General features: G+C 69.6%; 51 protein-coding genes, 4 tRNA genes and 1 pseudogene (2 of these 56 only partly in view). 23 read left to right on the plus strand and 33 right to left on the minus strand.

Annotated features, from left to right (window positions below):
• A protein-coding gene (locus ACRAKI_RS12305) for a hypothetical protein (protein WP_447007196.1) crosses the window boundary here: on the minus strand, positions 1-738 show its 5' portion. Its footprint begins 315 nt before the window's first position; 738 of the gene's 1,053 nt are visible here — the first part of the coding sequence; the start codon lies at positions 736-738; its stop codon lies beyond the left edge, outside the window.
• A gap of 128 nt (positions 739-866) precedes the next feature.
• On the opposite strand from ACRAKI_RS12305, the gene ACRAKI_RS12310 reads away from it, so the two are divergent.
• Positions 867-2,918 (plus strand): hypothetical protein, encoded by a 2,052-nt coding sequence (locus ACRAKI_RS12310; RefSeq protein WP_447007197.1) that lies wholly within the window; start codon positions 867-869, stop codon positions 2,916-2,918.
• Positions 2,919-2,977: 59 nt separating this feature from the next.
• Here ACRAKI_RS12310 and ACRAKI_RS12315 read toward each other — a convergent pair whose 3' ends face one another.
• Positions 2,978-4,663, minus strand: a complete 1,686-nt coding sequence (locus tag ACRAKI_RS12315) for a hypothetical protein (RefSeq protein WP_447007198.1) — start codon at positions 4,661-4,663, stop codon at positions 2,978-2,980.
• Entirely contained in the window at positions 4,638-5,486 is an 849-nt protein-coding gene (locus ACRAKI_RS12320; protein ID WP_447007199.1) for a hypothetical protein, read from the minus strand. The genes ACRAKI_RS12315 and ACRAKI_RS12320 overlap by 26 nt, the downstream gene beginning before the upstream one ends.
• Positions 5,487-5,779: 293 nt before the next feature.
• On the opposite strand from ACRAKI_RS12320, the gene ACRAKI_RS12325 reads away from it, so the two are divergent.
• Both ACRAKI_RS12325 and ACRAKI_RS12330 read left to right on the plus strand, forming a co-directional pair.
• The gene (locus tag ACRAKI_RS12325) at positions 5,780-5,944 is read left to right on the plus strand and encodes a hypothetical protein (RefSeq protein WP_447007200.1); all 165 of its coding nucleotides are present in this window, start codon (positions 5,780-5,782) and stop codon (positions 5,942-5,944) included.
• A gap of 96 nt (positions 5,945-6,040) precedes the next feature.
• Entirely contained in the window at positions 6,041-7,942 is a 1,902-nt protein-coding gene (locus tag ACRAKI_RS12330) for a caspase family protein (RefSeq protein WP_447007201.1), read from the plus strand.
• Between the two features lie 18 nt (positions 7,943-7,960).
• Here the strand turns inward: ACRAKI_RS12330 and ACRAKI_RS12335 are convergent, their stop codons facing one another.
• From ACRAKI_RS12335 to ACRAKI_RS12365, 7 genes are all read right to left on the minus strand, one after another.
• Positions 7,961-10,744 (minus strand): CHAT domain-containing protein, encoded by a 2,784-nt coding sequence (locus ACRAKI_RS12335; RefSeq protein WP_447007202.1) that lies wholly within the window; start codon positions 10,742-10,744, stop codon positions 7,961-7,963.
• 9 nt (positions 10,745-10,753) lie between these two features.
• Positions 10,754-12,301 (minus strand): AAA family ATPase, encoded by a 1,548-nt coding sequence (locus ACRAKI_RS12340; RefSeq protein WP_447007203.1) that lies wholly within the window; start codon positions 12,299-12,301, stop codon positions 10,754-10,756.
• 15 nt (positions 12,302-12,316) lie between these two features.
• Complete coding sequence (locus ACRAKI_RS12345; RefSeq protein ID WP_447007204.1) at positions 12,317-12,832, minus strand: hypothetical protein; 516 nt, start codon at positions 12,830-12,832, stop codon at positions 12,317-12,319.
• Positions 12,829-13,011: a hypothetical protein gene (locus tag ACRAKI_RS12350; protein WP_447007205.1), complete on the minus strand. Its 183-nt coding sequence runs from the start codon at positions 13,009-13,011 to the stop codon at positions 12,829-12,831. The genes ACRAKI_RS12345 and ACRAKI_RS12350 overlap by 4 nt, the downstream gene beginning before the upstream one ends.
• Before the next feature lies 1 nt (position 13,012).
• Positions 13,013-14,746: a hypothetical protein gene (locus ACRAKI_RS12355; protein ID WP_447007206.1), complete on the minus strand. Its 1,734-nt coding sequence runs from the start codon at positions 14,744-14,746 to the stop codon at positions 13,013-13,015.
• A complete protein-coding gene (locus ACRAKI_RS12360; protein WP_447007207.1) occupies positions 14,743-15,189 on the minus strand; it encodes a hypothetical protein in 447 nt (148 codons plus the stop codon). Before ACRAKI_RS12360 ends, ACRAKI_RS12355 begins: the two co-directional genes overlap by 4 nt.
• Before the next feature lie 106 nt (positions 15,190-15,295).
• Positions 15,296-15,877: a hypothetical protein gene (locus tag ACRAKI_RS12365; RefSeq protein ID WP_447007208.1), complete on the minus strand. Its 582-nt coding sequence runs from the start codon at positions 15,875-15,877 to the stop codon at positions 15,296-15,298.
• A 325-nt stretch (positions 15,878-16,202) separates the two neighbouring features.
• On the opposite strand from ACRAKI_RS12365, the gene ACRAKI_RS12370 reads away from it, so the two are divergent.
• The 3 genes from ACRAKI_RS12370 to ACRAKI_RS12380 all read left to right on the plus strand — a co-directional run bounded on the left by ACRAKI_RS12370 (position 16,203) and on the right by ACRAKI_RS12380 (position 19,096).
• Complete coding sequence (locus tag ACRAKI_RS12370) at positions 16,203-17,030, plus strand: hypothetical protein (protein ID WP_447007209.1); 828 nt, start codon at positions 16,203-16,205, stop codon at positions 17,028-17,030.
• Positions 17,031-17,637: 607 nt separating this feature from the next.
• Complete coding sequence (locus tag ACRAKI_RS12375; RefSeq protein WP_447007210.1) at positions 17,638-18,489, plus strand: hypothetical protein; 852 nt, start codon at positions 17,638-17,640, stop codon at positions 18,487-18,489.
• A gap of 118 nt (positions 18,490-18,607) precedes the next feature.
• Positions 18,608-19,096 (plus strand): YcxB family protein, encoded by a 489-nt coding sequence (locus tag ACRAKI_RS12380; RefSeq protein ID WP_447007211.1) that lies wholly within the window; start codon positions 18,608-18,610, stop codon positions 19,094-19,096.
• A gap of 81 nt (positions 19,097-19,177) precedes the next feature.
• On the opposite strand, the gene ACRAKI_RS12385 is transcribed toward ACRAKI_RS12380, so the two are convergent.
• Together ACRAKI_RS12385 and ACRAKI_RS12390 are read right to left on the minus strand one after the other, a co-directional pair.
• Positions 19,178-20,182, minus strand: a complete 1,005-nt coding sequence (locus ACRAKI_RS12385) for a serine/threonine protein phosphatase (RefSeq protein ID WP_447007212.1) — start codon at positions 20,180-20,182, stop codon at positions 19,178-19,180.
• A gap of 36 nt (positions 20,183-20,218) precedes the next feature.
• Positions 20,219-21,073, minus strand: coding sequence for a DUF4253 domain-containing protein (locus tag ACRAKI_RS12390; protein ID WP_447007213.1), 855 nt, complete (start codon positions 21,071-21,073; stop codon positions 20,219-20,221).
• 68 nt (positions 21,074-21,141) lie between these two features.
• Here ACRAKI_RS12390 and ACRAKI_RS12395 point away from each other — a divergent pair, with 68 nt between their 5' ends.
• Entirely contained in the window at positions 21,142-21,738 is a 597-nt protein-coding gene (locus ACRAKI_RS12395; RefSeq protein ID WP_447007214.1) for a chloramphenicol phosphotransferase CPT family protein, read from the plus strand.
• Between the two features lie 104 nt (positions 21,739-21,842).
• Here ACRAKI_RS12395 and ACRAKI_RS12400 read toward each other — a convergent pair whose 3' ends face one another.
• Positions 21,843-22,325 (minus strand): hypothetical protein, encoded by a 483-nt coding sequence (locus tag ACRAKI_RS12400; RefSeq protein WP_447007215.1) that lies wholly within the window; start codon positions 22,323-22,325, stop codon positions 21,843-21,845.
• Between the two features lie 369 nt (positions 22,326-22,694).
• Positions 22,695-23,135 (minus strand): hypothetical protein, encoded by a 441-nt coding sequence (locus ACRAKI_RS12405; protein WP_447007216.1) that lies wholly within the window; start codon positions 23,133-23,135, stop codon positions 22,695-22,697.
• A gap of 157 nt (positions 23,136-23,292) precedes the next feature.
• Between ACRAKI_RS12405 and ACRAKI_RS12410 the strand changes: the two genes are divergently transcribed.
• The 3 genes from ACRAKI_RS12410 to ACRAKI_RS12420 are packed head-to-tail and all read left to right on the plus strand — an operon-like array spanning position 23,293 to position 25,408.
• Positions 23,293-23,610, plus strand: a complete 318-nt coding sequence (locus tag ACRAKI_RS12410) for a hypothetical protein (protein ID WP_447007217.1) — start codon at positions 23,293-23,295, stop codon at positions 23,608-23,610.
• Positions 23,607-24,752, plus strand: a complete 1,146-nt coding sequence (locus ACRAKI_RS12415) for a sensor histidine kinase (protein WP_447007218.1) — start codon at positions 23,607-23,609, stop codon at positions 24,750-24,752. Before ACRAKI_RS12410 ends, ACRAKI_RS12415 begins: the two co-directional genes overlap by 4 nt.
• Positions 24,749-25,408 (plus strand): response regulator, encoded by a 660-nt coding sequence (locus tag ACRAKI_RS12420; RefSeq protein WP_447007219.1) that lies wholly within the window; start codon positions 24,749-24,751, stop codon positions 25,406-25,408. The genes ACRAKI_RS12415 and ACRAKI_RS12420 overlap by 4 nt, the downstream gene beginning before the upstream one ends.
• Positions 25,409-25,608: 200 nt before the next feature.
• On the opposite strand, the gene ACRAKI_RS12425 is transcribed toward ACRAKI_RS12420, so the two are convergent.
• Entirely contained in the window at positions 25,609-26,175 is a 567-nt protein-coding gene (locus ACRAKI_RS12425; RefSeq protein ID WP_447007220.1) for a histidine phosphatase family protein, read from the minus strand.
• Between the two features lie 962 nt (positions 26,176-27,137).
• Between ACRAKI_RS12425 and ACRAKI_RS12430 the strand changes: the two genes are divergently transcribed.
• On the plus strand, positions 27,138-27,941 hold the full coding sequence (locus ACRAKI_RS12430) for a PE-PGRS family protein (RefSeq protein ID WP_447007221.1): 804 nt from the start codon (positions 27,138-27,140) through the stop codon (positions 27,939-27,941).
• A gap of 42 nt (positions 27,942-27,983) precedes the next feature.
• On the opposite strand, the gene ACRAKI_RS12435 is transcribed toward ACRAKI_RS12430, so the two are convergent.
• From ACRAKI_RS12435 to ACRAKI_RS12445, 3 genes are all read right to left on the minus strand, one after another.
• Positions 27,984-28,250 carry a hypothetical protein gene (locus tag ACRAKI_RS12435; RefSeq protein ID WP_447007222.1) on the minus strand — a complete coding sequence of 89 codons (267 nt, stop codon included), beginning with the start codon at positions 28,248-28,250 and terminating at the stop codon, positions 27,984-27,986.
• Positions 28,251-28,326: 76 nt separating this feature from the next.
• Entirely contained in the window at positions 28,327-29,856 is a 1,530-nt protein-coding gene (locus tag ACRAKI_RS12440; protein ID WP_447007223.1) for a non-reducing end alpha-L-arabinofuranosidase family hydrolase, read from the minus strand.
• 87 nt (positions 29,857-29,943) lie between these two features.
• Positions 29,944-31,359: an endo-1,4-beta-xylanase gene (locus ACRAKI_RS12445; protein ID WP_447007224.1), complete on the minus strand. Its 1,416-nt coding sequence runs from the start codon at positions 31,357-31,359 to the stop codon at positions 29,944-29,946.
• Positions 31,360-32,104: 745 nt separating this feature from the next.
• Between ACRAKI_RS12445 and ACRAKI_RS12450 the strand changes: the two genes are divergently transcribed.
• From ACRAKI_RS12450 to ACRAKI_RS12470, 5 genes are all read left to right on the plus strand, one after another.
• Complete coding sequence (locus ACRAKI_RS12450; RefSeq protein ID WP_447007225.1) at positions 32,105-33,487, plus strand: glycoside hydrolase family 43 protein; 1,383 nt, start codon at positions 32,105-32,107, stop codon at positions 33,485-33,487.
• Positions 33,488-33,801: 314 nt separating this feature from the next.
• Positions 33,802-35,067, plus strand: coding sequence for an extracellular solute-binding protein (locus ACRAKI_RS12455; RefSeq protein ID WP_447007226.1), 1,266 nt, complete (start codon positions 33,802-33,804; stop codon positions 35,065-35,067).
• On the plus strand, positions 35,064-36,017 hold the full coding sequence (locus ACRAKI_RS12460; protein ID WP_447007227.1) for a carbohydrate ABC transporter permease: 954 nt from the start codon (positions 35,064-35,066) through the stop codon (positions 36,015-36,017). The genes ACRAKI_RS12455 and ACRAKI_RS12460 overlap by 4 nt, the downstream gene beginning before the upstream one ends.
• The gene (locus tag ACRAKI_RS12465) at positions 36,014-36,862 is read left to right on the plus strand and encodes a carbohydrate ABC transporter permease (RefSeq protein ID WP_447007228.1); all 849 of its coding nucleotides are present in this window, start codon (positions 36,014-36,016) and stop codon (positions 36,860-36,862) included. The genes ACRAKI_RS12460 and ACRAKI_RS12465 overlap by 4 nt, the downstream gene beginning before the upstream one ends.
• Positions 36,863-36,887: 25 nt before the next feature.
• Positions 36,888-38,438, plus strand: a complete 1,551-nt coding sequence (locus ACRAKI_RS12470; protein WP_447007229.1) for a glycoside hydrolase family 43 protein — start codon at positions 36,888-36,890, stop codon at positions 38,436-38,438.
• A 63-nt stretch (positions 38,439-38,501) separates the two neighbouring features.
• On the opposite strand, the gene ACRAKI_RS12475 is transcribed toward ACRAKI_RS12470, so the two are convergent.
• Complete coding sequence (locus ACRAKI_RS12475; protein ID WP_447007230.1) at positions 38,502-39,488, minus strand: PaaX family transcriptional regulator; 987 nt, start codon at positions 39,486-39,488, stop codon at positions 38,502-38,504.
• Between the two features lie 296 nt (positions 39,489-39,784).
• Here ACRAKI_RS12475 and ACRAKI_RS12480 point away from each other — a divergent pair, with 296 nt between their 5' ends.
• Complete coding sequence (locus ACRAKI_RS12480; protein ID WP_447007231.1) at positions 39,785-41,095, plus strand: extracellular catalytic domain type 1 short-chain-length polyhydroxyalkanoate depolymerase; 1,311 nt, start codon at positions 39,785-39,787, stop codon at positions 41,093-41,095.
• Between the two features lie 41 nt (positions 41,096-41,136).
• On the plus strand, positions 41,137-42,465 hold the full coding sequence (locus ACRAKI_RS12485) for a cellulose binding domain-containing protein (protein WP_447007232.1): 1,329 nt from the start codon (positions 41,137-41,139) through the stop codon (positions 42,463-42,465).
• Positions 42,466-42,547: 82 nt separating this feature from the next.
• On the opposite strand, the gene ACRAKI_RS12490 is transcribed toward ACRAKI_RS12485, so the two are convergent.
• Together ACRAKI_RS12490 and ACRAKI_RS12495 are read right to left on the minus strand one after the other, a co-directional pair.
• Positions 42,548-43,531, minus strand: coding sequence for a carbohydrate-binding protein (locus tag ACRAKI_RS12490; protein ID WP_447007233.1), 984 nt, complete (start codon positions 43,529-43,531; stop codon positions 42,548-42,550).
• 85 nt (positions 43,532-43,616) lie between these two features.
• Positions 43,617-44,243 (minus strand): annotated as a pseudogene (locus tag ACRAKI_RS12495) (hypothetical protein); the annotation flags it as partial.
• Between the two features lie 305 nt (positions 44,244-44,548).
• On the opposite strand from ACRAKI_RS12495, the gene ACRAKI_RS12500 reads away from it, so the two are divergent.
• Positions 44,549-45,535 carry a LacI family DNA-binding transcriptional regulator gene (locus ACRAKI_RS12500; RefSeq protein ID WP_447007234.1) on the plus strand — a complete coding sequence of 329 codons (987 nt, stop codon included), beginning with the start codon at positions 44,549-44,551 and terminating at the stop codon, positions 45,533-45,535.
• Positions 45,536-46,225: 690 nt separating this feature from the next.
• Here ACRAKI_RS12500 and ACRAKI_RS12505 read toward each other — a convergent pair.
• The 4 genes from ACRAKI_RS12505 to ACRAKI_RS12520 form a co-directional block, all read right to left on the minus strand.
• Positions 46,226-46,300, minus strand: a tRNA-Val gene (locus ACRAKI_RS12505).
• A 1-nt stretch (position 46,301) separates the two neighbouring features.
• Positions 46,302-46,373: transfer RNA gene (locus tag ACRAKI_RS12510), tRNA-Cys, on the minus strand.
• A gap of 57 nt (positions 46,374-46,430) precedes the next feature.
• Positions 46,431-46,503 (minus strand) — tRNA-Gly (locus ACRAKI_RS12515).
• A 144-nt stretch (positions 46,504-46,647) separates the two neighbouring features.
• Positions 46,648-47,073 carry an SsgA family sporulation/cell division regulator gene (locus ACRAKI_RS12520; protein WP_447007235.1) on the minus strand — a complete coding sequence of 142 codons (426 nt, stop codon included), beginning with the start codon at positions 47,071-47,073 and terminating at the stop codon, positions 46,648-46,650.
• Positions 47,074-47,370: 297 nt separating this feature from the next.
• On the opposite strand from ACRAKI_RS12520, the gene ACRAKI_RS12525 reads away from it, so the two are divergent.
• From ACRAKI_RS12525 to ACRAKI_RS12535, 3 genes are all read left to right on the plus strand, one after another.
• Positions 47,371-47,646 carry a hypothetical protein gene (locus ACRAKI_RS12525; protein WP_447007236.1) on the plus strand — a complete coding sequence of 92 codons (276 nt, stop codon included), beginning with the start codon at positions 47,371-47,373 and terminating at the stop codon, positions 47,644-47,646.
• Positions 47,647-48,028: 382 nt separating this feature from the next.
• Positions 48,029-48,457, plus strand: a complete 429-nt coding sequence (locus tag ACRAKI_RS12530) for a TIGR02611 family protein (protein WP_447007237.1) — start codon at positions 48,029-48,031, stop codon at positions 48,455-48,457.
• A gap of 49 nt (positions 48,458-48,506) precedes the next feature.
• Positions 48,507-48,578, plus strand: a tRNA-Val gene (locus ACRAKI_RS12535).
• 117 nt (positions 48,579-48,695) lie between these two features.
• Here ACRAKI_RS12535 and ACRAKI_RS12540 read toward each other — a convergent pair.
• The 5 genes from ACRAKI_RS12540 to ACRAKI_RS12560 form a co-directional block, all read right to left on the minus strand.
• Complete coding sequence (locus ACRAKI_RS12540) at positions 48,696-49,091, minus strand: tyrosine-type recombinase/integrase (RefSeq protein ID WP_447007238.1); 396 nt, start codon at positions 49,089-49,091, stop codon at positions 48,696-48,698.
• Between the two features lie 96 nt (positions 49,092-49,187).
• Entirely contained in the window at positions 49,188-50,285 is a 1,098-nt protein-coding gene (locus ACRAKI_RS12545) for an integrase core domain-containing protein (protein WP_447007239.1), read from the minus strand.
• Positions 50,255-50,905 (minus strand): integrase, encoded by a 651-nt coding sequence (locus ACRAKI_RS12550; protein ID WP_447007240.1) that lies wholly within the window; start codon positions 50,903-50,905, stop codon positions 50,255-50,257. Before ACRAKI_RS12550 ends, ACRAKI_RS12545 begins: the two co-directional genes overlap by 31 nt.
• 20 nt (positions 50,906-50,925) lie before the next feature.
• Positions 50,926-51,336, minus strand: coding sequence for an integrase (locus ACRAKI_RS12555; RefSeq protein WP_447007241.1), 411 nt, complete (start codon positions 51,334-51,336; stop codon positions 50,926-50,928).
• A gap of 103 nt (positions 51,337-51,439) precedes the next feature.
• Positions 51,440-52,903 carry an NF041680 family putative transposase gene (locus tag ACRAKI_RS12560; protein ID WP_447007242.1) on the minus strand — a complete coding sequence of 488 codons (1,464 nt, stop codon included), beginning with the start codon at positions 52,901-52,903 and terminating at the stop codon, positions 51,440-51,442.
• Between the two features lie 287 nt (positions 52,904-53,190).
• Here ACRAKI_RS12560 and ACRAKI_RS12565 point away from each other — a divergent pair, with 287 nt between their 5' ends.
• Positions 53,191-53,958, plus strand: coding sequence for an RES domain-containing protein (locus ACRAKI_RS12565; RefSeq protein ID WP_447008402.1), 768 nt, complete (start codon positions 53,191-53,193; stop codon positions 53,956-53,958).
• Position 53,959: 1 nt separating this feature from the next.
• Here ACRAKI_RS12565 and ACRAKI_RS12570 read toward each other — a convergent pair whose 3' ends face one another.
• The 3 genes from ACRAKI_RS12570 to ACRAKI_RS12580 form a co-directional block, all read right to left on the minus strand.
• Positions 53,960-54,328 carry a hypothetical protein gene (locus ACRAKI_RS12570; RefSeq protein ID WP_447007243.1) on the minus strand — a complete coding sequence of 123 codons (369 nt, stop codon included), beginning with the start codon at positions 54,326-54,328 and terminating at the stop codon, positions 53,960-53,962.
• Positions 54,329-55,051: 723 nt separating this feature from the next.
• Positions 55,052-56,845 (minus strand): hypothetical protein, encoded by a 1,794-nt coding sequence (locus tag ACRAKI_RS12575; RefSeq protein WP_447007244.1) that lies wholly within the window; start codon positions 56,843-56,845, stop codon positions 55,052-55,054.
• Between the two features lie 211 nt (positions 56,846-57,056).
• A protein-coding gene (locus ACRAKI_RS12580) for an integrase core domain-containing protein (RefSeq protein ID WP_447007245.1) crosses the window boundary here: on the minus strand, positions 57,057-57,671 show its 3' portion. It continues 456 nt past the right edge of the window; only the last 615 of its 1,071 coding nucleotides appear in the window; its start codon lies beyond the right edge, outside the window; the stop codon is at positions 57,057-57,059.

Here is a 57,671-nt window from a genome sequence, read left to right on the forward strand (position 1 = left end):
GCCGAGCGGGCGGTCGATGTGGGCCTCCCACCAGCTGACCATCTCGCGCCGGTCGTCGCCGCCCACGTCGACCAGCGACCCGCCCCTGCAGGTCCGCTCGACCAGCCGGATCGCGTCGGGCAGCCGGTGGCGGTAGTCGTCCGGCGTCCCGCCGAGCTGGTCCGCGCACCGGTCGCCCAGCCGGCGCAGCAGCCCGGACTCGCCGCGCAGCGGGCCGTCGCAGCCCGCCTCGTCGGCGAGGATCACGAGCACCGTGCGGTGGAAGTCGTCGGGCAACGCCTTGCCGTAGCGGTTGACGGCGGCTGCCTCCGGCCTCGACAGCGCCCCGCGCTCGGCGCGTGCCCGGCGCATTTCGTCGCTGAGCCGGAACCGGAGGTGCCGCCGCACCGCTCCGGGAGGGTTGTGCAGATCGCCCGCGTGGTCCGTCAGGTAGCGCAGTGCGAGTTCGACGGCGTCGGAGACCAGATCGCGGCACGGGCAGGTGCCGGAGAGCCGGTACCCGCTCGCCGGCGGAGCCGTCCGCGACCGCCTGCCGAGGCGCAAGCCGGTGACGTACAGCTCCGTGTCGCACGGCGGGGCGCCGTGCCGGCTGTGGACCGCCTGGCGGGCGGCTCTCAGCTCCCACCAGATCGCCTGCGCGACGTCCTGCGGCAGCTTGGGGACGGAAGTGGGACGCCGGTGGTCCGAACGCCCCGGGGGTGCGGGGCGGGATGGGCGAGAGGCGACGCGTGAGGTCATGGACATACTTTTATATGTGATTGAGGGAGGGTGGGGCTGTCGATGCCGGATTGTGAGAAAACTCGCCTTGACTCCCGTTCGCGGCGTGGTCGGTATGAGGGGGCCGCGCGATGAGATGGAGTGAGTTCATGCCGCTGCTTCCCGCCGTCGTCCCCCTGACGACAGAGAAGCGCTCCGAGGTGGTGCCCGCGCGGCTGGCGCGCAACGTGGCGCCGCTGTTCGGCGTGACGTCGCCCATCAGCCCTTTCGGGACCATGACGTGGCTCAGCGACTTCAACCGGATCACCATCACCGAGATCGCGCGGGGCGCGCCGTCGCCGAACCGGTCCGACCGGCCCGAAGTCCCGTCCGGTGTGGACTGGGTGGTGCACGGCCGGGCCGTCGTCGCCGCACCGGGCAAGTCGCTGCCCAACGAGATCATCAACGCCACGACGAACCGGTTCGGCCCCCACACGAAGTCCGCCGTCCTGCTGACCGCGGTCAACACCCTGCTGGAGCCCGTGGTGCGGGGCATGGAGGAGGCGCTGCCGCTGCTCCGGGCGCCCGGCGGCGGCCCGCTCCCGCTGGTGCTGCGGATCGCCGCCTGGGCCACCGCCGCGATCGAGGTCTTCCGCTCGCAGCCGGCGCTCGTCGTCGCGGCCGTCAAGGCGCGGCGCATCCAGCGCGAGTCCCTCGACAGCCCGCGGTTCGGCCGGGCGGCCGGGTTGGCCGAGCGGGCCGCGGCGCGATCCGAGATGGGCGCCGGCGACGTCGAGGACCTCGACCCGATCACCCATCCCCGCGAGCTGTTCTTCCTCGACCGCACGGTGTCGTGCGTCGACCTGCCGGACCTCGGCCCGGAACCCGCCGACGACCTGGTGCGGCCCGACGCGGACCCCCACTTCCGCTCGACCGCGCGCGACCGCCGCGACGAGTTGGTGGAGCGCCTGATCTCCCTGCTCCTCGACGCGAGCGAAGCCGAGGGCGGCGGGTACGTCTGGATCAGCGAACGGGAACCGGAGCAGTTCGTCGCCGAAGCGCTGCTGCCCGTGTCCGGGTTGGTGGACAGCGTGTGCGAGTACTGGTCGTCCGTGCACGGCGAAGACGACGCGAGCACCGCGACCCGCGTGCTGCTGCCCAGCCCGGAACGGGCCGCCGAGCTGTCGGAGCAGGGGCGTCGGGCGCTGCTGCTCGCCGCGCTCGGCGTCGCGCGGTACGTGCGGGCCGACGTCGGCTCGCCCGGCCTGGCGGAGGCGGACTTCCTGGCGGTGCTGGACGACGTCGACGGGCTGGCCGCGCGGTGCCTCGACGCCGACGACCCGACGTCCGCCGTGGTCCGCACCCGGCTGGACGTCCTGCGGGTCGTGGTTCTGCGGCACAACCGCACCAACCCGATCGCGGGCCTGGTCCGCTCCCTGGTCGAGGGCGTGGACCGCTGCCTCGGGATGCTCGCGGACGGCGTGCTGGACCGGGGTGCGACGGCCGATGTCCTCGGTGCGGCGTGCATAGAGCTCAACGCCGTCCGCACCACCAACGCGACGGACCCGACCGCCGGCCTCCCGACGCCGGCGGAGTTGGACGACCTCGTGCGCCGCTACTGGCGGGCCTACGCCGAGACGCTGGAGGCCGACCTGTCGGCGCCCGGCAGCGCCGCGGCCCACGGACTCGGCTACCTGCTGCACAACTACGCCGCCTTCCTGGGCAGTCACAAGGACGACGCCGACGACCTGCGTGAAGCCGTGCGCCTGTTCCGCGAGTTCGTCATCCCGAGCCGCAGGCGGCTCTACCGCCGCATCGGCGTCTTCGGCCCCCTCGGCCTCACCAGCTACGTCGCCACCGCGTCCACGTCGCGGCTCGTGGAGCTGGCCAGGTCCCGGCACCGGCCGGACGAGGCGCGGGACTGGGCCGCCCTGGGCCACGAGTGGATCGGCCTCGTGCTGCGCGAGCACGAGGCCGGCCGGTACCAGCCGGTGTCCGACGAGCAACGCGGCCTCTTCGCCCTGCGCGCGGCCCCGGCCCTGCTCCTCGCCCTGGAGACCGGGGTGAAGCCGTTGACCGAGGAGGACACCGCCCGGCTGCGGCGCCTGCTCGACATGGCGGAGCGGTGGCTGGAGACCAGTTCCCGGGGCAACGCCGCGGATTACGTGCGGCACGACGAGGTCGAGGACATCCGCAAGAGGGTCGCGGCGTTGCTTGGTTGACGGCGTTGGTGGCCTGACGGCGTCGCGGGCGGTTCCGGTGGACCCGCCCGCGACCCGGCTCACGACCGTTCCAGCACCTCCTGCACCCACTCCTGCCACGGGCCCTTGTAGCGCCTGAGGTCCGCGCTGGTCGCGGGTTCGGCCGTGTACTCGGCGAACCACGTGAGGGTCGTGTAGCTCTCCACGAGCCCGCTCTCCGACCACGGGCGGTGCGGGCACACGCCGGCGGGAGGCAGCGGCACCCGGTCGACCACACCGCAAGGGCACTCGTCGGGCCGGTCCTTCTCCACCACCCGCTGCACCTGTTGCGCCGGCGCGCGCACGACCACCGCGGCCACCAGCGCGGCCCTGGACTGCGTGGTCCGCTTGCGCCCCAGCTCCAGGCGCAGCTTGCTCGCCACCAGCTGGACCGCTGCCTGCCGGTCCGCCCACAGGGGCGGCAGGACGGTCAGGGCCAACGCGCCACCGCGCAGACCGAGCACCATCGCGTCGCGCACGCGGGACCTGACGGCCGCGAACGCCGCGGCGGTGCCCGCGTGCTCACGGATGCGCGGCGGCTCACCGCGAGCCCCGCGCAACCGTGCTTCGACGCGACGCACCCTGTCCACGAGGAACGGCAACCAGTCCTGGTCACCGACCTCGCGCCGACCGGTCAGCCAGGCCGTCAGCACGGCGCGCTGAGCGGGCGTCGTGCCCGCGAACAGCTCGACGAGCATCCACCACGCGAGCTGGTCGGCGACGATGATCGCCCGGTCGGGCTCGACCGCCTCGGCGTCGTCACGGGCGAAGGCCGAGTCGTCGCCGTCCACCGGGATCTCGCGTCGCGACTGCCGCATCGCCATCGCGCCGAACTCCGGGTGCAGGAGGCCGAACACCTTCTCCGCGACCTCGCCGCGCTCGGGCCCGTCGGCGGCGAGGAACCGCGCGAACGCCGCCAGCGCGGTGACCGCGTCCACCTCCATCCGCCCTCGGCCGGGATCGACCGCCTGTCGCAACGCCCGCCTGAGCCGTTGCGCGACCTCGACCGCGTACTCGGCGACGGCCTGCTGCGCGTCGTCCGGCGACGCACCCGACAACTCCGCGACGGCGACCCGGTACGCGGCCACCTGGCCGACCAGGTCCACGTTGCCCAGCACCGGGAACATCGGGTCCGGCCCGGGCTCGACGGCGAGCCGGGCGCGGTGGCGGCCGGCCAGCAGGGCGCCCCGTTCGAGCACCGACACCACCGCCGCCAGCGGGTCCGGGAGGACGCCGGAGGTGGAGAGGACCGCGGTCGTGACCATCGTGACGAACGTCGGACTGTCGTCCGGTCTCAGCGCCCGCACGTCACGGACGACTCGTGCGGCGTCCAGCAGCGGCGCGACGACGTCCTTGTCGCGCAGCATCCTGCTCTGGGCGGCGACCTCGATCGGCACATCGCCGAAGGACGCCAGCTGGTCGAATGCGTCCACCACGTTGGTGGGCTTCTGCTGGACCCCCGCGACCTTGTCCTTCACCGACAGCAGCGCGACGGCGAAGAGCGGGTAGTCCTCGGCGGGCAGCCGCCGGCCCCGCCGGTCCAGCGTGCCCCACACCCGCTCGCCCAGCGCGACCATCTCGTCCACCACGGCGTCGGCCGTGCCGTACCTGTCGGTCATCCGCTCCACCAGGTGCGGCGGCAGGTGGTCCAGGACGTGCTGGGCGGACGAGCGCAGCAGGTCACCGTCGAACGGTGCCGGTTCAGTCCGCGTCGGACGGTCGACCATCGTTCCTCCTGTCGGTGCGGAACCGGAGCGCGGGCTCGTCGGCGTCGGGTGCGAGGGGCAGATCGGCGGCCAGCTTCAGGGGGACGCCGGGTTCGGGCTCCAGCGCGACCCACTCGCCCGAGCCGTCGTCGAGCGCGACCTCCAGCCGCGCGTCGGCAGCCGGCAGCGCCGTGGCGTGCACGACCACGCCGGTGGTCTCGACCGCGTCCTGGAGCACGCCGTCGACGCGGTAAGTGGTCCAGCGCACGACCGGTTCGACACCGGCGCGCGCGGCCAGGTCGGCGGGGAGCACGGAGTCGTGCCAGGTGAAGTCGTCCTCCGGCGGCACGTCCTCCGGATCACCGGCGGGGCGATCGCCCCGGTAGGACGGGTCGGCCTGCAACGGGGTGGCCCGCAGTGCCGCGAGCAGGCCGAGACCGGTCAGCCGCGTCCACAACCCGCCGACCCACGCCCCGGACGCGGTCGTCCCCGGCTCGGCGGACAGCACCGCCTCGCGGTAGGGCGCCCAGGTGCGCGCCAGGGCGGCCACCTGCCCGAGGTCGAGCCGCGTGGTCGTGGAGCCCCCGCCGCCGCCGAGCAGCGGGTCCACCACCGCCAGCAGCGACTCGCCCAGCAGCACCCGTTCGTCGTCGGTCAGCCCGAAACCGACGTCCACCTCCACGTACGTCGGTGGCCCACCCGGATCGTCGCCGGCGAACGCGCACGCGAGGCCGTTGCGCAGCCTCCGGAACACCGTGGGTTCCACGGTCGTGAGCGTCACCTGGACGCGACCCGGGCTCGGCACGTAGTCGACGCGGGCGTATCCGTCCCACGCGGTCAGCATCGTCGTCCCCTCTCCCTGTCGGTACTGGTTCGCAGGTTCCCCATGGCGGATGGCCCGGTTCCACGGGCTCGCCGGCGCCCCCTCGCGAACAACTGCGCGTCCCGACCCGCCCTTGGCGTCCCGGTCGTCAGCGGAAAACGCCCGGGTCCTCGGTGGCCCGGGAGCGAGCGGAGGAGGGGCCATGTTCGGACGCGGTGACGAGGACGACGAGAACGGCTGACCAGGCCGGCACGAGGCGGGGGATGCCCACGGGCGTCCCCCGCTCCCCGTTCCACGAGGGAGAGGAGCGACGCGTGTCGCAGCAGGAAGAGCAGGACGAGCCGGGGCCGGGTAGACGTCCCCGGAGGTGGCGGCCGAACGTCCCGCCGGCCCAGGTCGGCTACTGGGTGCTGAGAGTGGTCCTCACGGTCGCGAACCTCGCGGCGGCCGTGCTGAACCTGTCGCGCGACGACGAGTGACGCGACGGGGTCCGGCGCCCTGCGCGGTGCCGGACCCCACGGCGGGCCGTCCGTCAGGAAGACTCGTCGGAGCGGTGGTGGGGGAGGTGCGGCGGGATGGGCACGGTTCACGCGCTGTTGGTGGGCGTCAACGACTACGCGGGTCGCCTGGGGTCGCTTCGCGGCGCGCACCACGACGTCGGCCACGCCGACGAGTACCTGAGGACCCACGTCGAGCGGTCCGACGTCCGGGTCCTGCTCGACGCCGACGCGACCCGGCAAGCGGTCGTGACCGGCCTGCGCGAGCACCTCGGGCGAGCCCGTCGAGGGGACACCGCGCTCTTCTGGTTCAGCGGCCACGGCTCGGAAGCGCCCGTGGCCGCCGGTTTCGAGGCCACGGCGCCCAACGGCAGGACGCAGACGATCGTCTGCGCCGACAGCCGGCTCGACGGCGGGGAAGACCTGCTGGACCGGGAGCTCGGCGCGCTGCTGGACGCCGTCGCGTCCTCCGGCGCGCACGTGGTGGCAGTTCTGGACTGCTGCCACTCGGACGGCGCGACCAGGGGCGACACCGCCCTGACCGCGCGCGGCGCGCCCGCGCGGCTGGTCCCGCCGAGGCCGGAATCCCTTGTGCCCGAACTGTTCGCCGGTACCAGGGACGTGGTCGGCCGCCGACCGTCGCACGTGCTCCTCGCGGCGTGCGACATCCGCGAGAAGGCGTACGAGAGGGCGTTCCGCGGCTTCCACCGCGGTGTCTTCAGCCGCGCCCTGCTCGGCCGGCTCGCGGCGCTGGGACCGGGCGTCGGCTACCGCGAGCTGCTGGGCGCGGTGTCGTGCGACGTGGAGAACGTGGTGGCGGTTCAGCACCCGACCCTCCACCCCGTCGACGACCCGTTGGCCGACCAGCCGTTCCTCGGCGGCGCGGTGCGGTCCACGTCCACCGGTACCACCGCCCGGCACGTGCGCGGGCGGTGGCAGGTGGACGCGGGCGCCTGCCACGGGATGCCCGAGCCCGTGCCGGGCGACCCGGTGGAGTTCGGAGTGGCGGGCAGCGACCCGCTGCGGGTGTTGCGCGCGGTCGACGTCGCCGCCGACCACAGCACGGTCGAGCCGGTCGGCTGGACGCCGGACCGGACGCGGCAGTACCCCGTCGTGACGACCCGCGTGCCGCTGCCCGCCACGGCGGTCGCGCTGGACCCGTCCGGGGACGATCCCGTGGCGGCGGAACGGATCGCCGCAGCGCTGCGGGTCGCCACGCCGGACGGCCGCCCCTCGCCGCACGTGCGGCCGGTCGAGCCGGGCGAGGTGGCGGACATCCGCGTGGTCGTGCGCGCCCCCGGTGTGGTCGACGTGACGTCGGCGGACGGCGACCCGTTCTTCACCCAGGTCGACGTCCGCACGACGGACGCCGCCGCGCGTGTCGTCGCCGACCTGGAGCACGTCGCGCGGTGGCGGGCGGTGAAGGCGCTGGCCAACCCGAACACCGCCTTGGCCGACGCGGTGCGGGTGGAAGTCCTGTCCGAGCGCGGTGACCCGCTGCCGGTCGACGCGTCCGGTGCGCTGCGCGCGTCGTACCGCGACACGACACCGCCGAAAGTGCTGGTGCGCCTCGGGAACACCCACCACCGCGACCTGTTCTGCGTGCTGCTGGACCTGACCGACCGGTACCGGGTGCACCCCGGCCTGTTCCCGGGCGGCTGGGTCCGCGCCAGGTACACCGCGCACGCGGCGGGTGGCCGGGCGATCACGTTGTCCTTGCCGCCGGGCAGGCCGGTGGAGCCGGGCGCGAGCGTCCGCGACTGGTTCAAGCTCCTCGTGTCCGAGGAGCGGTTCTCCGCGGACCCGTTCCGGCTGCCGCGCCTGGGCGAACCGGAGCCGGCGGCGGTGCGGGGCGCGGCCCCCGGCGGGGTCGTCGACCGCCTCGGCCTGACCGCCACCCACCGCTCGGGGCCGGATGAGCTCCGGGGAGCGTGCGACTGGACGACGTCGATCGTGTCCGTGGTGACCACCGTTCCGTGACCTCACCGTCCCGTGACCTCACTGCCCGGCGTGGGTGAACCCGGCCCACGCCTCGACCGCTCCGACGTCGTGCCGGGCGAGGTGGTCGCGCAGCGCCCGCGGCATGGACGCGGGCGGCGTCCGGTCGCGCAGCGCCCACCGCTGCGCCGCGCGCAGGGCGTCCGCCGGCGGCATGCCCTCCGCGCGCAGGTAGTGGTGGACCATGAACATCAGCACCGATGTCGCCGCGTCCGGCACGTTCCACTGCGCGCTCACCACCGTGCGCACGTTGGCCGCGAGGAACGCCGATCCGATGCTGAACGCCTCGTCGTGCCCGCGCCCGGACTCCCCGCTGCGGCACGCCGCCAGCACGGCCAGCGCGACGTCCCGCCCCCGTGAGGTGGTGAGAGCGGCGGTCAGCTCCTCCGCCGCGAGGCGGTCGCCGTCGGCGAGCAGCAGGTAGGACGACGAGTCGGCGTCATGGCCCACCACGCCGTGGCAGGCCAGGTGCAGCGTGGAGCCCACCTCGGCCGCCTCCAGCCAGCCGGTGACGTCCGCTTTGGCTCCCCTGCCGTCAGGGGCGGCCGAACCGTCCGGCGCCCGGCCGACGAGCCGCGCGTTCGGGTAGAGCGCGGCGACCGCCACGCCCTCGGCACGGGCCGCGACCAGTTCCCGTTGCGCGCCCTCGGTGTCCGGGTCGGCCACGACGAGCGCGTGCCCGCTCGGCGGCACCCGCTTGCGCCAGGCCGTTTCGCACATCAGGCGAGCGGACGGCGTGTAGGAGAACGTGACCCGTTCCACGGCGTGCTCACCCGTCCGCCGGTCGAGCGCCGCGTGCCACGGGATCCGCGCCAACTCGCCGATCGGCACCAGCACGATCCGCTGCGTGCTGTCGGGCAGGTGCTCCAGCAGCGGGCCGATCGCGACGTCCCAGGCCCACTCGCACAGCTCGGTCAGGTCACCGGCGGGCGTCGACTCGACGTCCGCGTCCCTGCCGGTGTCCCTGTCGGCGTTGTCGGGGGAGCGGGCGAGGAAGTCCTCGAAACGCGCGAGCGGCGCCGCCTTGAGACCGGGCAGGAAGTACCGGCTCGCCTCGTCCTCCGCCGGCACCACGACGGCCGCGCCCGTGCCCTGCCCACCGGGGAGGAGGTACACCAGCGCGTCGGCCCCGAGCACGCCCAGGGCCGCGCGGACCTCGGGCAGCGCGGGCGGGTCGATGAGCCGGGCCGGGCCACCCACCGGCCGGCCGGGCTGCGATCCGGGCATGAGGGGGACACCGGTCAGCTCGCTCATCACCTGGCGTCGCAGGTCTTCCGGGATCTCGGCCGGGTTGACCGCCACGGCTTGCTTCCAGTGCTGGGCCAGCGCCGGTCGGCCCGCGTCCACTAGGCGGCGCTCGATGTCGCGGCGCTCCAGCGCGGAGAACAGGATGAGCCCTCGGCCCGACTCCAGCGCGGTGAAGGCGCGGCCGGGGTCGTTGTCGGCCAGGCAGGCCCATGCCGCGTCCACCGCGTCGCCTGCCGCAGCCCGTGCCGCGGCCTGCACGGCGACCGGGTCCGCCTGGACCAGCGCGTTCCAGCAGTGGGCGCGCAGCCCGCTGAGCGCGGTCTCCCGCCCGAGCTCCGCCCGGCCGCCCATCCGGTAGGCCACCGACAGCGGCACCGCGATCATGTGCCAGTAGGGACTGGTCACCGAGCCGACGACGTCCCGCGCGCGTTCGAGGGTCGAGATGCCGTGGTGCAGGTCCTCCCGGTCACCCGAGCGCACGTAGCGGTCGATGATCACCGAGCCCAGCGATGTCAGGTACATGCCCATCCGCGCGTCGTGCGGGTCGACCCGCTCGACGACTTCCGACAGCATGGCGATCGCCCGGTCGATCGACTCCGGCGTGCCGATGGCCGCTTGGCCGGCGGCGGCGGTGGAGGTGCGGATCGCCCACTCCGCGGTGGACAGCCCGGGTTGGTCGGCGAGCAGCGGCGACTCGCCCATGGCCTTGATCAGGTCGGGGTCGGCCATCATGCCGAGGCCGCCGGGGTCGGCGATGTGGCCGTCCCGCAGCATCGTCATGAACGGGGTCACCGAGCGCACCATCAACGCGAAGCCGGACCTGGTGTTCGCGGACAGCGCGGGGTGGTCCGCCAATCGGGTCACCTGTGGCCACAACTCGGCCATCCGCTGGATGTCCTGGCGCAGGAGTGCGGCCTGGAACTCCGCCATCACCCGCATCAGGTCGACGCCACCGACGGCGAAGCGGCTGTGGCCGAGATTCTCGGCGGCGTCGCGGGCGCCGACGGCGTCGTGGTTCGCCACCGACCGCTGCTGGCGCAGGGTCGTCAACGCCATGTCGGCGATCGTCGCATAAGGCTCGTCACCCGCGGCCGTGGCCGCCAGGCGCTCGGCTTCGGCCACCGCGGTGTCGAAGTGGAAGCCCGGCTCGCCGTGCTGCGCCGCGCTCACCAGCGCCATCGCCCGCACCGCCGCGGACGTCTTCGGCCACGCCGGCAGCGGAGCCGGGTCGGTGTCGGCGATCGCGGCCAGTTCACGGGCCGCGACCAGGCGTTCACGGGTCCGCAACCGGCCTCGCTGGAGGGCGGCGGCCACCGCGACCGCCGCGAGCTTGGGCCGGCCGGGGAAGTCCGGGGGCAGCGACCGGGCGTCCGCGAACGCCCGGTCCAGGTCCTGGTCGTCGCCCTCCAGGTGCTGGAAGCGCACCACCCGCGCCCAGCACCGGGCGAAGACCCACGCCGCCCGGTCCGGCTCGTCGATCCCGGTGATGGCGAGGTCGGTGTGCTCCAGCACCGTCGACAGCGCGTCGGTCGTCACGCGGCCCCCTCAGCCCAGCACGACGCGACGCGCGCCGGCGGTCCGGTCGGTGCTCGGCCGCGCCTTGCCCGATGCCGGGATCGCCCGGTCGCGGAGCTGACGCACTTCCTCGACGCGCTCCGGTGCGGACCGGAGCAGGGGCACCACGTTCCGGAACGCGCTGTAGTAGTAGTCGACGGGCACGTCGGCGTCGCCGACCCGGATCGCCTCGTAGCCGATCTCGGCCACCGCCGACTGGAGGTCCGACCCGGCGAACCCCTCGCTGAGCGCCACCAACTCGTCCACGACTTCCCCGGCGACCGGCACCCTGAGGTACTTGCCCAGGTAGATGCCGATGATCTCCCGGCGCTCCTCCTGGTCGGGCAGGTCCACGAAGAACATGTCGTCGAACCGGCCGCTGCGCAGCAGTTCCGGCGGCAGCGACCGGGTGTCGTTCGCGGTGGCCACGACGAACACGCGGGCACGGGACTCCTGGAGCCAGTACAGGAACTGGCCGACCAGGCGGGTGGTGATGCCGGTGCTGTCGCCGCCGCCCGACCCGGCCAGGCCCTTCTCGATCTCGTCGATCCACAGCACGCACGGCGCCACGGTGTCCGCGGTGGCGAGGGCGTCGCGCAGCCTGCTCTCCGACTGGCCCACGTAGTGGCCGAACACCGACGCCATGTCCAACCGGTACAGCGGCAGTTGCCAGTCGGCGGCGATCGCCTTGGCGGACAGCGACTTCCCGCAACCCGGCACCCCGACGAGCAGCACGCCGCGCGGAGGTCGCATGCCCCGGTCGCGCAGGTCCATGGTCAGCAGGGGGCGCTTGCGGTCCAGCCACTGGCGCAGACCGGCCAGGCCGCCGACGCGGTGGTCGCCGTCCCGGATCGACACCCGCTCCAGGCCCGCCAGCTCGTTGAAGATCGCGTCCTTGGCCTGGCTCAGCGCCGGCAGGTCCTCCTTGGTCACCGATCGCCGCACCACCAGCGTGGCAAGGATGTTCAACGCCTCGATCCTGGTGACACCGGCGAGGATCGACGCCGCCTGGGCGTACTCAGCGGGGCCCCACTCGATCGGGATGTCGGTCGAGTAGGGCCGCAGGAAGTTCTCGATCTCGGCCCGCATCTCGTCCATGTCCGGTAGGTCGAGCGACACCGCCATGCCCATGCGCTGCAACGGGGTCCACACCGAGTCGGACGTGATCACCACCATGCAGCCGCCGTGCTCCTCCGCCAGCGTGGCCAGGTCCGCGAAACGACGGGAGATGTCGTTGTCCTCCGACAGGTGCTGCACGTCGGTGAACACGATGGTCAGGTTGGACCTCGACTGGAACCACTCGCCCGCCAGGTCCAGCGCGCCGAGCAACGACCTGTCGTCCGTGACGGGCTGGCGGGTGCGCAGGTCCCGGAGTCCCTGGCTGAGGGTGTGCACGAGGATGTCGAGCTGCTTGTGCCGGGCCAGCTCACCGAGCATGTCCAGGGCACGGCTCCGCTCGACCGTGCGGACGGTCACGAACGGGATCCTCGCCAGGAGGTACGACTCGATGCGGGTGCTGGTCTCCGCCCCGTTGGGCATGGTGACCGTGTCCTTTCAGAGGATGACCCGTCTGCCGGACGCGGGCCTGGGCGCCGGTGGCGCGGGCCGCGGTCGGGTCAGACCGGGGATGAGGCTGTTGGCGCGGATCGCGGCCTGGAACGCCGCCGGGGCATCCCGGACGGAGTCCTCCAGGGCACGCTGCGCCGAGCGGACGGTGTCCGCCAGCGCGTCGCGGAGGCTGTCCCTCAGCTCGGCCGGGAACTGGGGGAGCTCGGCCAGTTCCCGCAGCGGCGAGAGCAGGCCGCGTGCGTTGCGCAGGGCCGCCGCGATGGAGGTGGTGGCGCCCGCCGGAGTGGCGGTGACCGCCCGCATGTCGCGCTGGAGCGTCTGGTGCCACCGCCGCTGGCGGTGCTGGAACGCCTGCACGACCTGGTTGAACAGCCGTTCGGTCATGTCCGGGCCGAGGTCGGTGGTCATCGCGGGCAGGTGCCCGGAGGGCAGGTCCTCCCCGCGGCCGAACGCCTCCAGCCAGCTCGTCCACGCCGCGTAGGGGCCGGGCAGGTGCCTCACCGGGAACCCGGTTCCCGGCCACGGCGCCGGTTGAGGAACTCGACGGGCGGCAGCAGGTCCCAGCTCGGCAGGGTCAGTGCCACTTCACCGTCCGCCGCGGTGTGGCGGGAACCCGCCGCGTCCGGCTCGGGGATGTGCCGGCCGCCGTGGTGCGGGGGGTCGATCATCGGATCCGGCATGTCACGCGCCCCTTCGCTCGTCGGGGGCCGGCGGCGCGAAAGCGGCGCCGTCGAGTCGCCCCATCTGCTCGCGGAACCGCGGCGCGCCCGCGAGTTCCCGCTGCCACTCGCCCCGCAGGTCGACCAACTCCGCGATACCGCCGCGCAAGGTGGCGACCGCCGCCACCCTGCGTCGCTCGCCCTGCGCGCGGATCTCGGCCCTGCGCGCCGGGAGGCTGTGCGCCTGCCACCCCGACCAGCCGCCCAGCCCCGCCGCGACGAGCAGGCACAGCACCGCGAAGCCGACGTCCGCGTTGAGCGCGGCCAGCAGGGCGACGAACATCAGCAGTCCGGCGCCGACCGCGGCGTACAGCGGTGGCCCGCTGAACCGCACCGCGGCGACGGCCCGCGCGGTCTCGTCGTCGATGTGCCGCGCCAGGCCCGCGACCAGCGCCTGCTCGTTGGTGCGGCCGTCCACCTGCGCGGTCCAGCCCTCCAGTCGGAGCGCGACGGCCTTCGGCTCGGAGGCGACGTTGGCGGCCTCCAACCGACCCGCGCCCTGGACGATCCAGTCCCTGGCCAGGGCGATGGAGAACCGCCGGGTGCCCAGCGACACGCCGGCCTTGTCCGGTTGCAGCGCGGAGTTGCTGATCAGGGTGAGGAAGTCGGTGGTCTGCTCGTGGAGCGGGTCGACCAGCTTCATCGCCTTCGCCGCCGCGTCCTTGTCGCCGGCGGCGTCGATGACCGCCTGGAGACCGGCCTCCTCGTGCCGCAGCGGCGCTTCCTCGGTGTCGTAGCCGGTCACCAGGCTGTCCAGGATGCCGTCGACCCGCTCGCGCAGCCCGTGGTCGAGCGGGACCGGGCCGGTGAAGATGCGGCGGAACATCTCCTCGGCCATCCCGTGCACGGTGGCCCCCTCGTACAGGGCCTTGAGCTGCGGCCAGGTCGGGCTGATGACCGGCAGGACCTTGTACCGGGCGTCCACCGGCCTGCGCATGGCGTCGATCACCTGGGCCCAGCGGTCCACCTGCCGGTCGACGGTGGCCTGGTCGACGCTCAGCCGGTCGTACCACTCGCGCATCTGATCCACCACGACCGGCTTCGCGCCGTGGCCGAGCGCGCCTGTGCTGACCGCGTCGATGATCACCGTGAACTCGCGTGACAGCCGGCCAGGGTCCTGCCGCGCGACGTACTGCCGCAGCCACCGCGCGGTGGCCTCGTCGCGTTGGTGGCGCCGCAGCACGAGTGCGAAGAACAGCGACGCCTTGTCGTTGTCGCGGCGCACCGCCTCTTGGAGCGCCTTGCCCGCCAGCTCCTCGTCGTCCCGGATCCACGCGGCGATCGCGATCAGGGCCGGCGCCAGCCAGTAGCCGGGTGTGCTGAGCATCAGCTCCTCGGTCAGGTTCCGCATGGTGCCGTGCGAGACGATGCCGACGTCGAGGGCCTGCATGGTGCCGGTCGCCAGCCGGCGCACCTTGCGGAACTGGCCGTAGTCGGTGTCGAGCGTCTGCCGGACCTCGATGATCCTGGTGTGCGCGACCTGGAGGTTGTGCTGCAACCGCTGGTCGTTGGCGAGCTTGTCGAACGCGGCCTGCAGGGCGCCCAGTTGCTGAGCCGCCTGGTCCTGCTTGGTGCTGACGACGTTGACCGAGCGCTGGATCTTGTCCTGCTGCTCCGCGAGCCGCACGGTGGCGTTGGTGACGTCGTTGACCGCCTTGGTGAGGGCGCCCAACTGCGGGATGTTGACGGAGTTCACGCTTCCTCCTCCAAGACGGCGGTCGTGCCGTCGGCCCGGACGCACACCATCCGATCGGTGTAGACCTCGATCGCCAGGTAGACCGGTGAGATGGCCAGTGGTCTAGCTCGTTCCAGGCCGCCGGGCACCGCCACGCCGGTCCGGTAGTGCTCGATGATCGCGCCGTCGAGCGCCAGGGTGTGCACCTCGAACGGGTCGCCCAGATAACACCTGCCGACGATGCCGATGGGCGTCGAGCAGTATTGCGCCTCGAATTCCCGCCGGATTCCGTCGACCAGATCACGCACTTCCGCGGTGCCCAGCCGGCCGCCGCTGTCGAGCGCCCTGACCGCGTCCAGGTAACGATTCGATCTTTTTTGCGCTTGGCTTATCCGCTCTGTCCGGTTTGTCGTCCGGACGCTCGGCGCCCGTGGGCCGAACGCCGTCGTCTTCGCGTTGATCAATGGCCGGGGCACGTGCGGACTCCCGCCCTCGGGTCCGTGCGGACTGATTCGATTTTCGTCGTCGGCAGGGTCATCGTCCGGTCGGTTCGGTTCATTACGAGTCACTTCAGCCGAGTGCGAGCAGCGCGCACAGGGCCACGCCGGTGGCCGTCCACAGCGCCGCCAGCGCCGTAGCGGTGACCCGGGTGGCGACTTCCCGGCGGCGAGGTCGGACCGCCGTGGTCCGGCCCGTGGTCGAGTCGACCAGGTGGCGGATCACCACCGGGCCGGACCGGGTGCGCCTGCCGTACACGTCGACCATGTCCCCCAGCTTCGGCAGCGCGGGGCTGAACCGACCGCGCGCGTAGCACCGGTGCTCCGCACCTGATACCTCTATCACCGTCATGACCTGCACATCTCTGGTAAGACTCCGGATCTGGGCGCGGACCGGCAGGGTCAACGACCACCGCACCGGCGGCACCCCTCGCCGGAGGTCGGCGGGCAGCGTGGCGCGGAGCGCGACGCCGAGCCCGGCGGCGAGCACCAGGCAGGCCGCCGTCGCCAACGCCGCTCTGCCGAGCAGCGCCGTGCCGCCGAGCGGCGCCGAGGCCACCAGCCCGCCGGCCGTCAGGACCATCCCGAACCGCAAGAGGAGAACTGTCGTCCGTTCCACAACGGCCTCCTGACGGACGGTGCCGATGTCGATCACCGTTCCGATCGTGACCCGACCCGGAACGCGGACCGCAATTCTCGTAGGACGTGGAGGTGTGCGCTCGAGTGAAATGCGTGTTCTGCTCACTTTTTGTGGAGGTCCGGAACCGGTCGGAAACGCACCGCAACCGGGGCAGCGCAAGTCATTACTGCTCAGCGGGTTTCCGCAAGTGTCGCAGGAGTTCGCCACCACTTCAGGCTCCTTGCGCCGAGGAAGGGGAAACGTCGGGACGTGCGACGGCGATTGTGTCTGGTGAACGTGCTTTTCGGAAGTGAGTGCGACGATCGATGCCTGTTTCGGGGCGATGGACGGGGTGCGTGACGTGAACGACTCGGAGAACAAGGGCGGCCCACGGGCCGAGGTCGCCCCGCTGTGGGGCGCGGGCACGGGCGAAGCGGTCGGGCCGCAGGCCGCGCCGCCCTCACCGCCACCGCCGCCGGAGCCGTCCGAGAAAGGGAATGGTCTACCAATCGTGCTGGGGGTGGGGGCCGTGGCGTTCTTGGCGGTGGTGGCCGTCGTGGTCGTCGTCGCGGTGCGCGGCCAACCGCAGGCGGGCGTGGGGGACGTGTCGGCGGTCGCGAGTCACGCGCTGACCACGACACCCAGCGCGTACCGGGCGGCCGAGCCGTCGCTGACGACCGGGCGGACCACGACCACGACGGGGCGGACGACGGCGGTCACGACCTCCGTGCCGAACGACGTGCCGATCGGCTACCGGAGGGTGGCCGGACCGGCGCGCATCGAGGTCGTGATCCCGGCGGACTGGCCGGTGCGCCCCGGCGCGCTGGCGTCCAACCAGCAGGCGGACAGCCCGACCAACCCCGGTGACGTGCTCCGGTTCGGCGGCAGCGACTCGGTCCCCGGTTCGCTGCTCGACTCGGTGGCCGGCAACGAGACGGACAACTCCGGCATCCGCCAGGGGTATCAGAGGCTCAGGCTGGAACGCCTCGCCTCGCCGGACGCGGTGGTGGAGACGGTGGAGTGGGAGTTCCTCTACGGCGCGGACGGCAACCGCAAGCACGCGGTGGGTCGGTTCTGGCGGCTCAACGGCATCGACTACGTCGTGTACGCGTCGGCGAGCATCGCCTCGTGGCCGACGGTCGAACCGATCTTCGAGGTTGCCGCCCGCACCGCCGGACCGACGACCTGAGGCGGTGTTCTGCCGGCGCAGCGGCACCCCGACTGGGGCGACGCGCGGCTCAAGGCGTCGCTGACCGCGTCCGCGCGGCCGAACCCGGTGCTGGGCGTGCACGAGCAGGGCTCGGCCGCCTGGACATCGCCGCCGCGCTGTCCACGACCGTCGTGCGCCCGACGGCGGACGGCCACCGGAGACGACCACCGGCACGGTGTCGCGCCGCGCGTCGTCGTACCCCGCCTCGACCAGGCCGGTACCGCGGACGGCGAACGCGGCCGGCTCCGGTGTCGATCCCGAGCAAGCGGTGCAGCGCGTGGTCAGGTTCGTTCCCCGCAGGCTGAACGACGTGTTGTGAACACCGCCTCGGCGGCGACCTGCCGCACCCGGCGGATCGGCCATCCGAGGGAACGGATGACGGCCGCCTCACGTCGAAAGCCACGACCAGGAGCGGGGGAGCCACATGACGTATCCGCAGCAGCCGTTCGGTGAGCAGGGTCCATCCGAGGGATTCCCGGGGCCGACGCCGCCGCCGGGTCAGCACGGGCCAACGTCCTGGTACGGCGCTCCGCAGCACGGCGGCTTCGGCCCACCTCCGCCTCCGAAGCGGAACACCGCGGCGATCGTGACGGTGGTCGTGCTCGTCGTGCTGGTGCTGGGCGGCCTCGGGTTCACCGGGTTCGTCACGCCCGGCTTCTTCCTCGGGGAGGGCGGCTCCGGCGGGAGCAGCACGACCGCCCCGGCGCCCACGACGTCCTCCTCCGTGCCGCCGAGCGCCGATCCGGAGCGGCTCGTGGGAGCGGTGGCCGAGGCCCTGGGCTCGCAGGACGTCGAGTTCCTGGAGGGCGTCGCCTGCCCGGAAGCGGGGTCCGCCGTGCACAAGGTCATCGACGACGTCGCCCCGTTCCGCGGCGCCGAACTGGTGGGCAGCCCGAAGACCTCCGCCGACGTGGCCGTGGGAACCATCGAAGTGGCCTCCACGTGGAAGAAGGAGAAGTTCGAGGTGAAGGTCGTCCGGGACGGCGGCGCCTGGTGCTGGGAGAACATCGCCCGCGCCGACGCCGGCAAGACCAGCACCAAGCCGACCAGTCCCAGGACCGCTCCCACCAGTCCCGAGACCGCCCCGACCGACCCCGGGACGCCCACCGCGGGCGGGAAACCGGTCGACCCCGCCGCGCTGGCAGCCGCACGGACCTTCGTGGACAACCTCAACGCGGGCGACGCGGCGAAGGCCAAGGCCCAGCTGTGCCCGGACGGCATCAAGAAGCCGCAGCACGTCGACGAGCTGGTCGGGCACGACCCGGACCTCGTGGTCAACTCGGCGAAGGACGGCATCACCGCGGGTCCCAACTCGTTCCAGCTCTACCTGAAGGGCACGGCCAAGGGCCAGAAGATCGACGGGCACTCCGGGAGCGTGTGGGTGACCAACTACGACGGGCCGTGGTGCGTGCACGCGTTCACCGTCATCGTCATCTGAACGGTCGGTGGTTCGGGCGGCCGGTCCGTGCGGCAGAAGGGTCGCCAGGGCGCGGGCCTCGGGAGATCTCGACCCAATATCACTCGGCCGGGTGAACCGCAGCGATTAGCATCCGCGCGTGGACATCTCCTTCTCCGTCTCCTACGACGAGCGCCGCCTGAGGCGTGTGATCAAGTTCCTGATCCGCCGCCAGCTGAAGTGGGTGCGCGTCATGGGCGCGGTGGTGGCCATCGGCGCCGCCGCCGCGCTGGCCACGGAGTACGTGTCCACCTGGACGGGGGCGGTCTTCATCGTCATGGGCGGGGCCTTGGCCGTGCTGTCGGAGCCGTACTCGGTGGCGCACTCCATGCGAGTGCAGAGCATGGCCACGCGGGAGGGGTACGTGATGACGCTGGGGGAGACCCACTTCGCCGTGAACGCCCATTCGTACAGCTGGCAGTCCTCGTGGTCGATCCTCGAACAGGTCGTGGACACCCCTGACGCGTGGTACCTGATGTTCGGCAGATTCCAGGCCCAGGCGGTGTACAAGGAGTTGATGACCGAGGAGCAGCGGGCGGAGTTCGTCGCCTTCCTCGCGCGTCGGAACCCTGCGCGACCGGCCGCCTGACGGCGCACGAGTGCGCGCGGCACTCGCGGCAGCGGAGAGCCGTCGCCGAGCGCCCGAGCCGGTGGTGCTCTGGGCAGCGCCTCACCAGCCCGGGTACTCCGCGTGGACGTCGCCGTCGAACAGCCTCCAGTAGAAGGAGTTCATCTTCGCGGCGGCAGGTGCGTGCCGAGCGAGGATCGCGGCCACCGCGGGCGGCACGTCGTCCGGGATGTGGCCGGCGGCGCACTGGCGCACGTACTCGTTGCGGGCGACCGGGCCGCCGCCGGTCGGCGTCGGCACCCCGCAGACGTCGGTCACCAGCCAGTTGACCAGTCGCATGGCGGCGTAGCCGGCGTCATGGGTGGCGTGGCGTTCGGCGAAGTCGCGCTCGCCGTCCGACAGGTCGAAGCGCGGCGACGTGGCCAGCCCGAAGTCGCTGAGGTAGAGCAGTTTCCCATCGGTGCGCATGTTCCCGAGGTGTCCGTCCATGTGCAGCAACTCCCGGTCGCGCAGGAACGTCACGATCTGCGAGAGCTGCCGCTCGACCGAGGCGGCCTTGCCCACCGGGTCCTCACGCAGCCACTCCGGCACCGGGTGCGGGATGTACTCGAAGAACAGCACGAGGCTGCGCGATGCGGCGGCCAGCGCTTCGAGCCGGACGCGCACGGCCGGGTGGCCGCCCAGGGCCGCGACCACCGCGTCGATGTCGGCGTGCTCGGCTGCGACCGGGGACCGGCCGGGTAGCACCCGCCAGTGGTGGAGCACCGGGAACGACCGCGCCTCGCCGGCGAGGACGGCGTCCGTGACGACCACGTTCGCGGCCAACTCCCGCCACGCGTTGAACCCGGGGCTGACGACCCCGTACTGGCAGAACACCGGGAGGTCGAACAGGTTCGCGGTGGAGCCCGGGTTGGCGAACTCCCGATCGGTCAGCGGGACCCGCTTGGCGAACACCGGCACGCCGTCGACGTCGAGCACCGCCGAGCCGCCGCCCACACCCGCGCTGTCGGCCCTGCCCGTGTCCACGAGCGCGGCGAGCTCGTCGTCGCCGCACGAGGCCAGGAACGTGGAGAGCTTCCGGTGACGGGCGTTCCTGGCAGTCGTCATGGCGTCAACTGTGCCACCGTCCAGTTCAGACCGGGTTCAGTCCCACCAGAACGACCAGGAGCCGTCACCGACGAGCCGTTCGGCGTACGCGGCCAGCGTGCCGGGTTGGCGGCCCTGCCAGATGTTGTCCGGGCAGAACGCGAAGTGCTCGGCGGCGACGGCGAGCGCTTCCTCCCGGGTGGCGGGCGGCGCGGCGACGCTGAGGAAGAGCGTGGCGAACCCGACGCCGACGACACGCACGCCGAAGCGGTGCTCCCAGTCGCGCAGCACCGCTGAGATCTCGGCGGTGTCGCCGGTGTGGTTGGCCGGGCCGGTCCACCCGGCCGCGGTCACCGCGTCGGCCCCGCAGCCGGCGGCCACCAATCCCAGACGCATCGATCCGCAGGCCGTCAGCAGCTCCTCGGCGAGGTCGTCGGAGGCGCGATCCGGAGTGGTCCGCACGGCCGGCGGCGACGTCAGACCGGGCCACCGACGACCGTACGGCGCCGTGACAGCCAGTCGCGCGGCTGAGGAGAGCATGTCGTTGTCGTCGACACCGGTGTGGCTGTCCCACCAGGACGACAGGAGCACGGCGGGGTCGTGCTGGTCGGGCGAGGACATCTTGTCCGGCAGCACTTCGCCGTTCCCCCAGGGCCGGAAGTCCTCGTCATCGTCGAGAGCGCGCAGCAGCAGCGGCCACAGCCCGGAACGGCCGTGCTCGGCGCGGAGTCGAGCCCACAGTCCTGGCGGGGCCGGTCGATCGCTGAGCCAGAACGCCGGCCCGTCACCATCCCCCTCGTCGGAGACGACGGCACGCCCGGGCGGCAACGAGACGGACAAGGAACGACCGGTGGCGTCCCCCTCGGTGAACAGGCCTGCCAGGTCGGTGGGCAGCGGAGGTTCGTGGATCACCGACGAAGGGTATGCGGCGGGCGAGGCGCTGGTCGATGCACGCCATGCCGACCGGATACCGTGGCCGGATGCGGAGCGGTGACCGTCCCGGCCGGGTGATCTTCCTCAACGGGACGTCCAGTGCGGGCAAGACCACCCTCGCCCGAGCCGTCCAGGACGAGAGCGACGCCCCGTTCGTCTACTGGGGCATCGACACGCTGTTCAGCCTGGTGCCGCCGAACTGGGGCGGCGGACGCGACGGTCCGCTCAGCCGTGACGGCTTCTGGTACGACCGCACCGGCGGCGACGCGGACGGGCACCCGGCGGTGGTCATCCGCTACGGCCACGTGGGACTGCGGATGCTGCTGTCCGCCCAGACCGCAGCCGCCGCGTTCGCCCACGGGGGTGACGACCTGGTCATCGACGAGATGCTGCTGACCCCGGACCTGCTGCCGAAGTGGGGGGAAGCGCTGGCGGGTCTGGAAGTGCTGCTGGTGCGCGTCACGTGCCCGCTGGCGGTAGCGGAGCAGCGTGAACGCGCCCGTCGCAACCCGAACGGCCTCGCAAGAGGCCACTACCGCACGGTTCACGACCACGGCATCCCCTACGACATGACCGTCGACAGCACCACGGGAACACCCGCCGAACTGGCCGGAGCCGTACTCCGCAGGCAACGCGCCCGGTAGGACCCCGAGGCTGCGGCTCCTGCCGGCGTCCGGATCGGTGTGGCTCCGAGCCTCCTGCCACACCGATCCGTGGGCCCGGCCACACGGGCCTGATCGTCGAGCCATCAGCCGATGGTGACCACCCGCGCCCATGCCGGTGGCGTGTCCGGCACGTAGTAGGACGGTTCCCACAGCGCGAGGCTGATCCGCTGACCGGCATCCGCCCAAGCCGGCGGCGTACGCGCGACCAGGTGGATCGCGTCCCCACCGTCAGCCGGCGGAGGGTACCGAGCGAGGGAAACGGTGAGGCCCGGCCGCAACAGGCCGTCCGGACGGATCCTCGGGAAGTGCCAGCGAAGCAGGTCGGGAGCCAGGTGACGCAGGTCGGCGCGGACCTGCGCCGCGAACTGCCGGCCGTGGGCGCGACCCACGGCCCTCAGGTTCAGATCCACGTCGACGCGCGCCGCGGCGCAGGCCCCGGCCCAGTCGCCCACCACCCGGCGGGCGGTCGCTGACTCGATCATCGACGGCGGCACGGCGAACTCGCGCACGTGCGCCCAGAAAAGGAGGCGGAAGTCCTCATTCGCGGTCAAGGGGTGCATCAGCACTCACCTTGTGCGAATGGAACCCCCGATCTGCTCAGACGGGTAATCATCGCGGCGAGGGTACCAGCATCGGCGCGGAAAGGGGCCGGATCGGTGCCGCCACCCGCCCGTCCGCGAGCCGGGCGGACACCGACCCGTCGCGTCCTTGAGTCCCGGTCGTGGAGGACGACTCCCGGGGTGACTCGCTGAGCATCCTCGAAGAGGTGCCGGGCCGGCGACTGATCGACGCCCGGTGAGCGGCGGCAGCTCCAACCCCGCCCCGATCCACATCCACGCTCGGCTCCCTGAGCCTCGGCGGGATCGCCGTCGCCCTGACCGCGGCTGGTGGACCGACAGCTCAGCTCGACGCGAGCGTGCGCTTGATGATCCCGGTCAGCGGCGGCCGGTGGCCACGACGACGAGGAACTGGCCTCCGCCCGGCTCTACGGTGGCGGTCACCGGCAGCCCAGGCACCAGTCGGGAGAACCGGTCCACCAGCCAGTCCGCCGCCTCTCGCGCGTCCTGCTCGGTCGGACACCGCGCCACCATCTCGCGGCCACCCTTGCGCTCCAGCCTCTCCGCCACGGTGATCAGCGGCGCCGGGTCGGCCACGTGCAGGCGGTCCGGCCAGGCGATGACCACTTTGACCGCGCCCTTGCGGGTGTTGCACCCGCGGTGCGCGAGCCGCTCGGCGACCTTGGCCTTCCGGTCGGCGGTCCGGCTGTCGACGCTCGGCCCTCGCGGGTCGTTCACCGACATGTCGGGGTCGACCGGTTCGTCGCACACCCAGCACCGCCAAGCGTCGCGCTCGGCCACATCATCGAGGAGGCTCACCCGGGCAAACTAGCCTGCCGCCCGCCGCCGCACGCACCGCACCAGGCGAGCGCCACCGGCGTTGCGCTTGCCGGACGTCGTCCGCGCGGGTCACCTGCCCCCGACCTTCTCCCGGGTTTGTCCCCCGTGCGAGCTACACGCAGGTGTCCACTGCGCGGTGACGATTCCGGGCCGTCGAATCGCCGCCACGCGCAACCTGTGGGTGCCCATCGGCGTGCACTTCGGCTGGAACTACGCGCAAGGCGGCATCTTCAGCACCAGCGTGTCCGGACAGGACGCTCCGAAGGGGCTGCTGGACGGCGTGACGTCCGGCCCGTACTTGCTGAGCGGCGGCGAGTTCGGCCCGGAGGCGAGCGCGTACTCCGTGCTGGCCGGCGTGGCGGTGACGGTGGTGTTCCTGTGGCTGGCCCGGCGGCGCGGCACCATGGTGCCCCTGCGCCGCCGCCCCGTCCCCGCGGCTACCCTCGCCGGGTGATCGGCCTCCGGCAGATCCCGGGCCTGTGGCGACGCTGGGACGTCACCGTCCGGGACGTCCCGCTCGCGCTGGCGCTGGTGCTCGCGTCGCTGGTGCCCGCGCTGCACAGCCGGGGAACCCAGCTCGGCGAACTGCCGACCCGTCCGATGGACGCGCTGGCCATGGCCGTGATCGCGCTGGAATGCCTGCCGCTGATCGTGCGCAGGCGGTGGCCGCTCGTCTGCCTCGCACTGGTGTCCATCGGGTTCGCGGCCGATCAGCTCCTCGGCTACCACGCGGTCGCGGGCACCGCGCTGCCCATCGCGCTGCTGAGCACCGGCCTGCACCTGGACCACCACCGGCGCACCACCGCCGTCCTGGCCTCCGTGGCGTACGTACCGCTGGCCGTCGCGCTCGACCGGCACGGGTCGACCGAGGGCGTGGCCGGGTTCGTGACGTTCTACCTGGCGCTGGCCGCCGCGTGGGCGATCGGGGCGTGGCTGCGGCTGTCCAGGGCGGGGGAGGCGGATCGCCGACGCCACGTGGCCGAGACCACCCGGCTCGCGGAACGCACCCGCATCGCCCGCGAGCTGCACGACGTCGTGACGCACCACGTGACGGCGATGGTGGTGCAAGCCGAGGCGGCGCGGTACCTGACCGGGTCCCCCGAGCGCCTCGACCAGGCGCTGGCCGCGATCAGCGACACCGGCCGCCGGTCCATCGGGGACCTGAGGCACTTGCTCGACCTGCTGAACCCGGACCACGACGCCGACCCGCGCACGCCGTCCGTCGGCGAGCTGAGCGCGCTCGTGGAGCAGACCAGGCAGGCCGGGCAGCCGGTCGAGTTCAGCGAAGAAGGCGTGCCGCCGGCGGGGAGCGCGAAGGTGGTGGCGTACCGGGTGGTGCAGGAGGCGTTGACGAACGCGCTGAAACACGCGCACGGCAGCCGGACCACGGTGCACGTGCGGCACGGCGGGAGCGAGATCGTGGTGGAGGTCGGCACGGAAGGCGGGGGTTCGTCCGCCGCGTCACCCGGTGGCAGCGGCCGGGGCCTCGCCGGGCTGCGCGACCGGGTCGACGTGCTCGGCGGCGAGTTCAGCGCGGGCAGGCGGGACGGCGGCTTCGTCGTGCGCGCCCGCATCCCGGCGGGGAACCCGTCGTGACCGCGCCGGTGCGCGTGCTGGTGTGCGACGACCAAGCGCTGGTCCGCACCGGTTTTGCGACGATCATCGACGCGCAGCCCGACCTGGAGGTCGTGGGGGAGTGCGGTGACGGGCGCGCCGCGGTCGACCTCGCCGAGCGGCTGCGCCCGGACGTGGTGGTGATGGACGTTCGGATGCCGGTGCTCGACGGCATCGAGGCGACCCGGCTGCTGGCGGGTGCGGGCGTGGCGAACCCCGCCAAGGTGCTCGTCGTGACGACGTTCAACCTGGACGAGTACGTGTACGAGGCGCTGCGCGCGGGCGCCAGCGGGTTCCTGCTCAAGGACGCGCCGCCCGCGCAGCTGCTGCACGGCATCCGCACCGTCGCCACCGGGTGGTCGTTGCTGGCGCCCGAGGTGACCCGCGAACTCGTCGGCCGGTACGCCGAGCGGATCAAGCCCGTCCAGACCACCCCGGCCGACGTTCCGCTGACGTCGCGTGAACTGGAGGTGCTGAGGCTCATCGCGGACGGCCTGTCCAACGGCGAGATCGCCGCGACACTGGTCCTCAGCCACGAGACCGTCAAGACATACGTGTCGCGCATACTCACCAAACTCGACCTCCGCGACCGGGTGCAGGCCGTCGTCTACGCGTACCGGCACGGCTTGGTGGCCTGAGACATCGTGCTCGCCGGCAGCGCCTGTTGATCCGGGGGACGCGGAGGCCGCTGAGGAAGACCCGGGCGCCCGCGTCTGCGGGACGGCATCTGCCGCGTCCTCCTTGAACACGTCCGGTGCCAGAGCCGGAGTGCGTGACGTCGGGCTGGACATGGTCGCGACACAGTGACGTGGAGGCTTGCTCGGTGGTGTTGTCCACCTCAGAGTCCCGGCCCGGTGGCTCGGATCCCTCGGTCGGTGAAGTGGATGTGGTAGATCGCCGGCATGGGCATCCCGTGGCTGAAGGGCCAGTCGATCGTGGCGAATCCGAATCCGACCAAGGCCCTGCAGATGAATGTGCCGTGACTGCCGACGATCACAGTCCCGTTCGGGTGTTGCCGGGCGAGCGATCTGAGGACCGCGGTGGCTCGATCTGTGAGTTGCTGGAGGCTCTCCCCATCTGGTCGGGCGGAGTGCGGGTCGGCCCAGCTCTCGGCGTAGTGGCGAGCGTAGTCGGGAGTGGGTTCGAGACCGGAGTCCCATTCCCGCAAGTCATGGTGGGTCTGGATGGTCATGCCTGTTGCACGTGCGGTGGGTTCGACGGTTTGCATGGCCCGCAGATACGGGCTCGAGGCGATCACGCTGGGCATGGTCTGGACCAAACCGTCGATGAGGCGTTCCGCTTGAGCGATACCCACTTCGGTCAACTGCCTGTGGTAGTCGTCCGGTCCGCCGGGAGACGGGAGCAGCGGCTCGGCATGTCGGACCAGGATGAGTTCGGCTCGCATCAGTCGAGTATCCCTTTTGTGCCTGTGGACTCTGAAGATCGAGCGCAGCCCGAGGGGGTGGTGAATGGTTTGCGAGGTCCGACCGCCATGGAACGCCTTGTGCTGGCGATGGCATGTCCGGTTCGCGCGGCGCTGGACACCGGCCGGTAGTCGGCGAACACCGAGCCGAGGGCACGACGCCAGGTCCGGGGAAGCCCTGAACCGCGAACTTCGCCGACGAGGGAGCGGTGTGCGCCGACCCGCCTCCCAGACTCGCCCAGAGCGCGCTCACCGGCGCCGTGTTGACGACAACCCCTTGGTCGGCGGCGATGAGCATCGGCAGGAACGCCCGCGTGCAGTGGTACACACCGAACCAGGAGACCGCGAACGTCCCTCGCGTCGGATTTCGGGCGCGAGGCTCGCGTGGACCATCTCCTCCTGGACGTGGGTGGTGGAGGTCGCCGGCCCGGTCACCGGTCTGGCCGCGGTGACTTCACCCGAACGGAAGAAGTCTGTCGCGCCGTTCGTGGCGCCGGCCCGGCTGGCCATGTGGGTTACCTGGTCGTGGGCGGGCCTCGCCGGTCGTTCACCTCGGAGTTCAAAGCTGAGATCGTCCAGCTGTGCCGGCGGGCGACCGGGTACAGCGGTGAGCAGGTCCGGTGGTAGCTGTTGGGTGTTGCGCTTGCTCGGCTGGTTGTATCGCCCGGGTGACTGTCCTCCGCGCCTTGTACGGGGTGTCACGTCATTCCGACACGTTCGGGTGGTTGCTCGCAGGTGCACGGAAGAGGTGTGGACGGACCCCTGGCCGGCGCTTACAGTCAAGCTGCCCAAAACGGCCAGCCCAGGGCTGATAGCCCTCGCCGGGCAATATCTCTCTGCTCTGCACTCGGCAGGACAAGGTTTCCTGCTCCTGAGCGGATATCGACACTCGCTGGTGCCAGTGCCTGCAATTTATCGAGTATCCCACCGAAGAGGGGGAATCCGTGACCACGCAAGATTCGACCACTCACGAAACCGAAATCGTTGACGTCGCACTCGGCGGCGACAGCGCGACCAAGAGCTGGAGCGAACCAGGGACTTATGGATACCGTGTCCTCGACGGAACTTCCACCATAACGATGCAGGTGGCCGGCGGTCAGGGCGGATACGGCACCGGGCCTACCGGCGGCCCGGGCCGCGGGAGACCGATCCAGGCCACGGTGAAGGTCACTCCCGGAGACCAACTCACGATCCACGTCGCAGATCACGGTCACGGATACCACAAGGGCAGCAGCACATGGGCGAGCGGTGGTCCCGGCGGATCTGATGGTGGCGGCAACGTCGACTCCACTCGTGGGGCCGGCGGTGGCGGAGCCAGTGCTGTCATCAGCGCAGAACAGGGTGTCCTCATCGTCGGTGGCGGCGGCGGTGGCGGTGGGGGCGGTGGTGGCATCAACGGTCTCAACGGTGGCAATGGTGGTGCCGGGGGACTTCGACCTGGCGACGGCACCGCGGGCGACGGCACCTACGGAGGCGCCGGCGGCTCAGGTGGTAATGCAAAAGGAAAAGACGGCGACGGTGGTAGCGACGCGGGGCAGACCGCCGGCGGTGGCGGCGGTGGTGGCGGTGGCTACCGCGGTCCGGTAGTTGGCTCCGGTGGCGGTAAAGGCGGTGACGCCGGCACCTACGCCGGCGCCGGCGGCGGGGGAGGGGGCGGCGCGAGCTACGCAGTCGACTCGGCGACGGACGTCAAGGAACTCGAGCCGAAGGGCGGCAAGGGCGTCACGGGCTTCGTGAAGTTCCTGTAGTTCGAAGGGCTGCTCGGAAGCGTCTGCCTGCTTCGCTGCGACTCAGGAGCAATCCCCGTCGCCGCGGGTCCACTGGGTGATGCGAGCGCCGTCGTTCGTGGCGAGGTTGTAGACGTCCAGCGCCTTGCCGCTGGCGCGGTTGACCGGCACGTACCACGCGTTCGTGTCGACGGTCGCCGCCGAGCTGGTCGCCGAACCGAAGACGACCGTCACGCCTCCGAGCACGACTGCGGCCATCACCGCGGCCATCCGCGACAACCGGCCTCTTCCGCGCGTGAGGTGACGCGGGAGTCGATCGGGGACAGACATGACAGCTCCTTACCCGCCGCTTCCGGCGGCGATGCGGCCGGAGCCCCCGCACGGGGTGCGGGGGCTCCGGGTCCGGTCAGCGTCGCAGTGTCAGCAGGCCCGGCCGGTACGGCAGCTTGCCGTAGTCCATGCCGTCGGAGCGGGGATCGCGCCCCTGGTAGAGCAACTGGAGGTTGCAGGGATCGATGGTCTTGGTCTGGTCGGGGTTGGTGCGGATCAGGTCACCGTGACTGATGTCGTTGGTCCAGGTGGCGCCGCTGTTGGCCTTGCCCGCGAAGGGGTTGCTCTCGGTGGCGGCCTGCGGCGTCCACGAACCGCCGAGGCTGCTGGACGTGAACGAGCGGAAGTAGCGGCCGTTGGCGCCGATCGCCTCGACGATCATGAGGTACTGGTTCTGGCCCTGGACCTTGTAGACCTCGACCGCTTCGAACAGGTTGTTCGTCGTGTCGCTCATGATCGTGGTGTAGGACGAGCCGAAGCTGCCCGGGAAGTTCCCGATCGGCATGACCTGGCGGTAGATCTTGCCGTTGTCACCGGCGAAGAACAGGTACATGTTCTGACCGTCACCGATGATGGTCTGGTCGATGGGGCCCGTGCCGGAGCCGGTGATGCTCGCCGTGGACAGCACCTGCTGCGCCGACCACCCGTTCGGGTTGGTGGGGTCGGTCGACGTCCGGTAGCTGAATGCGGTTCCACCCCACTGGTAGGCGAGCACCCAGATGTTCTTAGGGGCGAAGTAGAACAGCGTGGGCGCGACGGTGCCGATGTTCATGGCCTGCTGGGGCGCCGATGCCATGTCGGACCAGTTGGTGAAGAGCCCGAAGTTCATCGACCCCCAGGACGTTCCCGTGTCGTGGGTCGTGGCGTAGACCAGGTGCTTGCCGTTGTAGGGCACGTAGGTGAAGTCCTTGAGCGAGACCCAACCCGACCTCGGGTTCGCCAGCACGCCCGTCGACGACCAGCGGTAGGTCGACGGCAGGGAGCACTGCCCGGGGTTCGTGGTCGTCGTGGTGGTGGTACCGCCGCCGTCGACGCGGACGAGCTGCCACTGCTGGTTGGCGCCGCTCCAGTCGCTGTACTGGACGACGTTGCCGCCGTCGGCCGTGGACGCGCCCTGGACCTCGACGGCCTTGTTGCTGTTGCGGTTGATGAGCCGCACGTGGCCGCCGTCGGAGTCCGCCAAGCGGAACTGCTGGTTGGTGCCGTTGTGATCGGACCACTGGACGATGGCGCCGCCGTCGGCGGTGGAGAAGTTGTGGACGTCGAGAACCTTGCCGGACAGGCGTGACTTCACCCGGTAGTAGCCGCCGCCGGAGTCGACGAACTGCCACTGTTGCTGGTTGCCGTCGTTGCGAGCCCATTGCGTGATGCGGGCGCCGTCGTTCGTGGCGAGGTTGTAGACGTCGAGCGCTTTGCCGCTGTTGCGGTTCACCAACACGTACCACGCGTTGGTGTCCACGGTCGCCGCGGACGCGGTCGTCGCGCTGACCGCCGTCAGCAAGCCGCCGACTAGCACGGTGACGACAGCGGCGGCGACACCGGCGAGGCGGCGGCGCCTGCCGGCTCGTGCGACGGTGGTGGACGGTGGTTGGCCTGACCCGGCCATGGGCGTGCTCCTCTTCCTCGAGGTTGGGGAATTAGGGGCGCGCGCACGGCGGGCGATCGCCCACCGCGCGCGACGAGTGGTGTCGGATCAACCGACGCGGACGAGTTGCCACTGCTGGTTGGCGCCGCTCCAGTCGCTGTACTGCACGACGTTCGCCCCGTCGGTGGTGGACGCGCCCTGGACCTCGACGGCCTTGCCGCTGTTGCGGTTGACCAACCTGATGTATCCGCTCGAATCGACCGCGCGGAACTGCTGGTTGGTGCCGTTGTGATCGGACCACTGGACGATGGCGCCGCCGTCGGCGGTGGAGAAGTCGTGGACGTCGAGGACCTTGCCGGACAGGCGTGACTTCACCCGGTAGTAGCCGCCGCCGGAGTCGACGAACTGCCACTGTTGCTGGTTGCCGTCGTTGCGGGACCACTGGGTGATGCGGGCGCCGTCGTTCGTGGCGAGGTTGTAGACGTCGAGCGCTTTGCCGCTGTTGCGGTTCACCAACACGTACCAGGCGGTCGTGTCGATGACGCCGGGCTGGCCGGAGCCCTCGTTGAGGGCGTTGAGCACGGCGGTGTAGGCCGCCTTCTTGCTGCCCGCGGCGTCGAACAGCAGCGGGTTCTGACCGGTCCGCCACGAGTCGCTGTCGCGGATGCCCCAGACGGTGATCCCGGTGCACCGGGCGACGGCGAGGCACGCACGGGTGACGGCGCCGAACGCGTTGGCCTGGTTGGAGCCGGAGATGTCCAGCTCGGTGATCTGCACGTCGACACCGAGGTCGGCGAAGCGCTGGAGGTTCGCTTGGTAGTCCGACGGGGCCGAGTTGGTCAGGTGGGACTGGAAGCCGACGCAGTCGATCGGCACGCCGCGGGCCTTGAAATCGCGCACCATGTTGTAGATGCCGGTGCTCTTGGCGTTGATGCCGTCGGTGTTGTAGTCGTTGTAGCAGAGTTTCGCGCCGGGATCGGCGGCACGCGCGGCGCGGAACGAGGCCTCGATCCAGTCGTTGCCGGTGCGCTGGAGGTTGGAGTCACGACGCCCGCCGCTGCCGCCGTCGGCGAACGCCTCGTTCACCACGTCCCAGGAGTGGATCTTGCCTCGGTAGTGGGTCGCGACGCGGGTGACGTGGTTGAGCAGGGCCTGGCGCAGTGCCGAACCCTCCATGCGCTGCATCCAGCCCGGCTGCTGGGAGTGCCAGGCCAGGGTGTGGCCGCGCACCTTCATGCCGCGGCTGATGGCGTGGTTGACGATCCGGTCGCCGTTGGTGAACGTGAACTGGCCCTGGTTGGGCTCGGTCGCGTCCATCTTCATCTCGTTCTCGGCGGTGACCTGGTTGAACTCGCGGTTCAGGATGGTCGTGTACGTGCTGTCGCCGAGCTTGCCGGCCGCGACGGCGGTGCCGAAGTACCGGCCCTTCTCCGCCGCCGAAGCGCCCAGCGTCGTACCTGCCAGGGCCAGGCCGTCGAACGCCGCCGTCAACATGGTGGCGACGAGTCCCACGACGAGCAGCAACGCCGTTGTTCTCGACCGACGCGCGGGCGTCCGCCGAATGACCGCTCGTATCGAATGATTCATCACGTGTCCTCACGGATCAGCGCACCGCGTGCATCGGCGTCGCGGTGGCAAGGGCCACTGGCCGACGTTCGCTCGATAGTGTGTTAGCGCTAACAAGTATGCGGTTGCGCATCCTCGATGCAATTGCGCTGGCATTGAAGTGCGGTAGTCGTCGCGATGAGCGAGCGTCGTGCCTCTCAGACTGTGAACGATGGCGCACGCCGGGTCAAGACGTTACGAAAATATTTCGTGCAGGTAGAGCGCGGTATCCGGGCCGTGAGGGCTTCCGGGTGGTTCGTGCCAGGCTCTTCGCAACTATGATCAGGTCGAATGTCGTTCGACGGCGAATTCGTCCGCCTTGCTAAAGTTGGCGCAAACATTTAGCTGACCGGAGCGGTGTCTCGGATCGACCTGGCAGCGATCGCGCGCACGTCTGTACCGGTTCTGCGCAATGGGCTGAACGGAGCAATTCAGCCTAGCTAAAGTTAGCGCTCACCATTTTAGCTTTGACGGCGTCATCGGGACGTAGTTACATGGGCTTGGCAATCAAGGCCGCTCCGTTCCCGGCGTGATTTCGCCGCGCGGAGTGCCGCCGTTGGCGCGCTGTCCTGTGGAGTCGCAACGGTCGGGGCGACCGGGAGTTGGACCCGCGCCCGACGGTGACAAGCGTCGATGCGGGTTCCGATGCCTTCCGGAGGTTCTTGTGAAATCGACACCGTTGTCCTCGGCGCTCCCGCGGCGGGTGGGCGCGTTGCTGGTCGCGGTCCTGTGCACCCTGGCCCTCGTACCCCCGATGGCCAAGGCGGACAACCCCGTCGTGCAGCACATCTACACCGCCGACCCGGCGCCGCTGGTCCACAACGGACGCGTGTACCTCTACACGGGGCACGACGAGGACGGTTCGACCTGGTTCACGATGAAGGAGTGGCGGGTCTGGTCCTCCGACGACATGGTGAACTGGACCGATCACGGCTCGCCGATGAACGTGGGGACGTTCGCGTGGGCGAGCAAGGACGCGTGGGCGGGGCAGGCGATCTCCCGCAACGGCAAGTTCTACTGGTACGTGCCCGTGGTCAACCGCGCCACCGGCCGGATGGCGATCGGCGTGGGCGTGGCCGACAGCCCCACCGGCCCGTTCCGCGACGCGATCGGCCGCCCGCTGGTGGAGAACGGCGAGATCGACCCGTCCGTCTTCATCGACGACAACGGCCAAGCGTACCTGTACTGGGGCAACCCGAACCTGTGGTACGTGCGGCTCAACGCCGACATGACGTCCTTCTCGGGCGGTCCCACCCAGATCCCGCTCACCACGGCCGGCTTCGGCTCCCGCACCGGCGACACCAGCCGTCCCACCCTCTACGAGGAAGGGCCGTGGGTCTACAAGCGCAACGGCCTGTACTACAACGTGTTCGCGGCGAAGTGCTGCTCGGAGTTCATCGCCTACTCGACCGCGCCCAGCCCCACCGGGCCGTGGACCTACCGGGGCACGGTCATGCCCATCCAGGGCGGCAGCTTTACCAACCACGCCGGGATCGTCGACTTCAAGGGCAGTTCGTACTTCTTCTACCACAACGGTGCCCTGCCGGGCGGCGGCGGTTTCACCAGGTCCGTCGCGGGGGAGAGGTTCACCTACAACGCCGACGGCACGATCCCGACCATCACCATGACCGCGGGCGGCGCACCGCAGGCGGGCACGCTCAACCCCTTCGTCCGCCAGGAGGCGGAGACGATCGCCTGGGGCTCGGGCATCGAGACCGAACGGTCTTCCGAGGGCGGGATGAACGTGGGCTGGATCGAGAGCGGTGACTACACCAAGGTGAAGGGTGTCGCGTTCGGCTCGGGCGCGAGGACGTTCAGCGCGAGGGTCGCCTCCGGTACCTCCGGCGGCACCGTCGAGGTCCGGCTGGGCAGCCCGAGCGGAGCGGTGGTGGGGCGCTGCGGTGTCTCGGGGACCGGTGGCTGGCAGAACTGGACCACCGTCTCCTGCCCGGTCAGCGGCGCGACCGGCACCCACGACCTCTACCTCCGATTCGCCGGCGGCAGCGGCTACCTGTTCAACCTCAACTGGTGGCAGTTCGCCGCGTAGCGGCGCGCGGTGGTCGCGGTGTCGCCGGCGGGACCGCTCCGCAACCACCGCCTTAGATAGTTCGCGTTCACAAAGTGAGTCGTGAAGGGTTCGCTGAGCGAAGTCTCGCTCGCGGATTCTTGGGATATACCAGTGTTCTTGACGGCTCATGTGACACAGCTTACTGTCGTGAGCGCTAACAATCGGAGTTGAAGCCGAAACTTTCGGCCGCACGGTGCGGCAGGCCCTCGACCCGATTCACGCGATCGCCGACCTGCGGTGGCCAACCGCACGGTGGCGGTGCCGCCTGGTCTCGCACACCTTGGAGAAGCGCTGTGAAACTCCGCTTGCCCCTGCTTCGCGCCGCCGTGGCTCTCGCCCTGCTCACCGCCTGCACTCCCGGCACGGGCGGTGGTGGGGGAGGGGACGGCAAGTCGTTCGAGTTCTGGTCGTTCTCCGCCATCAACCAGAAGCTGACCGTGGACGCCTACAAGGCGAAGCACCCGGACGTCGACATCAAGCTGACCGAGGTGGGCACCTCGACGGAGACCGCCCAGTCGCTGACCACGGCGCTGGCGGGCGGGAAGGTGCCCGACCTGGTGCTGATCCAGGGCGACAACCTGCCGCAGTTCGTCGACCAGCCGCAGAACTTCGTGGACCTGCGGACGTTGGGCGCCGACGACATCGAGGACGACTACCTGGACTGGGTGTGGAAGCAGAGCGTCGCCAAGGACGGTGAGGTGCTGGGGGTGCCCACCGACGTGGGCGGCATGGCCGTGGCGTACCGGACCGACTTGTTCGCCGCGGCCGGACTGCCCACCGACCGGGAGGCCGTGAGCGCGCTGTGGCCGACGTGGGACGCGTTCATCGAGACCGGTAAGCGCTACAAGCAGGCCACCGGCAAGGCGTTCACCGACAACGCGGCGACCAGCGTGTTCTACCAGGCGGTCAACCAGGTCTCGGAGAAGTACCACAGCGCGGACCGCAAGCTGGTCTACGGCACCAATCCGCAGGTGAAGGCTGCCTTCGACCTCGGCATCAAGGCGGCCACCTCCGGGATCACCGCCGGGCAGTCCTCGTTCGAGAGCGCGTGGAGCGCCGGCATGGGCCAGGGCGCGTACGCCGCGGTGTCCGCGCCGTCGTGGATGCTCAACAGCATCCGCAGCACCGCACCCGACACCGAGGGCAAGTGGGACATCGCCAAGATCCCCGGCGGCTCCGGCAACTGGGGAGGCAGCTACCTGGCCATCCCCAAGGGCGCGAAGAACCCCCAGGCCGCCTGGAACTACATCAAGGAGATGCAGTCACCCGAGGGTCAACTGGAGCACTTCACCCGCGTCGGCGCACTGCCCTCCACGCCCTCGGTCTACGAGGACCCCAAGCTCACCGACGGCAAGGATCCGTTCTTCTCCGACGCGCCGACCGGCAAGATCTACACCGACTCGCTGCTGGGCCTCAAGCCGTTCTACATCGGTCCCGACAGCGCCGCCATCGGCCAGGAGTTCCTCGACGCCATCACCAATGTCGAGCAGGGCGGCGGCGACCCGGCCACCGCGTGGGACGACGCGGTGCGCAACATCAAGACCGCCATCGGCGAGTGACGACCGTGACCGCCACGATCACCCCGGCGCCGTCGGCCGCACTGCCGCCGCCTGCCTCTCCCAGGGGCAGAGGGCTCGCCGAGCGCCTGTCGCCGTACGCCTACATCGCCCCGTTCTTCGTGCTCTTCGGGGTGTTCGGGCTGTTCCCCCTCCTGTTCACCTTCTACGTGGCCCTGTTCGACTGGAACCCCATCGGCGACCAGGTGTTCATCGGCGCCGACAACTTCACCCGCATGTTCGCCGACCCGCGGTTCTGGAACGCCGCGGCCAACACGGTGAGCATCTGGGCTCTGTCCACCGTGCCGCAGTTGCTGTTGGCCCTGGTGCTGGCGCACGTGCTCAACCACGCCCGGCTGCGTTTCGCGCTGTTCTTCCGGATGTCGGTGCTGGTCCCCTACGTCACCTCGGTGGCGGCCACCGCGGTCGTGTTCGCGCAGCTGTTCGACCGCGACTACGGGCTGCTCAACTGGGTGCTCGGGCTGGTCGGGATCGAGCCGGTGGACTTCGTCCAGTCCACCTGGGGCAGCCACGTCCTCATCGCCACGATGGTGACCTGGCGGTGGTTCGGCTACACCACGCTGCTCTACCTGGCTTCGCTGCAATCGGTGCCACGGTCGGTGTTCGAGGCCGCGGCCATCGACGGCGCGGGGCCGTGGCAGCGCTTCCGGCACATCACCATCCCGTCGCTGCGACCGGTGATCATCTTCACGGTGGTCACGTCCACCATCGGCGGCCTGCAGATCTTCACCGAGCCGCTGCTGACCGGTTCGGGGCTGACCTGCGGCGCGGTGCGCCAGTGCCAGACGTTGACGTTGTTCCTGTACGAGCAAGGTTTCGGGCAGTTCGAGTTCGGCTACGGCTCGGCGATCGGGGTCGCCCTGTTCGTCATCGTCGTGGCGATCGCCGCGATCAACTACGTGCTGTCCACCCGGATCAAGGCGGACCGATGACGAGCACCGCGACGCGCGGCAGGCACCCCGGCCGGGTCCGTTGGTGGACCTACCTCCTGTTGACCGCGGCCACGGTCGTGTGCCTGTTCCCGCTGTACTGGATGTTCATCGTCGCCACCACGGACACGGCGACCGCGACGGAGATGCCGCCCGAGGTCGTGCCCGGAGGCAACTTCTTCCACCTCGCCGGACTGGTCCTGGACACGGTGCCGTTCGTGCAGTCGCTGCTCAACAGCCTCGCCGTGGCCACCGCGATCGGCGTCGGCCAGGCGGTGCTGTGCTCGTTGGCGGGGTTCGCCTTCGCGAAGTCGCAGTTCCCGGGCCGCAACACCCTGTTCGTGGTCGTCGTGCTCACGATGACGGTGCCCACGCAGCTCTCGGTCATCCCGCAGTACATGATCATGTCCGAGCTGGGCTGGGTCGACACCCTCCAGGCGTTGATCGTGCCCGGCCTGGCGAGCGCGTTCGGGATCTTCTGGATGCGCCAGCACATCTCGGCCACGATCAGCGACGAGCTGATGCAAGCCGCCCGCATCGACGGCGCGAGCACGTGGCAGGTGTTCTGGCGCATCGCGTTCCCGATCGTGCGACCGGCCGCGTTCGTGCTGGGGCTGTTCGGGTTCATCACCGCGTGGAACGACTTCCTGTGGCCGTTCATCGTGCTCAAGTCGCCGGAGCGCTACACCGCCCAGATCGCCATCAAGGCGCTGCAGAACAGCCTCGACGTCGACCTCGGCCTGGCCATGTCCGGATCCTTCCTCGCCACGATCCCGCTGGTCGTGCTGTTCGTGATCGTCGGACGTCGCATGGTCGCGGGCATCCTCGAAGGCGCCTTCAAGGGCTGAGGCCCTCGCAGAACAAAGGGAAACCATGACCTCACCGAAGTCCGAGGCGTTGTTCTACGACAACCCCGTGATCCCCGGGTTCCACCCCGATCCCAGCGTGTGCCGGGTCGGCGAGGACTACTACCTGGTGTGCTCCAGCTTCGAGTACTTCCCGGGGGTGCCGATCTTCCACAGCCGCGACCTGGTGAACTGGCGGCAGGTCGGCAACGTGCTCGACCGCCCTTCGCAACTGCCGCTGCCGGCCGACGCGATGGCGTCCGACGGCATCTACGCACCCACGATCCGGCACCACGACGGCCGGTTCTGGATGATCACCACGAACGTCTCGCACGGCGGCAACTTCACCGTCACCGCCGAGCGGCCCGAAGGCCCCTGGTCGGACCCGGTGTGGCTCGACCTGCCCGGCATCGACCCCGACCTGGTCTGGGACGACGACGGCAACTGCTGGTGCGCCTTCGCCGGCGCCCACGGGCCCACCTTCAACGGCGTGCAGGTCGCCCGCGTCGACCCCGAGGCCGGGAAGGTGCTGGAGGGACCGTTCCCCGCCTGGGCCGGGACCGGGTTGCAGTGGCCGGAGGCGCCTCACCTGTACCGGGTCGGGGAGTGGTGGTACCTGCTCATCGCCGAGGGCGGCACCGAACGCGGCCACACCGTGGCCATGGCACGCGCCCGATCACCGCGCGGTCCGTGGGAGCCGGCACCCGCCAACCCGGTCCTGTCTCACCGGAGCACGAGCCACCCGATCCAGAGCACCGGCCACGCCGACCTCGTCACCACGCCGGACGGGGAGTGGTGGATGGTCCTGCTGGCCACCCGCCCGGTCGGGTACAGCCCCAAGTTCCACGTCCTGGGCCGGGAGACGTTCCTGACCCCCGTGCGGTGGGAGGACGGCTGGCCGCGCGTCGGTCCCGTGAACCTGCGGGAACAGGCGCCGGGCGGTGCGCGACCCCCGGAGGCGGCACCGCAGCGGGACGACTTCGACGCACCCGGGCTCGCACCGCAGTGGATCTCGCCGCGGTCGCGCCCGGACGGTTCCTGGTCGCTGGCCGAGCGTCCGGGGTGGCTCGCCCTGCACGCCACCGGCTCCACGCTGGACCGGCCGGGCCACACCTTCGTCGGCCGGCGCCAGCAGCACGCCGAGAGCCGGACCGCGGTGCTCCTGGACCCCGCCGCCGGTCGCGCCGGCCTGTCGGTGCGCCTGGACGAGGGGCACCACTACGACTTGGAGGTGGCTGACGGGCAGGCCGGCGTCATCGCCCGCATCGGCCCCCTGCGCCAGGTCGTGGCCACGCGTCCCGTGGTCCCGGGCCCGGTGACCCTCGTGATCACCACCCGCTCGGCCCGGAAGTGGTCCGAGGGGGAGGAGAAGCGGTCCGGCCTGCACGTCGCCGCGCCCGACTACGTCGCGTTCCACGTCGGCGAGGACCCGGAGCCGCTGGCCGAACTGGATGGCAGGTACCTGTCCACGGAGGTGGCCACCGGCTTCACCGGTCGGGTGATCGGCATGTACGCCACCGAGGGCACCGCCTGGTTCGACTGGTTCGACCACAGCCCGCTCGACGCCGCACGACCCTGACCGCCGGCTCGGTCCGGGCACCGCGGAGGTGGCCGGGCCGACCGGACGTCCAGCACCGGACGATCACCGGTGTGCCGTGCCAGGCTCGGCCAGGGGCTCCCACGCGCCGTGCAAGCCGACGAGCATCTCCGCCACGGTGTGGGCCTGCACGTCGGTGGGCGGGTCGGTGGTGAACCGGCCCACGACGGCCCGCACGTGGCCCTGGGCGGGGCCGGCGAGGCCGTCGTAGACGGCGGTGAACAAGTCCCGGGCGGGCTCGCGCGGCCAGCCCGGCGGCAGCAGTACCAGGGGCAGGCGTGGATCGAGGATGGGCAGGCGTCGGTAGGTGTCCATGACCTCGGTGCGGGCGCGGACCGCTTCGATCCCGGTGATCCGGGAGGCGCGGATGTCGGGCAGCAGCGGGCGCCAGCGCCGGATGAAGGCCTCGTAGTGGTGGGTGATGGCGGTCGTGTCCCAGGCGTCGAGAGGGTTGCGGCCGGTCGAGTCGCCGAGCTCAACGTGGCGGGCGCGGAAGACCGTCATGGCGCCTGAGGCGAGCTCGGCCAGCTGCGCCGTGGTCTTGTCGGTGAGGTCGTGCGGCGAGATCCAGAGGCCGTCGTAGAGGGGCGCGCAGCCGAACCAGCGCAGCCGGCTGCGCAGCTCGCGCCGTTGCACGACCTCGTCCTGCGGCAGCGAGAAGGCGATCAACGTCCACCGGTGGTCCCAGGGCTCGTCGGCGGCGGTCGCGGCGACGATGGACCGGCCTCCGGCGGCCAGGTTGAGCGCGGCGGCCGGGGTGAGCCGGTAGGAGCTGTTGCGGCCCTGCTTGCTGCCTTCGAGGACACCACGGCGGGAGAGCCTGCTGATGGTGGTGCGCGCTCCGGCGTGGCTGACACCCGCCTCGGCGAGCAGCGCCACGATCGCCGCCGAAGGCAGCCGGGCGCCGGTCCGCAGGGTGTAGTCGGCCAGCAGGGTCACGGTCAGGCCCTGCGGTGAGTTGCCGGACTGCCGCCGGGGGAGCCGGACGGCATCGTCCGGAAAGATCTCCTCGATGTCGTACGGGCTGGTCACGGCGGCTCCGGCGGTGGCTCGGACAGGTCGTCGCCACCGACCCTAATCGGGCGTGATCCCGCCGCACGGCCACGCCGACCGGTCGAGATGGTCGATTGACAGTTTCTTGGCCGGGCGGCACTCTAAGTGTCACACGATGGGCGGGGTCCGATCAGCCGGGACCGTGCGCTCGACCGCACCGGCTGGTCAACCGCAGGACACGTCCACGCGTGGATCTCCCTTCGCCGCACCGCGGGTCGTACCGGCCTGCCGCCAGTCCCCTGTCCGGCCGTGCGCGACACAAAGGAGTCAAGCGCATGAAGGTCAAACCGAGTCTGCTACTCGCCGCGGCGACGTCACTGGTCGTGGCCGGTCTCGTCTCCGTCGCGTCCACGCCCGCGTCCGCGGCGTCGTTGACCGAGGTCACCAACTTCGGGTCCAACCCCGGTGGGATGCGGATGCACGTCTACGTGCCCGATGCCCGCCCGGCCAACCCCGCGATCGTGGTGGCCATGCACGGCTGCGGCGGCTCCGGCCCGGGCTTCTACTCGGGCAGCGAGTTCGCCTCGCTGGCCGACCGGCACGGGTTCGTCGTCATCTACCCCAGTGCGGAGCAGCAGGCCGGGTTCGGCAAGTGCTTCGACACGTGGTCCGACGCGGCCAAGCGCCGCGGCGGCGGCAGCGACCCGGTGTCGATCGTGTCGATGGTGAACCACGTGCAGCAGCGCTACGGCGGCGACCCGAACCGGGTCCACGCCACCGGATCGTCGTCCGGCGGGATGATGACCCAGCACATGCTCGCCCTGTACCCGGACGTGTTCAAGGCCGGCGCGTCGTTCATGGGCGTGCCCTTCAACTGCTTCGCCAACGCCGCCGACTTCCCGCCCGGCAACAGCAAGTGCACGGGTGGCGGGGGAGCGAACCGCACCCCGCAGCAGTGGGGCGACTCGGTGCGCCAGGCGTACCCCGGCTACACCGGCACCCGGCCTCGCGTGCAGCTCTGGCACGGCAGCAACGACACCCTCGTGCCGTACTCGCTGCTCCAGGAGAGCATCGAGCAGTGGACCGACGTGTTCGGGCTGAGCCAGACGCCGACCTCCACCGACACCCCGCAGACCAACTGGAACCGCCGCCGCTACAACGACTCCTCCGGCACCACCCGGGTCGAGGCGTACGGCATCCAGGGCGCCGGACACAGCCTGCCCGCCGGCGGCATGGCCGCCCAGGCCATCGCGTTCTTCGGCCTGGACCGACCCGGTGACCCGACCACCACGACCACGACCACGACGACCACCACGCCGGGCCGCTCGGGCTCGTGCCGCGTCACCAGCACCGTCAACGCCTGGAGTTCCGGCCTCACGGAGAACCTCACGATCACCAACACCGGCACCACCGCGGTCAACGGGTGGTCGTTGGTCTTCACCCTGCCGAGCGGGCAGACCATCACCTCCGGCTGGAGCGCCACCTACTCGCCCGCCTCGGGGCAGGTCACCGCGCGCAACGTCGCCTACAACCCCGTGATCGCGCCCAACGCCTCGATCGGCATCGGATTCCAGGCGACCCACAACGGCAACACCGCCAAGCCGGCTGCCTACACCCTCAACGGCACGCCATGTTCCACCTCGTGAACGGCAGCGGACCCCGACCCGACAACAAGAGGAGTCGTGTGATGGCGAAGCGCAGGTCGATCCTGGGTTCGGTCGCGGCGACGGCGTTCCTCGTCGCGGCCTCCGTCGGCACGGTGCTGAGCGGCGACTTCGGTGAGCGGGCCTCCGGCGCAGAGGTCGCCGCCGCGGCGGCGACCGCGGGCTGCGGGAAGGCGCCGTCCCTCCGCAGCGGCACGATCACGATCCAGAGCAGCGGCAAGTCCCGCAGCTACATCCTGCGGGTCCCGGACAACTACGACGTGAACCGCCCGTACCGGGTGGTCTTCGGCTTCCACTGGCTGAACGGCTCGGCCACCGACGTCGCCACCGGCCGGACCGTGCAGACGGACGTCTGGGCCTACTACGGGCTTCAACGCCTGGCCGGCAACAGCACCATCTTCGTCGCGCCCCAAGGTCTGAACAACGGGTGGGCCAACTCCGGCGGCGAGGACATCACGCTCGTCGACGATATCAACCGGCAACTCGACGCCGGCCTCTGCGTCGACACCACGCAGCGCTTCGCCCTGGGCTTCAGCTACGGCGCGGCCATGAGCTACGCCGTCGCCTGCGCCCGGCCGGACGTCTTCCGCGCGGTCGCGGTCTACGCCGTGGGCCAGCTCAGCGGGTGCAGCGGCGGCACCCAACCCATCGCCTACTTCGCGGCGCACGGCCTCCGGGACAGCGTCCTCGGCATCGCGGGCGGCCGGTCGATGCGCGACCGCTTCGTCCGCAACAACGGCTGCACGGCCCAGAGCCCGCGTGAACCGTCGCAGGGCAGCCTGACCCACGTGACCACGACGTACTCGGGGTGCCGCGAGGGCTACCCGGTGGTGTGGGCGGCGTTCGACGAGGGGCACATCGCCGCCCCGCAGGACGGCGCCCCCGGCGACAGCGGCTCCCGGACCTGGCTGCCGGCCGAGACGTGGCGGTTCTTCACCCAGTTCCAGAGCGGCCCGACGACCACGACCACAACGTCCACGACCACCACCACGACCACGACCACGACCACGACCACGACGAGTCAGCCGGAACCCGGCGCGTGCCGGGTCACCAACACCACCAACGCCTGGAACACCGGCCTGACCGCCGACATCACCATCACCAACACCGGGACCACCGCCGTCACCGGCTGGACCCTGACCTTCACCCTCGCGCCGGGCCAGACCATCACCTCCGGCTGGAACGCCACCTACTCGCCCACGTCCGGGCAGGTGTCCGCGCGCAACGTCTCGTACAACGCCACCATCGCGCCCGGCGCGTCGGTGGGCATCGGGTTCCAGGCCACCCACACCGGCAACACCGGCAAACCCACTGCCTACACCCTCGGCAACGCCACCTGCACGATCGCCTGACCACGACGGGTCTGGGCGACCCGATCACGACCCGTCACACGACGAGGCGGCCCGGAACTCCCGGGCCGCCTCGTTCATGCGTTCACGCGGTCAACGACAGGCGCGTGCGCTCGTACGGTGCGGTGAGGACGACCGACACCTCCTGCCCGTCCACAGTGGCGGTCGCCTTGACGGTCGCCGCCCCCGCGTCCACGCTCGCCCGCCGGGAGTTGAACGGGTGGAACCGGGTCCTGCCCGGCTCGACGTCGTCGAACGACCTGGCACCGTACGGCGTTTCGACCACGACGTCGACCGGCACGGACTCGTTGTCGGCCACGTGCACGGTGAGCTTGACGTTCGGGCCGGCGCACCAGGTGTTCACCCGGGCCGAGACCATCAACGACGGCTTGGCGAACCGCCAGCTGTCGACCTCGACCAGGTCCTTGCCATCGGGTCCGACGAACGTGAAGTACACGTCGTGCACACCCGGGACACCGTCGAGCCCGGTCCCGACCTCGGTCCACTCGCCGACCGCCGACTCGACCGGGATGGTGGCGACGACCGGTCCCGTGCGGCCGTCCAAACGGACCTGGACGCTCGTGCCCGCCGTGAGCGGCTTGACGCGCGCCGACACACCGCTGGCCCGGCGCCGAAGTCCACCGACGACAGCGACGTCCAGTCGCCGTTGTCGACGTCGTGCAGGACCAGGTCCGGCACGACGTTCGGCGCGGTGAGCCGCTTGGTGGCCAGTCCCTGCTGCCAGGCGATGGTCTCCGCCTCGATCACCCGGTAGGGGTGCCAGGTGGCGGATCTGCTCGACGCCGTCGAAGGTGCCGAGGACCTCCTGCACGGTGCCGTCGGGGTTGAACTCCAGCTTCGCGATGTGCGGGCTGCGGAACCCCTGCGTCGCGCCGCCGGTGGTGCGGCGGTTGAGCGTCTGGGCGTGGTAGGTGAAGTAGTGCTCGCCGTCGAGCTCGAAGACCGACTGGTGGTTGTTGCCGCCGGCGCCGAAGTAGACACCCGGGTTCTTGAAGATGGCGCCCGCGTAGGTCTCCGGGGTCCACGGCCCCATCGGGCTGTCGGCCATGAGGTAGGTGATCGCGCCGGTCGGCGGGCCGTTGGGGTCGATCGGGCCGCCGAACCCGAAGTTGGACGAGTACGAGTAGTAGTAACTTGCCCCCGCGCTTGAAGACGTGACCCGCCTCGAATATCAGCGGCGCGTCGATGGTCTCGGCCGCTCCCTCGGTGCTGATCATGTCGTCGCCCAGCTTGATGACACGGGTCGACTTGGGGTGGTTGGTGTTCTCGTAGGAGTTGGAGCCGTCGTTGTCCCCGCCACCGAAGCAGAGGTAGGCCTGACCGTCCTCGTCGACGAACGCGCCCGGGTCGAACAGCCAGTTGCGGCCGTCCGAGGCGCCGGGGATCTGGCTGGTGACGAGCAGGCTGCCGCGCTCGTCGCGCCAGGGTCTCAGCGGCGAGTCGCCGGGGACGACTCCCGACGCCGTTGTAGTGGAGAACGTGGGGCGGAGCCGGTGCGTGGCGACAACGCCGCCCGGCCTGAAGGTCTTTACTGCGGAGGCAACTCGAGAAGTGGCATGACGTTCCTTCGAGAGGACGCGACAGGAAATGTTATCGCTAACATCATTTCCGCGTCTGTCAAGTTGGGATCGATCAGCAGTGGCAACGGCGTGCCGCGAGATAGTGTTAGCGATAACACAAGAAAGGGTCAAGACTGTGCCGGTCGTCGGCGCGCACGAAACATTTGCGGACGGCTTACCCGCGCTCTGCGGCGCAGGCACCGGTCGGAGCTAAAAATCGGACCCGAATATTTAGCATTCCCGCGCGTTGACCGGTCCGCTGGAATATGGCTACATTGACTCGCTGATCATCGTCGATCGGCCGCAATGTCGACTGCTCGGCGCCAATCCCGATGAACGTGGTCGCTTCGTCGTGCCCGTCCCGACCACCGACCCGTGCCCGGCGTGCTGCGGCGGTCAACGGCTGCCCGTGTCCGGTCCTGCGGCACCCCGCAGTCGATCGACCTCGTGGCCGGTTCCGCGCAGATGGGACATTAGTGGGGAACAGGACATCCGGTGCGCCCGCCATGGCCGACGTCGCCCGGCTCGCCGGGGTTTCGCACCAAACGGTGTCGCGGGTGCTCAACGGGCACCCGTACGTCCAGGAGCAGACGCGCTTGCGGGTCCAGGCGGCGATCGAGGAGCTCGGCTACCGCCCGAACCACGCCGCCCGCGCTCTGGTGACGGGCCGCTCGCGGCTGATCGGGGTGGTGGCTCAGAACACGACCCTGTGCGGACCCGTCTCGTTGCTGGCGGCGTTCGAGCAGGTGGCGGTGGAGTCCGGGTTCGTGGTGACCTCGCACCGGGTCAACGTGCTGGACCGCGAGTCGATCACCACGGCCCTGGAGCGGCACCGCGACCAGCAGGTGGCGGGGATCGTCGTCATCGCGCCGACCGCGTCGGCCCACGACGCGGTGGACACCGTGTCCGCCGGCGTGCCGCTGGTGATGGTCGACGGCGATGCCGAGCGCTCGACCCCACTGGTGACCGTGGACCAGGCGGCGGGCGCGTTCGCCGCCACGTCCCACCTCCTGCAGGCGGGTCACCGCACGGTGTGGCACGTCTCGGGCCCGCCGGACTGGTTCGACAGCGCCGGTCGGATCGAGGGCTGGCGGTCGGCACTGGAGGCCGTGGCGGCCGAGGTGCCGCCGATCATGTCCGCCGACTGGAGCGCCGCTTCCGGGTACCGGGCGGGTCAGGTGTTGGCGCGGATGCCCGAGGTCACGGCGATCTTCGCGGCCAACGACCACCTGGCGCTCGGCATCCTCCGGGCGATGAGCGAGCGCGGCAGACGGGTTCCCCACGACGTGAGCGTGGTCGGCTTCGACGACGTGCCCGAGGCCGCGTACTTCACCCCACCGCTGACCACGATCCGGCCGGACTTCGCCGCGGTCGCCCGTGACGCGCTGGATTTGCTGATCAACCAAATCGAAGGGCGAGCGGTCGACGAGGTCCGGCGCACGTCCACCCCGACGCTCGTGCCGAGGGACAGCGTCCGACCGCCGTCGACCTAGGGTCCGTCGACCGCGGCGCTCGACGTCGGGCGGGTGGTGACGCCGATGATGTGCAGATGTCTGGTGTCGTGTTCGAGGAACACCAGGGCGTAGAGGCGTTTGCCGAGCACGGTGTCGAGGTGGAGGAAGTCGGCCGCGATGATCCCTGGGCCTGGGCGGTGAGAAATTCTCGCCGGGTCGGACCGCACCGGCGTGGTGCCGGGTCGATGTCCGTGTCGTGCAGCATCCGCCAGATGGTCGAGTGGGCGATGCGATGGCCGAGGCGGGCCAGTTCGCCCTGTATCCGGCGGTGGCCCCAGCGGGGGTTCTCCCTGTCGAGGCGCTGCCGCCACCGCCGACGATCCACCAGCCCGGCGAGGGCGGCGAACCAGAACCGATCGGCGGGCTCGTATCGGACCGGACCCGCGAGCTGCCGGCGCAGGACCGCGTCCTCGTGCCGCAGCACGAGCAGTTCGGCGTCCTTCAGCATCTCGCTGCGCAGCAGCATCGACGGCACGGGGGCCTTGTACAGCAGGGACACGATCATCCGGACATGGTCTCAAGACGGTGCAGCCCTCGCCCAACCAGCGACGATGACTTTTCGAGCAGTCGACGATCACATCAGATGGTGTGCTCCCAAAATGCTCCCACGACAGCAGAACAGCCTGCCGGTGAAGATCACCGACAGGCTGTCTGACCTGCGTATATCACTGGTGGACGATACTGGGATTGAACCAGTGACCCCTACCGTGTCAAGGTAGTGCTCTCCCGCTGAGCTAATCGTCCGAGGCGGAGACGGGAATCGAACCCGTGTACAGGGCTTTGCAGGCCCTTGCCTAAGCCACTCGGCCACTCCGCCATGATTCCCGAAGGCTAGCACTCAGGAGTCTGGCCTGAGCCCAAGGGCCCTCTGCCGAGCGGATGACGAGACTCGAACTCGCGACCCTCACCTTGGCAAGGTGATGCGCTACCAACTGCGCTACATCCGCATGCTCCGTGGATTTCCTGGAACTTTTCCCTTTTGGGGCTGTCGTTCCCGTCTTCCCCGGTGCGAGAGGAACTTTATTACATGCACCGCGGCGGGATCAAATCGGGGGTCCCTTGATCCCCTGGCGAGCCGCCTACCTGCGCTTTTACGTCAGGTCGTTGGAGATGAGGTGGGTCAGGGCCTCGTCCACGTCGACCCACAGGTGCTCGTTGCCGGGCACCACGACGTCGTACGTCCGGTCGAGGAAGTCGGCCAGTTCCTGCGCCGAGGCCTCGAACATGGCGTGGCCGGAGGGCGAGCTGAGTTCGATCACCACGACCTCGGGGTCGTCGGCGGCCGGGCGGATCCGGACGTCGCCGTCGCCCGCGTCGGCGATCAGGCCGTCGGCGAGAAGGTCGCGGGCGTACACCCACTCCACCCAACCGGCACGTCCGGTTCGGAACGCGGCGACTACCGCGTACGGATCTTTCGTGTCATAGCGAAGCTCCACCTGTACCGGGACGGCGGGGGACCTCGGTGCCAGCAGGTCGAACACCGCTGTTGAGCGGAGTGTCACGTGGTCGTTGCGCATCGTCGTTACCCTCTTCTCCCTTCCCGGCCAATGGAACGACCGAGCTCTCTACTTGTGACGGATATGTGGTGCGAAACGCTCGACATCAGGTGGTTTATCACCCGATTGGTGCCATATCACTCCACTAGGCGACCGACTCGATGCGTTCCGTGTCCACTGCGTCCGGCTCGCTCCATCTTGCTGGGTTCGGCCCGAACCCGGTACCGGCTGTTGCGCGAATGTTGGACGTGAAGGGCTCTCTGTGACTGCCCCGCACGGCCTACCGCGGCACCCGCCGGACCGGTGTCCCGCCGACGCGTGAAGGTCGTCGACGGGCTGACGGTCGGTGACCGCGCGGCATTCGGTGAACTCTACGACCGGCACGTAAAACCGGCGTATTCGCTCGCCCGCACATCCGCGTCGACCTCGGGCGTGGTCGAGGACCTGACCGAGGGCCTGGCCCAGGAGGTCTTCCCGGACCTTCGGCAACCCGGCGCGCTACGGCTGATCGCGTGGCGGCTTCGGCGCGTGATCGATGGCCGTTGTGCACCACCGCGCGGTCGACGCGGTGCGCCGGGGGAACACCCACCGTAGACGAAGTGCCCCGCTGTTCCGCCAGGTCTTCGAGGGTGTGTGCGGGATCGGTACGGCTGGCTACGGAGTGGTGAGAAGTGGCAGCGCGGACAGGAGTTGGCGGATATGTGCAGGTAGGAGGTGGGGCTTTGATCGATATACCTGTGCGCGTGGTGAACTCGCGCACATCGCGATCATTCGGGGCTTCGGTGGAGCTGCGCCGATGTGGGGATAGAGCTCGTCGGTGCCGGGGCGAGGTCGTGACGCGTCGAGTTCTGTGGCGTTGGCCACATTCGACGTCGCTGTGGGCGGTACGGGCGTCCTGCCTCCGAAGGTGGACGCGTACCCGGGAGTCTTCGGAGGTCGAACCCGTGGGAGGGCATGCATGGGCGATGATGTGTACATGACCACAGAGCAGCGCGAGGACACCGACGAGCGCAAGGAGCAGCGCCACTGGTTCCGTCGCAACCCCGCGATGAACTTGGCGTACCGCATCGGGGTCGGCGTGGTCGGTGGCCTCGTGCTGGTGGCCGGTGTGCTGATGATCCCGTACCCCGGACCGGGGTGGCTGGTCGTCTTCGCGGGTCTGGCGATCCTGGCCACCGAGTTCGAGTGGGCCGGTCGGGTGCTGAAGTTCGCCAAGGGCTACTACGACGGGTGGGTCGCATGGTTGAAGCGGCAGAACCTCGTGGTGAAGGCGCTCGTGCTGGCGGCGACCGGGCTCGTGGTGGCCGTGACGTGTTGGCTGCTCGGGGCGTTTGCGCTGGTAGGCGGTTGGTTCGGGCTTGACTGGGGCTGGTTGCAGAGCCCGATTTTTGGTTCGCGGGGATGATGTTGTAAGCTATGGCCACACCGCGAGAGCGGGAGTGAGAACTGAATACGGGCGTTTAGCTCAGCGGGAGAGCGCTTCGTTCACACCGAAGAGGTCACTGGTTCGATCCCAGTATCGCCCACAGTGTGTTTTACCTGGTCAACGGCTCGTGGACGATCTTCGTCTGCGGGCCGTTGATCGTTGCGGGGAGCAATGTGGGAGCGGATGATCTTGACCACCTCTGTATTTGCGAAGGTGGTTATGGGTTCGTGCTCCCCGTTTGCTCCAGTGTTTGCTCCCAGCGGTGTTGGAGTCCGGCGAGCATGGCATCGATCATGGGTTGGGTGACGTGGGAATAGACGCCCATGACCCCGTGGAACTTGTGGCCGATCCTTTTGTGCTGGAGGACTTCGGGGACGCCGTGTTCGATGAGCCAGGTCTTGTGGGTGTGGCGTAGGTCGTGGAAGTGCATGTCGGGGTTGATGCGCGGTCGGCCGGTGGCGGTGTCGCCGTGTAGGGCGGGTAGCCAGACGCGGCGGCGGAAGTTGGAGCGTCGGTGGAAGCCGTCGTCGGTTCCGGGGAAGACGAAGCGGGCGGTGGGGTGGCGGTCGTGGTGGTCGTCGAGCAGGTCGGCCAGGAACTTGGGTAGGTGCACGGTGCGGACGCTGGCGGGGGTCTTGGGCGGTCCGAGTGTGAGTTTGCCGCCGACCTCGTGCAGGGCTGTACCTGCCGAAAATGTCGTCCGTGCAGGTCAGGCGGCCTGGTAGTACTCGTTGAGGATGCCGCCCAACCGCTGTCGCCGGCGGATATCCAGGTGGGTGACTGCGACTTGGTCCGTGACGGGGTGTGGCAGGGCGCGTAGTGGTCGTGCGTTGTGGATGCCTTGGTGGGGTCGGTGGGTGTTGTAGAACTGCTCGTACTCGCGCAGTGAGTGGAGCAGGTGCTGTTGGTTCCAGATCAGCGTTCGGTCGAGGAGTTCTCGGCGGCAGCTGCGGATCCAGCGTTCCATGATCGCGTTCATGCGCGGGATGCGGACGCCGCTGAGGACGACCTGGATGCCGGCGTCGGCGAGGACGGTGTCGCACAGTGCCGGGAACTTCCCGTCCCGGTCGCGGATCAGGAACCGCATGTGTCGGCCCTCGTCTTCGAGGTCCATGACGAGATTCCTGGCGGCCTGGGTGACCCAGGAGGCGGTCGGGTGCGCGGTGGCGCCGAGGATGCGGATCCGGCGGCTGGCGTGCTCGATCACCGCGAGCACGTACAGACGGGTGCCGCTCAGGGTGGTGGTCTCGAAGAAATCGCAGGCCAGCAGAGCGTCGGCCTGCGAGTGGAGGAAGGCCGACCACGTCGTCGTGGTGCGTTCGGGTGCCGGGTCGATGCCGGCGTCTTTGAGGATCTGCCAGACGGTGGACGCGGCGACTTTGATGCCGAGGACGAGGAGTTCGCCGTGGATGCGGCGGTAGCCCCAGGCGGGGTTCTCGCGTGCCAGGCGCAGCACCAGGAGCCGGATCGAGCGGACGGTTCGTGGTCGGCCGGCCCGCTTGGGACGGGATCTGATCGCGTGACGGCGTGCGAGAAAGTCCTGATGCCACCGCAGCACCGTCTCCGGACGCACCAGCAGTCGGAGCCGACGAAGGGTGTCGACGGGAAGTCGGTGCAGCAGTGCCGCGAAGAACGCTCGATCGCCGGGAGAGAACCGCGGACGGGCGTTACCCAGTTGACGTTCCAGGATCGTGATCTGGTGCCGCAGCGCCAGGATCTCCACGTCCTTGTCCCGATCGCTCATGGGCAGCAGGCGCAGCAGCGCGAAGGCGTTGGTCACGCCCAGATAGGCCAGTCGGAGCAGCACAGCCGGTCATCATGCCGTGCTGGCCGATGGCACGGCGGATGGCAGCCGTGCCGATGAGCGTTTCGAGGTCTTGGTCTCCGTGCAACCTCTACCTGCGCGGATGAGATTATCGGCAGGCACAGGGCTGCGTAGCGGTCCAGGACCGCTCGCAGGTGGTGTTCGTTGAGGATGAGTAGTCGGTCGGTGGCTTCGCGTCTGATGGTGCCGACGAACCGTTCGGCGTGAGCGTTGGCTCGCGGACACCGTGGTGGGATCTTCACGACCTTGATGCCGGCGCTGGCGAGGACGGCGTCGAATGAGGTGGTGAACTGGCCGGCCCGGTCCCGGATGAGGAACCGGAAGTCGTCGGCCCGATCGGCCAGGTCCATCAGCAGGTTGCGGGCCTGCTGGGTAGTCCGAGGACCATCGGGGTTGGTGGTGGTGCCGAGGATGTGGACGTAGCGGGTGGCGAGTTCCATCACGAAGAACACGTACACGCGCTTGAGGGTGACGGCGCAGTCGACGTGGAAGAAGTCGCAGGCGAGCATGCTTGCGACCTGCGCGCGGAGGAACCGTCGCCAGGAGGTGTCGGTGTCGGTGTCGCGCTGGGGCGCGGGTGGTATCAGCAGGCGCTTGAGCACGCGGCGAACCGTTGCAGCGCCTACCCGGTGGCCGAGCTTGAGCAGCTCACCTTGGACCTGCGGTAGCCCCAGCCGCTGTTCTCCCGCGCCATGCGCTCGATCAACGCCACGACGGTGTCGTTGACCGGCGGTCTGCCGGTGCGGTGGGGGTAGGTCCACTTCTTCGCGACCAGGCGCCGGTGCCATCGCAGGAGGATTCCCGGTGTCACCAAACGGTGCTCGCGCAGCATTTGGGGCAGTCGGCGCACCTGCGCGGCGAGCACCGCGCGATCCGCCCACTCCAGCCGCGGGCGGGGGTTGGTGCGGCACAATACGGCGACTTGGTGCCGCAGTACCAGCAGCTCCAAGTCCTTGGCCGCCGATGACCGGCCGAGCAGGACCAGCCAGCCAACGAACCGGGCGAAGATCAGGTACAGCAGTCGTAGCACCACGCCTCGCGATCCTGCCTCTACGGCTCATGATGCGCGATCACCGCAGCTCAGCGCTCAGGTGCAGAGTTGTGGAACCCCACAGGACATGCTCTAAACTTGTCTTTTATCCTGTTCGGCGGGGTTTGGTGCCCTTCTTGTGGTGGGTTGGTCGGGTATAGGCCTGGCCGGTGGCCAGGAGCAGTCCGACGTCGAAGCGTTGTGCCGTGGCGCGGTTTCTTGAGCCGGGTGGTCGCCCTGGTCCAGGTCGGGTGGGTTTCGGTGCCGCCGCTGGACGGGCGATCTTCGTGTGGAGGTTCCGGAACCCGCGGCGGACGCGGGCCGGGGTGAGCCTGGCGGGTTCGGCGGGGCGTTCCCAGGGGTGGCGCAGGTCGCGGACCAGTGGGCGTGCCAGTCGGAGTTGGGCGTGGGCGGCCAGGATCAGCCAGGTCCAACGGTCGGCGGCTTCCGGGGCGCGCAGTCGTGGCCTGGTCCAGCCGAGGGTTTGCTTGAGCAGTCGGAAGGTGTGCTCGATGTCGAAGCGTCGCAGGAACATCTGCCAGTAGCGGTCGACATCGGCGGGACCCGCGTCGGTTCCGGAACACCACAGCCAGACCGGCTTGTTCGCCCCGCCGGAGGGCAGTCGTTCGACGGTCAACCGGATGACGGTGCCCTCGATGATCGGCAGCGGCCCGTCGTGGTCGGTCCAGGCGGCCCGGCGGGGCAGTCGTGGGTGCAGGCGGTTCCAGGCCTGTGCGGTGGCGGTGCCGTAGAGACGGGTTTCGGTGCTGGTCAGCACGTCTTCGGTGTCCCAGGTGGTCGGGTCGCCGAAGGCGAACTCGCCGCCGTGCTTGGGGAAACGTCCGCCCAGCGGGTTGTGGACCCGGGGCGGGGTCGGGCGGCGCAGCACCCGGTCCGACCGCATCCGCCCCAGCACCAGCACCGGCAGATCGGCCAACAGGTGGGCGATGCGGGGCGCGTCGTAGCCGGCGTCGAGCACCACCAGGATCTCCGGATCGCCCTGCTGCCACTGCCCGGCGCCGAGCAGCCGCCCGACCACCCCGCGCAACTGCGCGGCGGTCACCGTGGCGACGTCCGCGCCGGGCGTCAGGCGGACCGCGTCCAGCAACGCCGTCCACGACGTGCCGCCGGTCTCCAGCGCGGCCACGAACGAGTACGGCCATCCCGGGATCATGCGGTGCTCGTCGCGGCCACGGCCGTAGACGTGGCAGAACGACCGGTCCGGACAGGTGTTGCCGTCCGGCCGCAGCCACGGCGAGACGTCCACCGCGAGCACCAGGCGACCGTCCGCCGCGCGGGGCAACGGCAGCCCGGCCAACGCGTCACGTAACCGTTCCGGGTCGATCCGGCCGTTGTTGACCGCGTCGTACAGGCCGCCGTGCCCGCGTCGGTGCTCCGGCGCCAACGACAGGCCGACCAGCGTCCGCACCGGCCCGTCGGCGCACAACACGGCGTCGGCCAGCTCGAACAGCCCGCCCGCCCGGCGGGTCAGGCAACGGTGGAACTCACGCCGGAACCCGGACAACTCCCCGAGTGCCGGTCCGGAGTCGAGATGGTGCACACTGATCACGCAGCCCTTTAGTCGATCATCCTTCTGTCGCAAGAGTGATGATCAACCAAGGGCTGCTTCCATGATCAACCGGGGTGCGCATCACCCGTCCGGGACCTTAAACGGCAAGCTAAAGCGGCGTTAGCACCGCTCTACCAGGCGGGTGGTGACTTTCCGAGCGGCACAGAGGTTGACTACTCCGCGTCACTCCAGCATTGCGCAGACCAAGTGGAGGTTCACTCGATCGGGTTCTCCGGGTCGAAGGTTGAGTGTGCTTGCCGGATGCTGGAGCTATGCCAGATGTCAGCATGCTGGAATCTCGGGACGAGGCAGGCCGCTTCACATGCCCATACACCGGCCTGGTCATCGTCCGTCCCCCGAAACGCCTATTTCGGATATATGAACCTGGCCCGAGAAGGCGGGCACCATTGCAAGTACGGGCGTGTCGGAACCGACCCGACGACGCGAACCGCTGGGATGTGACGGGGCGCGCCATCGTCTACTGTGCGGAACGTCGGGCCGCAGCATTCTTGGAGACTCTCCAGAAGTTTGCACTGGTCCATGGTGTTTCGACGGCTGAAGACGCGCCCTACCGAAGAACCAAGATACCCTCAAGTTGGTTCATCGACTGCCAGCTCGCAGTGCTGAGAGTTCATGATATCGACGAGGCAGGATGGTTCGTCGACCTGACTGCTGCGGAGACTTTAGGAGCTCTCCGCCGTCATGCCGCGGAATGGTTGCCCCCTCGCAAAGGCGACGGACAACCACGAGAAGCCTTGGACCTATCTGACATCGTCGGGCGCGATCGGGAGGTGACCTGCGCGGCAGCCACCTGGCTTGCCTCGCAGGACTTGGCGACCGGCACACAGCCCTGGGGCGTTCGATACGCCTCAAAACTGGCGATCGACCTGGTGTGCTGGGCGGTATGGACGCCTGTCTTGGACGAGAATACGTTCGAAGAAGCTGTCATCCCCTCTGTTGAGCAACGAATGGCTGCCGACAGCAACAGTGTTCCGATCGCCACTACCGATGTCGAACTCAAGTGGGCGGCGAGCCTGCTGAATATGCAGGTTTGAGTTAGAGTCCCCAGGAACTGTCATCGATCCAGCCTTGGGCGGCCACTCGCACGCGGTCCAGTTCGCCGCGGCGCAAAGCGAGGGCTGGGGCACCTTCCAAGACGGGGTTGCTCCCCATGAACCACAGTTGGACTTGATCAGCGGGCTTATGCTGCGTCAGCAAGAGCCACACTTCCTCGGCGTCCCGCAGCCGCTTCTCTTGCTCGGGAGTTGGCTGCAACCTCCCGTCCTCTGCCCACATCAGTGGCAGCTTGTCATCGTCAGCTGCGCACAGTAGCGCCACAACCGAGGCTCCCAGCCGTTCGACAAGATCACGGGCGACTTGCTGAATCGGCATCGTGCGGGCTTGGAGCACAACGTTCGGCATCACCCTCGCCTCCTCCATCTGCCTTCCGCCAGGACCGTGTGCGGCCAGGGCGTATGGAGCTTGCTCCCTTTGTACCACTTGAAGGTGCCCCGAGCCTATGACGAGGGCACATGCCCCATCGACAGCCCACAGCAGGACAGGGAGGTACTGCGAGAGTCGATCAGTAAGTACCTAGGGTTGTCGTGACCGCTTCCCAGCTGGCGACGTGACGTACTGCCAAGGTCGAATCTTGGCACATGGCTCGCCGACAACTGCATCCACGCAGGTCGCAGGCATGTAGAACGCGAGGGATGAAGTGCTCGTGGCGTGCGGCCGCAGCGTCGGGGGAAGGTCAGGCCCTGCCGGTGGGCGTTGTCGACGCACAGGGCTCGCTTGCCGACGAAGCCGCCGGGTCCATAGATCATCAGAGGCGGCAGGTATCGTTACGCGGGATGTTGGCGGTCACGGTCGCCCGTGAAGCGACCTTGTTCATATAGTTGACGTCTTCACCGCCGAAGGCGGTGTAAACTCAGGGCCGCTGTCCTCCACGACGAACAGCGTGTTCCGACGGTCCAGGACTCGGCCTCGTGCCGCGCCGACTACACTGCGTCAGCGGTCCAGGGTCGCGTCGGTTGTTACCGAGGATCGGCGGCGTGACGTCAGCGCTATCATCACTTACCGGTCCTAAACTAACTCAACTCACGCATGCGCCAAGACGCCGACCTACGCTCAGTGAAGCCACTGGCGTCAGTCATCGCAGCGATTGGCGACAAAATTTTTCAAGTCACGCCATCTTGAACGGTTTTGGACGATGCGGACGATCTCTACTGGCGTCAGCACGCGTGGGATACGCCCGTACCATAGCTCTGAAAATTGGGGATGAAGAAATTCGACGTCAGCTGTGCAGAGCATTCCGAGAGTGCCGGTGATGTGTCGACCGCTAGAACGGATCTGTTCAATTAGAAGATGTTCGCGTGGTTCGAGCTGTTTGCGGATGTACTTCGTGATCAGGTCGGTTTGACGGTTCCGAATAGGCTCGTATTGACCTTGATGGTATTCGAGGCTTCTGGCCCAGCCTTTCATGTCGAGCACCACAAGTACCGAGTCGGCGACGAAGCAGAAGTCGTTCTCGTCGACGATCTGTCCTCGGCGTTTCGTTTTATGGTTCGGTGAAACTGGGATGTCGTTGTCGCTGAGCGAGAGTTCACGGATGATGAACTCGCGTGCCTGGCGTTCGAAGAGGGTGCCGCGCTTGTGGCCGATCGCGCCCGTGTGTCGCGCTACCGCAGCCCGGAAGCACAGTTCATGAAACTGGGTCATGCAGTTAAGGTCCAGCATCAGCGAGTTTTCCTCGACATCAAGAAACAGGATCGGCGCCAGTTCCTTCGGGCCGTGTTTGCCCGGAGTCAGCGTAAACGACTTCATAAAGCTGTCGACCACTGAGTCGTCGATGCCTCTGTCGAGTGCGCTCGCGCGCCGGACCAGCATCTCATGCCATCTCTGCCACGGTGCGCGCAGTACGCCCTCCTCTATAATGTCCCGCAGATATCCTGGGGCCGACGTACTCCGGTCGTCTTTTGGGCTAAGCTGGTACGTGAGGTGCAGTTCGTCGTGGTTAGCGGTGGTCGAATCGAGTCGATCCTGAGCGGTCTGGTGCCAGATCAGCTGTGCCAGGGTTTGGCAGATCGTGGTGAAATGCCGCACATCCAGGCCGAACGCCTGCTTGAACTCAGTTGGGAATGCCGTCAGGTGTGTGAGGCGTTCCGTGATGTTGGTAGGGCGAAGGAAACGTGCATGCGATGTGTGGGAAAGACCAAGCTCGGGGTAATCGATGGTCAGCTTGGTCGAGCTGTAAGCGATGTTCGGCCAGTACCAGTCCGACTCGTCCTCGGTCTTCTCGGGGACAAGCATGCCGGCGACGCTGCCGCGGGACCGCCTCCGGCGGCGGTCGTACTCCCTGATGGCGCGCTCCAAAGCCAGATCCCGCTCCCATCGCCATTCGAACCTTTTGCCCACGCCGAGCAGGTGCATTCCTTTGCCGGCCAACCGATAGCCGATTTCGGCGTTGATCTTAAGCGTGACGAGAGCGAACAACTTGGTGAGGACGGCCGGCAGCCTCTCGAGCTGTCCCCAATCCTTTCGCGGGATGGCCACAGTGGTGATCGTGCCCCAGTGTTGTGAAGCCTTCCGCTGGCCGTGCGTCATAATGGCGCGTGAGGTGGTGATGTGCACCGATGACATGAAGTCCGGATCGCCCGGAGAAATATTCATCACGTCTAGCCACTCGCCGGGCCGCACCGCCAGGAACGTGTTGAACAATAAGCGCCGGCTGTAGGGCGCCAACAGTTGCGCGATCTCGTCTTCTACGACGTCCAACAGGGTACTAAAACGCTGCGCGTCGTAATCAGCCGTCCCGTGGGCATCGTGTCGCAGCCACTTCTGCAGGACGGATTCATATTGCTGAACGGCGAGCGCTTGCAGCGCAGGCGACGGCGGCATTAGATGTTCCTCGACGAACTGGCGTGACCACTTGGGCTCCATCTGGTCCACTCTAAGGGTGTGGGGTGTGGCGTGCCAGAAGTCGGCCACATGGCCTGACCTGCGGTTAGGTTGCCGTGGGCGCGTACTCGTTGGTCACGCCGCCGAAGACTGGTCGGCGGCGCGTGTCGAGGTGCGACTCGGCTCTGTGATCGGCTGGGCTGGTCGTGGTGGTGTGGGGTGCCAAAAGTCGGCCATGTGCTTTGACCTGCGGTTAGGCTGCTGTGGGTTCGTATTCGTTGATCAGGCCGCCGAGGATTGGTCGGCGACGTATCGACGTGCGGCTCGGCTCTGCGATCGGTCGGTCCGGTCGTGGGGGTGCGAGTTGCCGGGCTTGGTGCGGTCTGCGGTGGTTGTAGTGAGCCACGTAGTGCTGCAGCACTGATCTCAGGTGGTGTTCGTTGAGGATGAGTAGTCGGTCGGTGGCTTCGCGTCTGACGGTGCCGATGAATCGTTCGGCGTGGGTGTTGGCTCGTGGGCACCGTGGTGGGATCTTGGCGACCTGGATGCCTGCGCCGGAGAAGACTGCGTTGAACGAGGTGGTGAATTGGCCGGCCCGGTGGCGGATGAGGAACCGGAAGTCGTCGGCCCGGTCGCCGAGATCCATGAGTAGGTTGCGGGCTTGTTGCGTGGTCCAAGGGCCGTCCGGGTTCGCGGTGGTGCCGAGGATGTGCACGTAGCGGGTGGCGAGCTCCATCACGAAGAACACGTAGACCCGCTTGAGGGTGATGGCGCAGTCGATGTGGAAGAAGTCGCAGGCCAACGTGCTCGCGGCCTGCGCGCGGAGGAACCGTCGCCAGGAGGTGTCGGTGTCGCGCTGGGGCGCGGG

Source organism: Saccharothrix isguenensis, assembly GCF_052936305.1.

Excerpts from the sequence above, each read along its gene's own strand:
- ACRAKI_RS12310 (WP_447007197.1), top strand. The coding sequence starts at position 867 with ATGCCGCTGCTTCCCGCCGTCGTCCCCCTGACGACAGAGAAGCGCTCC.
- ACRAKI_RS12315 (WP_447007198.1), bottom strand. The coding sequence starts at position 4,663 with ATGGTCGACCGTCCGACGCGGACTGAACCGGCACCGTTCGACGGTGAC.
- ACRAKI_RS12320 (WP_447007199.1), bottom strand. The coding sequence starts at position 5,486 with ATGCTGACCGCGTGGGACGGATACGCCCGCGTCGACTACGTGCCGAGC.
- ACRAKI_RS12330 (WP_447007201.1), top strand. The coding sequence starts at position 6,041 with ATGGGCACGGTTCACGCGCTGTTGGTGGGCGTCAACGACTACGCGGGT.
- ACRAKI_RS12340 (WP_447007203.1), bottom strand. The coding sequence starts at position 12,301 with ATGCCCAACGGGGCGGAGACCAGCACCCGCATCGAGTCGTACCTCCTG.
- ACRAKI_RS12350 (WP_447007205.1), bottom strand. The coding sequence starts at position 13,011 with ATGCCGGATCCGATGATCGACCCCCCGCACCACGGCGGCCGGCACATC.
- ACRAKI_RS12385 (WP_447007212.1), bottom strand. The coding sequence starts at position 20,182 with ATGACGACTGCCAGGAACGCCCGTCACCGGAAGCTCTCCACGTTCCTG.
- ACRAKI_RS12395 (WP_447007214.1), top strand. The coding sequence starts at position 21,142 with ATGCGGAGCGGTGACCGTCCCGGCCGGGTGATCTTCCTCAACGGGACG.
- ACRAKI_RS12425 (WP_447007220.1), bottom strand. The coding sequence starts at position 26,175 with ATGCGAGCCGAACTCATCCTGGTCCGACATGCCGAGCCGCTGCTCCCG.
- ACRAKI_RS12435 (WP_447007222.1), bottom strand. The coding sequence starts at position 28,250 with ATGTCTGTCCCCGATCGACTCCCGCGTCACCTCACGCGCGGAAGAGGC.
- ACRAKI_RS12440 (WP_447007223.1), bottom strand. The coding sequence starts at position 29,856 with ATGGCCGGGTCAGGCCAACCACCGTCCACCACCGTCGCACGAGCCGGC.
- ACRAKI_RS12465 (WP_447007228.1), top strand. The coding sequence starts at position 36,014 with ATGACGAGCACCGCGACGCGCGGCAGGCACCCCGGCCGGGTCCGTTGG.
- ACRAKI_RS12470 (WP_447007229.1), top strand. The coding sequence starts at position 36,888 with ATGACCTCACCGAAGTCCGAGGCGTTGTTCTACGACAACCCCGTGATC.
- ACRAKI_RS12480 (WP_447007231.1), top strand. The coding sequence starts at position 39,785 with ATGAAGGTCAAACCGAGTCTGCTACTCGCCGCGGCGACGTCACTGGTC.
- ACRAKI_RS12485 (WP_447007232.1), top strand. The coding sequence starts at position 41,137 with ATGGCGAAGCGCAGGTCGATCCTGGGTTCGGTCGCGGCGACGGCGTTC.
- ACRAKI_RS12490 (WP_447007233.1), bottom strand. The coding sequence starts at position 43,531 with ATGGCCGACAGCCCGATGGGGCCGTGGACCCCGGAGACCTACGCGGGC.
- ACRAKI_RS12500 (WP_447007234.1), top strand. The coding sequence starts at position 44,549 with ATGGCCGACGTCGCCCGGCTCGCCGGGGTTTCGCACCAAACGGTGTCG.
- ACRAKI_RS12520 (WP_447007235.1), bottom strand. The coding sequence starts at position 47,073 with ATGCGCAACGACCACGTGACACTCCGCTCAACAGCGGTGTTCGACCTG.
- ACRAKI_RS12530 (WP_447007237.1), top strand. The coding sequence starts at position 48,029 with ATGACCACAGAGCAGCGCGAGGACACCGACGAGCGCAAGGAGCAGCGC.
- ACRAKI_RS12565 (WP_447008402.1), top strand. The coding sequence starts at position 53,191 with ATGCTGGAATCTCGGGACGAGGCAGGCCGCTTCACATGCCCATACACC.
- ACRAKI_RS12575 (WP_447007244.1), bottom strand. The coding sequence starts at position 56,845 with ATGGAGCCCAAGTGGTCACGCCAGTTCGTCGAGGAACATCTAATGCCG.